This is a genomic window from Rhodobacter capsulatus SB 1003, assembly GCF_000021865.1.
Lineage (GTDB): Bacteria > Pseudomonadota > Alphaproteobacteria > Rhodobacterales > Rhodobacteraceae > Rhodobacter > Rhodobacter capsulatus_B.
Window position 1 is genome coordinate 1,226,029 of the sequence record NC_014034.1, and the last position, 54,952, is coordinate 1,280,980.

Annotated in this window: 51 protein-coding genes and 2 tRNA genes (2 of these 53 running past the window's edge); 35 read left to right on the forward strand and 18 right to left on the reverse strand. The window is 67.7% G+C overall.

Annotation, left to right across the window (positions count from 1 at the left end):
- Window positions 1-415, reverse strand: the beginning of a protein-coding gene (locus RCAP_RS05775) for a universal stress protein (RefSeq protein ID WP_013066893.1). The gene continues 425 nt to the left of window position 1, outside the view; the window shows 415 of its 840 coding nt (coding positions 1-415); the start codon lies at window positions 413-415; its stop codon lies beyond the left edge, outside the window.
- A 249-nt stretch (window positions 416-664) separates the two neighbouring features.
- Here RCAP_RS05775 and ccoN point away from each other — a divergent pair, with 249 nt between their 5' ends.
- The 8 genes from ccoN to ccoS all read left to right on the forward strand — a co-directional run bounded on the left by ccoN (window position 665) and on the right by ccoS (window position 8,739).
- Window positions 665-2,263, forward strand: a complete 1,599-nt coding sequence (gene ccoN, locus RCAP_RS05780; RefSeq protein ID WP_013066894.1) for a cytochrome-c oxidase, cbb3-type subunit I — start codon at window positions 665-667, stop codon at window positions 2,261-2,263.
- A gap of 12 nt (window positions 2,264-2,275) precedes the next feature.
- On the forward strand, window positions 2,276-3,004 hold the full coding sequence (ccoO, locus tag RCAP_RS05785; RefSeq protein ID WP_013066895.1) for a cytochrome-c oxidase, cbb3-type subunit II: 729 nt from the start codon (window positions 2,276-2,278) through the stop codon (window positions 3,002-3,004).
- 11 nt (window positions 3,005-3,015) lie between these two features.
- On the forward strand, window positions 3,016-3,192 hold the full coding sequence (locus RCAP_RS05790) for a CcoQ/FixQ family Cbb3-type cytochrome c oxidase assembly chaperone (protein ID WP_013066896.1): 177 nt from the start codon (window positions 3,016-3,018) through the stop codon (window positions 3,190-3,192).
- Window positions 3,193-3,237: 45 nt separating this feature from the next.
- A complete protein-coding gene (ccoP, locus tag RCAP_RS05795; protein ID WP_013066897.1) occupies window positions 3,238-4,131 on the forward strand; it encodes a cytochrome-c oxidase, cbb3-type subunit III in 894 nt (297 codons plus the stop codon).
- Window positions 4,132-4,411: 280 nt separating this feature from the next.
- Window positions 4,412-5,872: a cytochrome c oxidase accessory protein CcoG gene (gene ccoG / locus RCAP_RS05800; protein WP_013066898.1), complete on the forward strand. Its 1,461-nt coding sequence runs from the start codon at window positions 4,412-4,414 to the stop codon at window positions 5,870-5,872.
- Between the two features lies 1 nt (window position 5,873).
- Complete coding sequence (locus RCAP_RS05805) at window positions 5,874-6,329, forward strand: nitrogen fixation protein FixH (RefSeq protein ID WP_013066899.1); 456 nt, start codon at window positions 5,874-5,876, stop codon at window positions 6,327-6,329.
- A 5-nt stretch (window positions 6,330-6,334) separates the two neighbouring features.
- Window positions 6,335-8,563 (forward strand): cation-translocating P-type ATPase, encoded by a 2,229-nt coding sequence (locus tag RCAP_RS05810; protein ID WP_013066900.1) that lies wholly within the window; start codon window positions 6,335-6,337, stop codon window positions 8,561-8,563.
- A 17-nt stretch (window positions 8,564-8,580) separates the two neighbouring features.
- On the forward strand, window positions 8,581-8,739 hold the full coding sequence (ccoS, locus tag RCAP_RS05815; RefSeq protein ID WP_013066901.1) for a cbb3-type cytochrome oxidase assembly protein CcoS: 159 nt from the start codon (window positions 8,581-8,583) through the stop codon (window positions 8,737-8,739).
- A 99-nt stretch (window positions 8,740-8,838) separates the two neighbouring features.
- On the opposite strand, the gene RCAP_RS05820 is transcribed toward ccoS, so the two are convergent.
- Window positions 8,839-10,356, reverse strand: a complete 1,518-nt coding sequence (locus tag RCAP_RS05820; protein ID WP_238530244.1) for a D-alanyl-D-alanine carboxypeptidase family protein — start codon at window positions 10,354-10,356, stop codon at window positions 8,839-8,841.
- Window positions 10,357-10,655: 299 nt separating this feature from the next.
- A complete protein-coding gene (locus RCAP_RS05825) occupies window positions 10,656-11,366 on the reverse strand; it encodes an HAD family hydrolase (protein WP_013066903.1) in 711 nt (236 codons plus the stop codon).
- Window positions 11,367-11,537: 171 nt separating this feature from the next.
- On the opposite strand from RCAP_RS05825, the gene clpS reads away from it, so the two are divergent.
- A complete protein-coding gene (gene clpS, locus RCAP_RS05830; protein ID WP_013066904.1) occupies window positions 11,538-11,891 on the forward strand; it encodes an ATP-dependent Clp protease adapter ClpS in 354 nt (117 codons plus the stop codon).
- Window positions 11,892-11,912: 21 nt separating this feature from the next.
- Window positions 11,913-12,977 (forward strand): class I SAM-dependent methyltransferase, encoded by a 1,065-nt coding sequence (locus RCAP_RS05835; RefSeq protein ID WP_013066905.1) that lies wholly within the window; start codon window positions 11,913-11,915, stop codon window positions 12,975-12,977.
- An 18-nt stretch (window positions 12,978-12,995) separates the two neighbouring features.
- On the opposite strand, the gene RCAP_RS05840 is transcribed toward RCAP_RS05835, so the two are convergent.
- A complete protein-coding gene (locus tag RCAP_RS05840) occupies window positions 12,996-13,406 on the reverse strand; it encodes a lipoprotein (protein ID WP_013066906.1) in 411 nt (136 codons plus the stop codon).
- A gap of 203 nt (window positions 13,407-13,609) precedes the next feature.
- Between RCAP_RS05840 and RCAP_RS05845 the strand changes: the two genes are divergently transcribed.
- Window positions 13,610-15,622 (forward strand): DEAD/DEAH box helicase, encoded by a 2,013-nt coding sequence (locus tag RCAP_RS05845; RefSeq protein ID WP_013066908.1) that lies wholly within the window; start codon window positions 13,610-13,612, stop codon window positions 15,620-15,622.
- Between the two features lie 71 nt (window positions 15,623-15,693).
- Here RCAP_RS05845 and hemE read toward each other — a convergent pair whose 3' ends face one another.
- Window positions 15,694-16,728, reverse strand: a complete 1,035-nt coding sequence (gene hemE / locus RCAP_RS05850; protein ID WP_013066909.1) for a uroporphyrinogen decarboxylase — start codon at window positions 16,726-16,728, stop codon at window positions 15,694-15,696.
- 119 nt (window positions 16,729-16,847) lie between these two features.
- Between hemE and hemC the strand changes: the two genes are divergently transcribed.
- From hemC to RCAP_RS05865, 3 genes are all read left to right on the forward strand, one after another.
- Entirely contained in the window at window positions 16,848-17,792 is a 945-nt protein-coding gene (hemC, locus tag RCAP_RS05855; RefSeq protein ID WP_037091270.1) for a hydroxymethylbilane synthase, read from the forward strand.
- A gap of 103 nt (window positions 17,793-17,895) precedes the next feature.
- Window positions 17,896-19,272, forward strand: coding sequence for an FAD-binding oxidoreductase (locus RCAP_RS05860; RefSeq protein ID WP_013066911.1), 1,377 nt, complete (start codon window positions 17,896-17,898; stop codon window positions 19,270-19,272).
- 39 nt (window positions 19,273-19,311) lie between these two features.
- Window positions 19,312-20,514, forward strand: coding sequence for an MFS transporter (locus RCAP_RS05865; protein ID WP_013066912.1), 1,203 nt, complete (start codon window positions 19,312-19,314; stop codon window positions 20,512-20,514).
- 36 nt (window positions 20,515-20,550) lie between these two features.
- Here the strand turns inward: RCAP_RS05865 and RCAP_RS05870 are convergent, their stop codons facing one another.
- On the reverse strand, window positions 20,551-21,258 hold the full coding sequence (locus RCAP_RS05870) for an arylesterase (protein WP_080514583.1): 708 nt from the start codon (window positions 21,256-21,258) through the stop codon (window positions 20,551-20,553).
- Here RCAP_RS05870 and RCAP_RS05875 point away from each other — a divergent pair.
- Window positions 21,248-21,916, forward strand: coding sequence for an ABC transporter ATP-binding protein (locus RCAP_RS05875; protein ID WP_013066914.1), 669 nt, complete (start codon window positions 21,248-21,250; stop codon window positions 21,914-21,916). The genes RCAP_RS05870 and RCAP_RS05875 overlap by 11 nt on opposite strands.
- Window positions 21,913-24,420: an ABC transporter permease gene (locus tag RCAP_RS05880; protein ID WP_013066915.1), complete on the forward strand. Its 2,508-nt coding sequence runs from the start codon at window positions 21,913-21,915 to the stop codon at window positions 24,418-24,420. The genes RCAP_RS05875 and RCAP_RS05880 overlap by 4 nt, the downstream gene beginning before the upstream one ends.
- Window positions 24,421-24,476: 56 nt before the next feature.
- Here the strand turns inward: RCAP_RS05880 and RCAP_RS05885 are convergent, their stop codons facing one another.
- Window positions 24,477-24,944 carry a transglycosylase SLT domain-containing protein gene (locus tag RCAP_RS05885; protein ID WP_013066916.1) on the reverse strand — a complete coding sequence of 156 codons (468 nt, stop codon included), beginning with the start codon at window positions 24,942-24,944 and terminating at the stop codon, window positions 24,477-24,479.
- A gap of 110 nt (window positions 24,945-25,054) precedes the next feature.
- Window positions 25,055-27,475, reverse strand: coding sequence for a heavy metal translocating P-type ATPase (locus tag RCAP_RS05890; RefSeq protein WP_013066917.1), 2,421 nt, complete (start codon window positions 27,473-27,475; stop codon window positions 25,055-25,057).
- 129 nt (window positions 27,476-27,604) lie between these two features.
- Between RCAP_RS05890 and RCAP_RS05895 the strand changes: the two genes are divergently transcribed.
- The gene (locus tag RCAP_RS05895; protein ID WP_013066918.1) at window positions 27,605-27,814 is read left to right on the forward strand and encodes a YgaP family membrane protein; all 210 of its coding nucleotides are present in this window, start codon (window positions 27,605-27,607) and stop codon (window positions 27,812-27,814) included.
- 90 nt (window positions 27,815-27,904) lie between these two features.
- Here the strand turns inward: RCAP_RS05895 and hisH are convergent, their stop codons facing one another.
- The 4 genes from hisH to RCAP_RS05915 all read right to left on the reverse strand — a co-directional run bounded on the left by hisH (window position 27,905) and on the right by RCAP_RS05915 (window position 29,440).
- The gene (gene hisH / locus RCAP_RS05900) at window positions 27,905-28,546 is read right to left on the reverse strand and encodes an imidazole glycerol phosphate synthase subunit HisH (protein WP_013066919.1); all 642 of its coding nucleotides are present in this window, start codon (window positions 28,544-28,546) and stop codon (window positions 27,905-27,907) included.
- Window positions 28,546-29,133: an imidazoleglycerol-phosphate dehydratase HisB gene (gene hisB, locus RCAP_RS05905; protein ID WP_013066920.1), complete on the reverse strand. Its 588-nt coding sequence runs from the start codon at window positions 29,131-29,133 to the stop codon at window positions 28,546-28,548. Before hisB ends, hisH begins: the two co-directional genes overlap by 1 nt.
- A 103-nt stretch (window positions 29,134-29,236) precedes the next feature.
- Window positions 29,237-29,311: transfer RNA gene (locus RCAP_RS05910), tRNA-Gly, on the reverse strand.
- A 54-nt stretch (window positions 29,312-29,365) separates the two neighbouring features.
- Window positions 29,366-29,440 (reverse strand) — tRNA-Gly (locus RCAP_RS05915).
- A gap of 164 nt (window positions 29,441-29,604) precedes the next feature.
- On the opposite strand from RCAP_RS05915, the gene RCAP_RS05920 reads away from it, so the two are divergent.
- On the forward strand, window positions 29,605-29,802 hold the full coding sequence (locus RCAP_RS05920; protein WP_013066921.1) for a CsbD family protein: 198 nt from the start codon (window positions 29,605-29,607) through the stop codon (window positions 29,800-29,802).
- Between the two features lie 241 nt (window positions 29,803-30,043).
- Here RCAP_RS05920 and RCAP_RS18365 read toward each other — a convergent pair whose 3' ends face one another.
- Window positions 30,044-32,248 carry a methyl-accepting chemotaxis protein gene (locus RCAP_RS18365; RefSeq protein ID WP_013066922.1) on the reverse strand — a complete coding sequence of 735 codons (2,205 nt, stop codon included), beginning with the start codon at window positions 32,246-32,248 and terminating at the stop codon, window positions 30,044-30,046.
- Between the two features lie 183 nt (window positions 32,249-32,431).
- On the opposite strand from RCAP_RS18365, the gene RCAP_RS05930 reads away from it, so the two are divergent.
- From RCAP_RS05930 to RCAP_RS05955, 6 genes are all read left to right on the forward strand, one after another.
- On the forward strand, window positions 32,432-34,597 hold the full coding sequence (locus tag RCAP_RS05930; protein ID WP_013066923.1) for an esterase-like activity of phytase family protein: 2,166 nt from the start codon (window positions 32,432-32,434) through the stop codon (window positions 34,595-34,597).
- 175 nt (window positions 34,598-34,772) lie between these two features.
- Window positions 34,773-35,594 carry a phosphonate ABC transporter ATP-binding protein gene (gene phnC, locus RCAP_RS05935; RefSeq protein ID WP_013066924.1) on the forward strand — a complete coding sequence of 274 codons (822 nt, stop codon included), beginning with the start codon at window positions 34,773-34,775 and terminating at the stop codon, window positions 35,592-35,594.
- A 42-nt stretch (window positions 35,595-35,636) separates the two neighbouring features.
- Window positions 35,637-36,560 (forward strand): phosphonate ABC transporter substrate-binding protein, encoded by a 924-nt coding sequence (gene phnD, locus RCAP_RS05940; protein WP_013066925.1) that lies wholly within the window; start codon window positions 35,637-35,639, stop codon window positions 36,558-36,560.
- 77 nt (window positions 36,561-36,637) lie between these two features.
- On the forward strand, window positions 36,638-37,492 hold the full coding sequence (phnE, locus tag RCAP_RS05945) for a phosphonate ABC transporter, permease protein PhnE (RefSeq protein WP_013066926.1): 855 nt from the start codon (window positions 36,638-36,640) through the stop codon (window positions 37,490-37,492).
- The gene (gene phnE / locus RCAP_RS05950; RefSeq protein WP_013066927.1) at window positions 37,489-38,823 is read left to right on the forward strand and encodes a phosphonate ABC transporter, permease protein PhnE; all 1,335 of its coding nucleotides are present in this window, start codon (window positions 37,489-37,491) and stop codon (window positions 38,821-38,823) included. The genes phnE (RCAP_RS05945) and phnE (RCAP_RS05950) overlap by 4 nt, the downstream gene beginning before the upstream one ends.
- Before the next feature lie 3 nt (window positions 38,824-38,826).
- Window positions 38,827-39,453, forward strand: coding sequence for an LbetaH domain-containing protein (locus tag RCAP_RS05955; protein ID WP_013066928.1), 627 nt, complete (start codon window positions 38,827-38,829; stop codon window positions 39,451-39,453).
- Here RCAP_RS05955 and phnF read toward each other — a convergent pair.
- Window positions 39,432-40,166, reverse strand: coding sequence for a phosphonate metabolism transcriptional regulator PhnF (gene phnF, locus RCAP_RS05960; protein WP_013066929.1), 735 nt, complete (start codon window positions 40,164-40,166; stop codon window positions 39,432-39,434). The genes RCAP_RS05955 and phnF overlap by 22 nt on opposite strands.
- A gap of 77 nt (window positions 40,167-40,243) precedes the next feature.
- On the opposite strand from phnF, the gene phnG reads away from it, so the two are divergent.
- From phnG to RCAP_RS05975, 3 genes are read left to right on the forward strand one after another with little or no spacing between them, the layout of a single operon-like run.
- Entirely contained in the window at window positions 40,244-40,690 is a 447-nt protein-coding gene (gene phnG / locus RCAP_RS05965) for a phosphonate C-P lyase system protein PhnG (protein ID WP_013066930.1), read from the forward strand.
- A gap of 2 nt (window positions 40,691-40,692) precedes the next feature.
- Window positions 40,693-41,259 carry a phosphonate C-P lyase system protein PhnH gene (gene phnH, locus RCAP_RS05970; RefSeq protein WP_013066931.1) on the forward strand — a complete coding sequence of 189 codons (567 nt, stop codon included), beginning with the start codon at window positions 40,693-40,695 and terminating at the stop codon, window positions 41,257-41,259.
- Window positions 41,259-42,332, forward strand: coding sequence for a carbon-phosphorus lyase complex subunit PhnI (locus tag RCAP_RS05975; protein WP_013066932.1), 1,074 nt, complete (start codon window positions 41,259-41,261; stop codon window positions 42,330-42,332). Before phnH ends, RCAP_RS05975 begins: the two co-directional genes overlap by 1 nt.
- Before the next feature lie 2 nt (window positions 42,333-42,334).
- Here RCAP_RS05975 and RCAP_RS20025 read toward each other — a convergent pair whose 3' ends face one another.
- Complete coding sequence (locus RCAP_RS20025; protein WP_023915282.1) at window positions 42,335-42,457, reverse strand: hypothetical protein; 123 nt, start codon at window positions 42,455-42,457, stop codon at window positions 42,335-42,337.
- A 28-nt stretch (window positions 42,458-42,485) separates the two neighbouring features.
- Here RCAP_RS20025 and RCAP_RS05980 point away from each other — a divergent pair, with 28 nt between their 5' ends.
- The 4 genes from RCAP_RS05980 to phnN are packed head-to-tail and all read left to right on the forward strand — an operon-like array spanning window position 42,486 to window position 45,394.
- On the forward strand, window positions 42,486-43,349 hold the full coding sequence (locus RCAP_RS05980) for an alpha-D-ribose 1-methylphosphonate 5-phosphate C-P-lyase PhnJ (protein WP_013066933.1): 864 nt from the start codon (window positions 42,486-42,488) through the stop codon (window positions 43,347-43,349).
- A complete protein-coding gene (phnK, locus tag RCAP_RS05985) occupies window positions 43,349-44,155 on the forward strand; it encodes a phosphonate C-P lyase system protein PhnK (RefSeq protein WP_013066934.1) in 807 nt (268 codons plus the stop codon). Before RCAP_RS05980 ends, phnK begins: the two co-directional genes overlap by 1 nt.
- 4 nt (window positions 44,156-44,159) lie before the next feature.
- Window positions 44,160-44,843, forward strand: a complete 684-nt coding sequence (phnL, locus tag RCAP_RS05990) for a phosphonate C-P lyase system protein PhnL (RefSeq protein ID WP_013066935.1) — start codon at window positions 44,160-44,162, stop codon at window positions 44,841-44,843.
- The gene (gene phnN, locus RCAP_RS05995) at window positions 44,840-45,394 is read left to right on the forward strand and encodes a phosphonate metabolism protein/1,5-bisphosphokinase (PRPP-forming) PhnN (protein WP_013066936.1); all 555 of its coding nucleotides are present in this window, start codon (window positions 44,840-44,842) and stop codon (window positions 45,392-45,394) included. Before phnL ends, phnN begins: the two co-directional genes overlap by 4 nt.
- Here the strand turns inward: phnN and RCAP_RS06000 are convergent.
- Complete coding sequence (locus RCAP_RS06000; protein WP_023911191.1) at window positions 45,361-46,068, reverse strand: DUF1045 domain-containing protein; 708 nt, start codon at window positions 46,066-46,068, stop codon at window positions 45,361-45,363. The genes phnN and RCAP_RS06000 overlap by 34 nt on opposite strands.
- Before the next feature lie 53 nt (window positions 46,069-46,121).
- Between RCAP_RS06000 and RCAP_RS06005 the strand changes: the two genes are divergently transcribed.
- Entirely contained in the window at window positions 46,122-47,264 is a 1,143-nt protein-coding gene (locus tag RCAP_RS06005) for an alpha-D-ribose 1-methylphosphonate 5-triphosphate diphosphatase (RefSeq protein WP_013066938.1), read from the forward strand.
- A gap of 51 nt (window positions 47,265-47,315) precedes the next feature.
- On the opposite strand, the gene RCAP_RS06010 is transcribed toward RCAP_RS06005, so the two are convergent.
- Together RCAP_RS06010 and RCAP_RS06015 are read right to left on the reverse strand one after the other, a co-directional pair.
- On the reverse strand, window positions 47,316-50,750 hold the full coding sequence (locus RCAP_RS06010) for a pyruvate carboxylase (protein ID WP_013066939.1): 3,435 nt from the start codon (window positions 50,748-50,750) through the stop codon (window positions 47,316-47,318).
- A gap of 175 nt (window positions 50,751-50,925) precedes the next feature.
- Window positions 50,926-52,710 carry a trypsin-like peptidase domain-containing protein gene (locus tag RCAP_RS06015; RefSeq protein WP_013066940.1) on the reverse strand — a complete coding sequence of 595 codons (1,785 nt, stop codon included), beginning with the start codon at window positions 52,708-52,710 and terminating at the stop codon, window positions 50,926-50,928.
- Between the two features lie 164 nt (window positions 52,711-52,874).
- Here RCAP_RS06015 and RCAP_RS06020 point away from each other — a divergent pair, with 164 nt between their 5' ends.
- The 3 genes in view from RCAP_RS06020 to glyS are tightly spaced (at most 1 nt apart) and all read left to right on the forward strand, a layout consistent with a single transcriptional unit that may run on beyond the window.
- Window positions 52,875-53,813 carry a glycine--tRNA ligase subunit alpha gene (locus tag RCAP_RS06020; RefSeq protein ID WP_013066941.1) on the forward strand — a complete coding sequence of 313 codons (939 nt, stop codon included), beginning with the start codon at window positions 52,875-52,877 and terminating at the stop codon, window positions 53,811-53,813.
- Window positions 53,810-54,220, forward strand: a complete 411-nt coding sequence (locus tag RCAP_RS06025) for a DUF6446 family protein (RefSeq protein WP_013066942.1) — start codon at window positions 53,810-53,812, stop codon at window positions 54,218-54,220. The genes RCAP_RS06020 and RCAP_RS06025 overlap by 4 nt, the downstream gene beginning before the upstream one ends.
- Window position 54,221: 1 nt before the next feature.
- Window positions 54,222-54,952 carry the 5' portion of a glycine--tRNA ligase subunit beta gene (gene glyS / locus RCAP_RS06030; protein WP_013066943.1) on the forward strand. Its footprint extends 1,534 nt past the window's final position, so the window shows 731 of its 2,265 coding nt (coding positions 1-731); the start codon lies at window positions 54,222-54,224; its stop codon lies off the right edge, out of view.

The window sequence follows — 54,952 nt, forward strand, 5'->3', positions numbered from 1 at the left end:
GCCCCTCGAAGAGCGCGGCCTCGACCGCGGCTTCCAGTTCCTGACCGCGGCCCTTGCCATAGGGATGCCCCATCACGACCAGGTCGGCAAAGCGGGCGCGCAGCCCGACGACGGTCGCGATCGCGCCGATCTGCGCCACCACGGCCTCGCTGCTCCAGCGGATTTCCTCGCCCGCCAGACGCTCGCGCATCGCCCGTTCCAGATCGCGCGCCTCGTCCTGTGCGCGGTCCAGAACTTCCTGCTGCACGAAGGCCGTTGCCCCGGCGTAGTAATAGCCCGTCTGCGTCCGGTCGACACCCATGCAGAGCACTTCAAGATGGGCGTCCTCGGCACGAGCCACGGCCACGGCCGACTCAAGCTGCATCCGGGCCTGTGAGACATCCGTCACAATCGTCAAAACTGTTTTGTAGGCCATGAGACCCCTCCATGTGCCGATTCTGTCCTTAAATTAACGGGTTCCGTCCGGTTACGCCTTGACGCGGATCAAGCTTTCAAGTGGACACCGTGACACGGTGCGACGAACGGTCGCATCCTCTTGTCAAGAGTTTGATCAAGGTCAAAGCGGGTGTCATACCCTGAAGTCACAAAGAACAAGAGAGAGAGACTTCCTGCTCCGGCCGAATCGTCGGGACGGGATTTAAAAACGCGAAGGGACGCAAAAAACATGTGGGATTACGTCAAGCTTGTCGCGCTTGGCGTCGTGGTGGCTATTGCCGCTTACGCCGCCAGTCAGGCGCGAGATTTGCCGTATATGGTGAACATGGTCGAGGTCGCGCTGGCGGCCGTGATCGCGTTCATCTGGGTGCTGCGCACCATGGGGGACGCCAAACCCTCGAAAGACGAGTATTTCGACGGCGTGATCCGCGCCGGCGTGATCGCAACCACCTTCTGGGGGATCGTCGGCTTTCTCGTGGCCGTCATCATCGCCTTCCAGCTTGCCTTCCCCGCGCTGAACCTTGAATTCGGCAACGGGATGCTGAACTTCGGGCGCCTGCGTCCGCTGCACACCTCGGCGGTGATCTTCGCCTTTGGCGGCAACGCCCTGATCGCCTCGGCCTTCTATGTCGTGCAGCGCACCTCGGCGGCGCGTCTCTTCGGGGGCACGGCGCTTGGCTGGTTCGTGTTCTGGGGCTGGCAGCTGATCATCGTCACCGCCGCGACCTCCTATCTGCTGGGCGGCTCGCAGGGCAAGGAATATGCCGAGCTGAACTGGCATCTCGACATCCTCGTCGCGATCGTCTGGGTGGCCTATCTGATCGCCTTCCTCGGCACGATCTTCAAGCGCAAGGAACCCCACATCTACGTGGCGAACTGGTTCTACCTGTCCTTCATCGTGACGATCGCCATGTTGCACATCGTCAACAACCTGGCCGTTCCGGTCTCGATCTTCGGCACCAAATCGGTGCAGCTGATGGCGGGCGTGCAGGATGCGATGACGCAATGGTGGTACGGCCACAACGCCGTGGGCTTCTTCCTCACCGCGGGCTTTCTGGGCATGATGTATTACTTCGTGCCGAAACAGGCCGAGCGTCCCGTCTATTCCTACAAGCTCTCGATCGTCCACTTCTGGGCGCTGATCTTCCTCTACATCTGGGCCGGTCCGCACCACCTGCATTATACCGCGCTGCCCGACTGGGCCTCGACGCTGGGCATGGTGATGTCGGTGATCCTGTGGATGCCGTCCTGGGGCGGCATGATCAACGGCCTGATGACGCTTTCGGGCGCCTGGGACAAGCTGCGCACCGATCCGGTGATCCGGATGATGGTGGTTTCGATCGGCTTTTACGGCATGTCGACCTTTGAAGGCCCGATGATGTCGATCAAGGCGGTCAACTCGCTCTCGCACTACACGGACTGGACCATCGGTCACGTGCATTCGGGCGCGCTGGGCTGGAACGGCATGATCACCTTCGGCATGCTCTACTTCCTGACGCCGCGCCTGTGGGGCCGTTCGGGGCTTTACTCGCTGAAACTGGTCAGCTGGCACTTCTGGCTCGCCACCATCGGGATCGTGCTTTACGCCTCCTCGATGTGGGTGTCGGGCATCATGGAAGGCCTGATGTGGCGTGAAGTCGATGCGCAGGGCTTCCTGGTGAACGGTTTCGCCGACACCGTGGGCGCCAAGTTCCCGATGAACGTCGTGCGTGGCGTCGGGGGTGTGCTGTATCTGACCGGCGGTCTGATCATGGCCTACAACCTTTGGGCCACGGTCGCGAAACAACCGAAGACGGCCAATCTCGCCGTTGCGGTTCCGGCGGAATAAGGAGCGACGCAGATGTCAATCATGGACAAACACCACGTTCTGGAAAAGAACGCGACGCTGCTTTTGATCTTCGCCTTCCTCGTCGTCACCATCGGCGGCATCGTGGAAATCGCGCCGCTGTTCTATCTGGAAAACACCATCGAGAAGGTCGAGGGGATGCGTCCCTACACCCCCCTCGAGCTGACCGGGCGGGACATCTACATCCGCGAGGGCTGCTATGTCTGCCATTCGCAGATGATCCGGCCGATGCGCGACGAGGTGGAACGCTATGGCCATTACAGCCTGGCGGCGGAATCGATGTATGACCACCCGTTCCAGTGGGGCTCGAAGCGGACGGGGCCCGACCTTGCCCGCGTCGGCGGCCGCTACTCGGATGCCTGGCATGTCGAACACCTGTCGAACCCGCAATCGGTGGTGCCGGAATCGGTGATGCCCAGCTACAGCTATCTGGCCAATGTGCCGCTCGACAGCACCTGGATCGAGGACCGTGTCAGCACGGACGCCCTTGTGGGCGTGCCCTACAGCGCCGAGATGATCGCCGCCGCCAAGGCCGACTTCGTGGCCCAGGCGGATCCGAACGCCGACAGCGCCACGCTGGTGGCGAATTACGGTGAAAAGGTCAACATCCGCAACTTCGATGGCAAACCCGGCCTGACGGAGATGGATGCGCTGGTGGCCTATCTGCAGGTGCTCGGCACGATGGTCGATTTCTCGACCTTCCAACCCGTGGCAAGTCGCTGAAGGAGCTGGGGATGGACTATCATATCCTGCGTGAATTCGCCGACAGCTGGGCGGCGCTTGCGCTTTTGCTCACCTTCATCGGTGCCGTTATCTGGGCCTTCCGGCCCGGATCGTCCAGGGTTCACGACGATATCGCGAACATCCCTTTCCGCCATGAAGACAAACCCGCCGATCGTGGCCAGGGCTGAGACCCCGGACACGACGACGGCGCCACGCGGTAAGGAGGCGTGGAGATGAGCAAAAAACCGACGACCAAAAAAGAGGTGCAGACCACGGGACATTCGTGGGATGGCATCGAGGAACTGAACACGCCGCTGCCGCGCTGGTGGCTGTGGACCTTCTACGCCACCATCGTCTGGGGTGTGGCCTATTCGATCGCGATGCCGGCCTGGCCGATCTTCGCCTCGGGGGCGACGCCGGGCATTCTCGGGTCTTCGACCCGGGCCGATGTCGAAAAGGACATCGCCAAATTCGCCGAGATGAACAAGGCGGTGGAAGACAAGCTGGTGGCGACGGATCTGACCGCGATCGCGGCCGATCCGGAACTGGTGACCTACACCCGCAACGCGGGCGCCGCGGTGTTCCGCACCTGGTGCGCGCAGTGCCACGGCGCGGGGGCGGGCGGCAACACCGGCTTCCCCAGCCTGCTGGACGGCGACTGGCTGCATGGCGGCTCGATCGAGACGATCTACACCAACATCAAGCACGGCATCCGCGATCCGCTCGATCCGGACACGCTGCCGGTCGCGAACATGCCCGCGCATCTGACCGACGAGCTGCTTGAACCGGCGCAGATCGACGACGTCGTGCAATATGTCCTGAAGATCTCGGGGCAGCCGGCCGATGAAGCCCGGGCGACCGCGGGTCAGCAGGTGTTTGCCGACAATTGCGTGTCCTGCCATGGCGAAGACGCCAAGGGCATGGTGGAGATGGGCGCGCCCAACCTCACCGACGGGATCTGGCTTTATGGCGGCGATGCGAATACGATCACCACCACGATACAGCTGGGCCGCGGCGGCGTGATGCCGTCCTGGAGCTGGGCGGCCGATGGCGCGAAACCGCGTCTGAGCGAAGCGCAGATCCGGGCCGTGGCCTCTTATGTCCACAGCCTGGGCGGTGGCCAGTAACAGCCAAACGGATCCCCGGGGGGTTGCCTGACCCCCCGGGAAGCACCGACGCCCCGTCCTGTTCGCGCGTTTCCTGGGGCGTCGGTGCGTTTCAACATATCTGCGTCCCGGCCCGCCCGATCAAGAGGGCGGGGGGCCGCATGTTCTGGCCGAAATGCCCCGATCCGGGGAAAGCACGTCCAAAAAGCTGCATCGGCAATATAGCTTTAAGGTGCAGTTGCAAACCCGGCCCGTTCCTGTTCAATCCCATCAGGACGGAGCCCAGCCAACGGAGACACCCGTGAGCGCCAATCAACCAAGTCCCGACGACGCGCCGCTTTATTTCGCGCGTGAACCGATTTTCCCCCGACGCATTTCCGGCAAGTTCCGTTCGCTCAAATGGGTGCTGATGGCGCTGATGCTGGGCATTTATTACATCCTGCCCTGGATCCGCTGGGACCGCGGCGCGGCGCTGCCCGATCAGGCGGTTCTGCTCGATCTGGCCAACCGGCGCTTCTTCTTCTTCGGGCTCGAGATCTGGCCGCATGAATTCTATTTCGTCGCGGGCCTTCTGATCATGGCCGGGCTTGGCCTTTTTCTGTTCACCTCGGCGCTGGGCCGGGTCTGGTGCGGCTATGCCTGCCCGCAGACGGTCTGGACCGATCTTTACATCCTTGTGGAACGCTGGGTCGAGGGTGACCGCAACAACCGCATCCGCCTGCACCGTCAGGCCTGGAATGCCGAGAAGATCCGCAAGCGGCTGATCAAATGGGGGCTTTGGCTGTTCATCGGTCTGGCCACCGGGGGGGCATGGGTGTTCTATTTCACCGATGCGCCGACGCTGCTTTCCGATCTTCTCACCGGCGACGCCTCGCCGATCGCTTACACCACCATCGCCATCGCCACCGCGACGACCTTTGCCTTTGGCGGTTTCGCCCGCGAACAGATGTGCATCTATGCCTGCCCCTGGCCGCGCATCCAGGCCGCGATGATGGACGAGGACACGATCACGATTGCCTATCGCGAATGGCGCGGCGAACCCCGCGGCAAGCTGCAAAAGAACGAGAAACTGGCCGAGGGGCAGGGCGATTGCATCGATTGCATGGCCTGCGTCAACGTCTGCCCGATGGGGATCGACATCCGCAACGGCCAGCAGCTCGAATGCATCACCTGCGGGCTGTGCATCGACGCCTGCAACGAGATGATGGACAAGATCGGCAAGCCGCGCGGTCTGGTGGGCTACATGGCGCTGAAGGACGAAACGAACGAACGCGCCGGCAACAAGGTCACGAACATCTGGAAACACGTGCTGCGTCCGCGCACGCTGCTGTATTTCACGCTCTGGTCGGGCTTCGGCATCGCGCTGGTGGTGGGGCTGTTCCTGCGCTCGCCGCTGGACTTCAACGTCACGCCCAGCCGTGATCCGCTGTTCGTGACGCAATCGGACGGCACGATCCGCAACATCTACACGCTGCGCATCCGCAACAAGCACGGGTCGGAAGAAACCTTCCGGATCTCGGCGACGACGGCGGATTACGAGGAAACCCAGGCGCTGAAACTGACGCTGGAAGGGGTCGAGGGCGACACCGTCACCGTGCCCGCCGACCAGCTTTACAACCAGCGCCTTTATCTCGATGCTGGACCCGCGTCGGATCTTGCCGGGGCGAAGCGCACCGAGATCATGATCTGGGTCGAACAGGTCGGCGAGGACGAGCCGGTGTCGGATTCCGCCGATACCGTCTTCAACGGCAAGGGCAAGTGAAATGGCGAAACCGCTGACCGGCCGCAAGGTCCTGCTGATGTTCGTGGCCTTCTTCGGGCTGATCATCGCCGTCAACGTGACGATGGCGGTGCAGGCGGTGAAGACCTTCCCGGGGCTTGAAGTGGCGAATTCCTATGTCGCCTCGCAGACCTTCGATGCCGACCGCGCCGCGCAGGAGCGGCTGGGCTGGACGGTCAAGCCCGCCTATGCGGATGGCGTGCTGAGCCTCGACATCCGCGACCGGGCGGGGCAACCCGCGCCGCTGGGCCAGCTCGAGGTTCTGGTCGGCCGCACCACCATGGCGGCCGAGGACCGGACCCCGCAGATGACCCGGACCGACGGCGTTTATTCCGCGCCCCTCAGCCTTGCCCCCGGGGCCTGGCTGATCCACCTTTCTGCCACATCCGCGGACGGGGTGCTGTTCCGGCAGCGCCTCGATTTCTTCGTCGAAGGCTGAGCCCAATGACCGCTGCCCCCCTTGCGTCGGTGGCCCCCCCTGCGGGGGTCACCGAAGATCACCTCTCCGCTTCCGCCTGCCCGGCCTGCCTGGCCGCCCCCTCGGCCGAGGATCTGGCGAAATCGGGCGATATCAAGGGGGCGCGGATCATGCTCTCGCTGCCCACCGCCCATTGCGCGGTCTGCATCACCGATGTCGAACGCGAGATGGAGGCGCAGCCCGGTGTGCGCTCGGCGCGGGTGAACCTGACGCTGAAACGCGTTTCGGTCGATGCCGAGGCGGGGGTCAGCGCCGAGACGCTGGTCGAGGCGCTGGCCAAAATCGGCTACGAGGCCTATGAACTTGACCCCGGCATGCTCTCGGCCACGGAAACCGACAAGCGCGGCCGGGATCTTCTGATGCGGATCGGCGTCGCCGGTTTCGCGATGATGAACATCATGCTTCTGTCGATCGCGGTCTGGTCGGGCGCCGAGGCCGCGACGCGCGACATGTTCCACTGGATTTCCGCCGCCATCGCGCTGCCGACCGTGGTCTTCGTCGGCCAGCCCTTCTTCGCCTCGGCCTGGGGCGGGCTGAAACACGGCCGCGTCAACATGGATGTGCCGATCTCGCTGGCGCTGATCCTCGCCTCCTCGATCTCGATCTTCGAGACGATGCACCATGGCCATCACGCCTATTTCGACGCGGCGGTGATGCTGTCCTTCTTCCTGCTAGTCGGCCGCTACCTTGACTACCGCACCCGCGCCGTGGCGCGCTCGGCGGCCGAGGAACTGGCAGCGCTGGAAGTGCCGCGCGCGCATCTTCTGCGCGAGGGCGTCGAGACGATCGTGCCGGTGGCCGATCTGAAGCCGGGCGATCTGATCCGGGTGCGCCCGGGCGGCCGCATCCCGGCCGATGGCGAGGTGACTTCGGGCACCTCGGAAACCGACCGCTCGCTTCTGACCGGGGAAACCCTGCCGGTCTATGTGGGCCCGGGCACGATGCTCTCGGCGGGCGAGGTGAACCTGACCGGGCCTTTGACGCTGCGCGTCACCGCGGCGGGCAAGGACAGCTCGCTGCACCGGATGGCGGATCTGGTGGCGATGGCCGAAAGCGCCAAGACCCGTTACACGACCCTGGCCGAACGCGCCGCGCGGGCCTATTCGCCGTTGGTGCATGCGCTCTCTTTCTCGGCCTTCGGCTACTGGATGTGGGCCACGGGCGGCGATCTGCGCTTTGCCGTCAACATCTCGGCCGCCGTGCTGATCATCACCTGTCCCTGCGCGCTGGGGCTGGCCGTGCCTGCGGTGATCACCGCGGCGTCGGGCAAGCTGTTCCGCAAGGGGCTTCTGATCAAGGACGGCACCGCGCTGGAACGTCTGGCCGAGGTGGACACGGTGGTTTTCGACAAGACCGGCACGCTGACGATGGGGGCGCCGGTTCTGGAAGGGCTCGACACGATCGAGGAGGAAACTCTCTCCGTTGCGGCGGCGCTGGCGCAGGCCTCCTCGCATCCGCTGGCGCGGGCGCTGGTGGCCGCGGCCGAGGCGCGGGACATCCGCCCCGTCGTGCTCGATGATCTGCGCGAGGTGCCCGGCTTCGGCATCGAGGGGCGGCTGGGGGCGCTTGCGCTGCGGCTGGGCCGGGCCGACTGGGTCGGCGCCGCGCCCTGCGACAGCACCGCCACGCATCTGCGTCTGGGCGCGGCCGAGCCGGTCACCTTCCGCTTTTCGGATCACCTGCGTCTGGGCGCGGCCGAGGCGGTGGCGCTTCTGACCGCGCAGGGCAAGCGGGTGCTGATGGTCTCGGGCGATGTCGAGACGGCGGTTTCGGCGCTGGCGGGCAAGCTTGGCATCACCGAATGGCATTCGGGCGCGCTGCCCGCGGAAAAGGCCGCGCTGGTCGCCGATCTGATGGGGCAGGGGCGGCGCGTGCTGATGGTGGGCGACGGGCTCAACGACACCGCGGCGCTCGCTGCGGCGCATGTCTCGATCTCGCCCGCCTCGGCGCTCGATGCCGCGCGCACGGCCTCGGACATCGTGCTTCTGGGCGCCGATCTGGCGCCGGTGGGCGACGCCCTGCGCATCGCCGGACAGGCGCGGCGCCGCATCAAGGAGAATTTCGTGATCTCCGCCGCCTATAACGTCGTCGCCGTGCCGCTGGCGCTGGTGGGCCTTGCCACGCCCCTTGCGGCGGCCTTGGCGATGTCGACCTCGTCGATTACAGTGTCGCTGAACTCGATGCGGCTGAAATAGCCCGAACGGAGCCCAAGATGTCGGTCCTGACCTATCTGATCCCGATCTCGCTGTTTCTGGGCGGTTTCGGCCTTGTCGCCTTCCTGTGGTCGCTGCGCGCCCGGCAATATGACGACCCGAAGGGCGATGCCGAACGGATCCTGTCGGGCAAATACGACGACCGCCCGAAAAGCTGACCCCGCGGAAAGGGGCGTATTTGCACCAAGAAGAAACCCGGACCTCTTTTCAGGGATCCGGGTTTCTTCTTGGCAAAAATACGCTCTTGTCGCGGGTGGTTACGGCCCGATCACCGAACAATCGACCGCGCGGGCGGCCAGACGGGCGCAGGCCAGATCGGCGTCGCCGCGGCTGAGGCCCACAAAGAGCGCGTCATAGCCCGATTTGCGGGTCGCGACCTTGCGCAGCCCCTGCGACAGCGCCGTGCTTTCCATCAGCGCGGTTTTCAGCAGCACCTGTTCGGCGGCATATTGCGACGGATATTTGCCCAGGCTGATGCCCCAGTTGCGCCCGCCCGAGGAAGAGGCACGGGCGACGACCTCGCGCTTGCCTTCGGGCATCGGCGCGGGGGGCGTCAGCGCGGCGAGAATCACCGTGTCATTGCGCGGCACCTGCGCCGAGGCGCCAAGCGCCAGGGTTTCGGGCTGCGCGGTGGCGGTCTGGATGAAGACCGGACCCGAAGGATCGGTGTCGCCCTGTGCCTCGACGGTTTCGTCGGCGGGCTCGATCATCGCCAGGGTTTCGGGTTGCGGCGCGGTGACCTGCTCCAGCGGCGCGGCTTCGGGGGCCGGTTCGGGCGCGGCGGCGGCGAGCTGCACCGGCGCTTCCTCCGGTTCGGGCGTCGCGGCGGCGGTGGCCGGGCGGGCCTGCGGGCGCGGGCTGCGGGCCAGGCCTGCAAGTTCAAGCGCCTCGGGGGCGGCGGCGCGGGCGGCGACGGTGGCGGCCCCGGCGGCGGCGGCGGCCAGTTTCACCGCCTCCTCGTCGCCGTCTTCGGCCTCCTGCGCGGCCTCGACCTGCGGCCCGGCGATGTCGCTTTCGGCATTGGCCATCAGCATCGGCGGCTCGGGCTTTTGCGCATTGACCTTGCCGGGGGCGCGCTCAAACCCCAGGTCCATCAGCTCGGCCATCTTCGAGTTGCGCGCCGCGGGCGAGGTGCCGCCGAAGATCGTCGCGATGATGCGCTTGTTGCCGCGCTGCGCCGAGGCGGTCAGGTTGAAGCCCGCGGGCACGGTATAGCCGGTCTTGATGCCGTCGGCGCCGTCGTAGGCGTCCAGAAAGCGGCGGTTGGTATTGGCCACATGGGCGATGCCCGCATCCGCGGTCCGGCGCGAGAACAGGTTGTAATACTGGGGAAAATCGTAAAGCAGGTGGCGGCCGAGGATCGACATGTCATGCGCGGTCGACAGATGCCCCGCCTTCGTCAGCCCGTTGGCGTTCTTGAAAGTGGTGTTCTTCATGCCAAGCGCCTTGGCGGTGCGGTTCATCCGCGCCGCGAAATGCGCCTCGTCGCCCTCGAGGAAATCGCCGATCGCCGCGGCAGCATCGTTGGCCGATTTGATCGCCGCGCCGCGGATCAGATAGCGCAGGGCGATCTTTTGTCCGGTGCGCAGCCCCAGCCGCGAGGGCGCCTGACCGGCCGCATTGGCCGAGACCGTGACCATCGTGTCAAGGCTCGCCTCGCCCGATTCGATCGCCTGAAAGGCGATGTAGAGCGTCATCATCTTGGTCAGAGAGGCCGGGTGAAGCCGGGTGTCGGCGTTCTTTTCGTAAAGAACCTCGCCGGTGCGCGCGTCCATCACATAGGCTGCAAACGGTGCCGCCGAGAGCGCCACCGGAAGAACAGCCAAGAATATTGCCAAAAGCCCCGAACGGCCCCAGTGCGTCAGCCTGGTCACGATAACTGCCCTTACTGCCTCTATGTACCCCGTTGTGGTCTGGGGCTTGGCGGCAAGATTAGCACGGCTTCCCGGTGCTGAAAACCACGAAGATTCAAAGGCTTCAACTGAGGCGTTCGTGCAACGCAGGGCTGAATTTCGTCAACATGTTGGGGTGGCGGCCGGGTCGCGGCCCAGAGCTTGTGGTGATCCGTCGCGGATCAGCCCGCCGCGCCCGCCGCAATCGCGGCGACAAGCCCCGCCAGCCCGCCCAGATCCGGCAGCGCCGCAAAGCGCGGATGCGCCGCGGGCGGGGTAGCATGTTCCAGCGCCCAGGTCATCTCGTGCGGCACATGCACGCCCCAGCCGCCCGCCTCGAGCATCGGCAGCACGTCGGATTTCAGCGAATTGCCCACCATCAGCCCCTGATCCGCGCCGGTGCCATGGCGCGCGAAGACCGCGCGATAGGTCTCGGGCCGCTTGTCCGAGACGATCTCGACCGCGTCGAAAAGATCGCCCAGGCCCGATTGCGCCAGCTTGCGTTCCTGATCGAGCAGATCGCCCTTGGTCACCAGCACCAGCCGGTAGCGGTCCGACAGCGCCTCCACCGCCTCGCGGGCATGGGGCAGGATCTCGATCGGATGCGCCAGCATCTCGCGCCCGGCGGCCAGGATCTCGCCGATCACCGCGGCGGGGACGCGGCCCGCGCTGACCTCGATCGCGGTCTCGATCATCGACAGCGTGAAGCCCTTGACGCCAAAGCCATAGGCGCCGACGTTGCGACGCTCGGCGGCGAGCAGGCGCTGTTCCAGCTGCGCCACCTCGGCGTGATCGGCCAGCAGGTCGTGAAACCGCGCCTGGGTCAGGCGGAAGAACCGCTCGTTGTGCCAAAGCGTGTCATCGGCGTCAAAGCCGATCGTGGTCAGGGTCATCGGGGCTCTCCTTGCGGCCAAACTGACGCCGGGGTGCGCTGTTGGCAAGATGCGCCGCACTGGCTTTTCTTGCCGCGCCATGGTCCTATATTGAACCCCGGATCCACGATTCCCTGCGATCATGGATATTTGACACCGATTCGACCCTTTCGACACTGCGGAGGACTGCCCGTGCTTGACCCCCTATACCTCAGCGCCCCTCGCGCCGGAGACGGCGAGGGGGATGGCGCGGGCGAGGCCGGACTTGCGGTCAAGACCGCCCCGCGCACGGCCCGGCCGCCGATGTACAAGGTCATGCTGCTGAACGACGATTACACGCCGATGGAATTCGTCGTGCATATTCTGGAACGCTTCTTCGGCATGACCCATGCCCAGGCCTTCGAAATCATGCTGACCGTGCACAAGAAGGGGCTGGCCGTCGTCGGCGTCTATTCCTTCGAGGTGGCCGAGACCAAGGTCTCGCAGGTGATGGATTTTTCCCGCCGCCATCAGCACCCGCTGCAATGCACCATGGAAAAGGAGTGAGGGGGGCACCCCTCCGATCTGATGAGCCATCCCCGTCTGTCGCTGGCGCTTGAGGCGCCCGAAGCTTTGCCGCCCGAGGGGCGGATCGTCGTTTACCGTCCCACCGCCGAGACCGACCTCTCCGATCTGCCAAAGGACCGGCTGCAGCTGGTGCAGGGCTTCCGGCCCGATCACGACGCGCTGGCCGCGCGCGGCTTTGCCGTTGCCGCCGCGACCGGGGAGCGCGGCTTTGCCGCCGCCGTGGTCTTCGTGCCGCGCGCCAAGGCCGAGGCGCGGGCGCTGCTGGCCGAGGCGGCGGCGCGGGTGGTGCCGGGCGGGCCGATCTGGGTGGACGGGCTGAAGACTGACGGCATCGACTCGCTGCTGAAAGACCTGCGCGGGCTGGTGCCGATCACCGATCCGATCGCCAAGGCGCATGGCAAGATCCTGTCCTTTGCCGCCGCGCCGGGGGCGCTGGCGGGCTGGGAGGCGCGGCCGCTGCAGCCCGCGCCCGGCTTCACCACGCTGCCCGGGGTGTTTTCGGCCGATGGCATCGACCGCGGCTCGGCGCTGCTGGCCGCCTGCCTGCCCGAGACGCTGCCCGCAAGGGTGGTCGATCTGGGCGCGGGCTGGGGCTGGCTTGCGGCGCAGGTTCTGGCGCGCAAGGGGGTGGAGGCGGTCGATCTGGTCGAGGCGGAACATGCCGCGCTCGACTGCGCCAAACGCAACCTGACCGATCCGCGGGCGCGGTTTCACTGGGCCGATGCGACCCGGGTGAAGCTTGACGCCCGGCCGCTGGCGGTGGTGATGAACCCGCCCTTTCACACCTCCCGCGCCGCCGATCCGGGGCTGGGGCTGGCCTTCATCCGCGCCGCGGCGGGGCTCTTGTCGCTCTCGGGGACGCTCTGGATGGTGGCGAACCGGCACCTGCCCTATGAGGCGGCCTTGCGCGACTGTTTCCACGAGGTCGAGGAGCTCACCCCGCCCGGCGGCCGCGACGGCGCCTTCCGGGTGATCCGGGCCGAGCGTCCGATCGCGCATGCGACGAAACCGGAAAAGCCCGCACCCGAAACCGCCGCGCGCCGGGTGGTGCGGCGGCGGCGCTGACAGCTGGCGCGAGGTGGCCTATTCCTCGGGATAGGCCGCCTTGCAGGCGCGGATCGCGGCATTGGCGGCGGGGGTCAGCTCGTCGATCTTGTCGCGCAGCCCGTCGCGCTTGCGCCGTTCCGAGACCGGATCGATCGCCACTTCGCGGGTGCGGGTGACGGTGTAATCTTCCAGGCACATGCGCGGTTTCTCGATCACCGTGCCATTGCCGCGCCGGATCACGTCGGTGCCGCATTGTTCCCAGCGCGTCATCGGCACGTCGTAATCCTCATAGGCATAGCCGCGCGCCAGATTGCCCTCGATCTCGTCAAGCATGTCCTGCAGATGTCGGATCTCGCGGGTTTCGCGGTTGATGCATTGTTCCTGCGGCGTGCCGCAGCCGGTCAGAACACCGACGCCCAGAATACCGAACCCGATCAGCTTGCGCATGGAACCCTCCGTTTGCGGCATTCTTGCGCCCGGCGCGCAAAAAGGCAACCGGAGAGGGGGCTGCTGCCCCCCCGGCTGCGCCCCCCCGGGATATTTGCACCAGGGTGAACGGGCGATATTTGCCGTGACGGCAGAACGGGGCTTTCCTTTCGGGCGGATTGGGCGTATGGGCTTCGCTTTGATTGTAGCGAAAGCCCCCCCATATGACCGACTTCCCCCATCTTCCCGCGGCGCTTGCCGAGGCTCTGTCCGCGCGGGGCTATGATGCCCTGACGCCCGTTCAGGACGCGGTGACGCGCCCCGAGCTGGCCGGACGGGATCTCCTCGTCTCGGCGCAGACGGGGTCGGGCAAGACGGTGGCCTTCGGGCTGGCGATCTCGGCCGAGTTGCTGGGCGAAAACGGCATCTCGCCTTACCCGGATCTGCCGCGCGCGCTGGTGGTGGCGCCGACGCGCGAATTGGCCGTGCAGGTCAGCCGCGAGCTGAGCTGGCTTTACGAAAAGGCCGGGGCGGTGATCACCGGCGCCGTCGGCGGCATGGATGCCCGGGCCGAACGTCGGGCGCTGGAACGCGGCGCGCATATCGTTGTGGGCACGCCCGGGCGGATCTGCGATCACATCCGCCGCGGGGCGCTGGATCTGTCGGCGCTCTCGGCCGTCGTCTTGGACGAGGCCGACGAGATGCTCGACATGGGCTTTCGCGAAGATCTGGAATTCATTCTGGAATCCGCCCCCGAGGGGCGCCGGACGCTGATGTTTTCGGCGACCGTCCCGCGCGAGATCGAACGTCTGGCGCAGACCTTCCAGCGCGAGGCGGAGCGGATTTCCACCGTGTCCTCGCGCGAGAGCCATGCCGATATCGACTATCGCGGCGTGCTGGTGGACCGCTCTGACCGTGAAAATGCCATCGTCAACCTGCTGCGCCTGCACGAGGCGGAACGCGCCATCGTCTTCTGCTCGACCCGGGCGGCGGTGACGCATCTGACCGGCAAGCTTCTGAACCGGGGCTTCTCGGTCGTGGCGCTCTCGGGCGAGCTGACGCAGGACGAACGCTCGCGCGCGCTGCAGATGATGCGCGACGGCCGGGCGCGGGTCTGCATCGCCACCGACGTTGCCGCGCGCGGCATCGACCTTCCGGGGCTGGAGCTGGTGATTCACGCCGATCTGCCGATGAACCGCGAGGGGCTGTTGCACCGTTCGGGCCGCACCGGCCGGGCCGGGCGCAAGGGGCTTTCGGCCATTGTCGTGCCGCTGAACGTGCGCGCCAAGGCCGAGCGGCTTCTGCGCGAGGCGCAGGTTTCGGTGACCTGGGAAGGGGCGCCGACGCCCGAGGATATTCTGGCCCGCGATCAGGAACGTCTGCTGACGGAACCGGCGCTGACCGAGCCCGCGACGGCCGAGGAATTCGACGCCATCGCCCGGCTTTTGGAAACGCATGAGCCGAAGCAGCTCGCCGCCGCCGTGCTGCGCCATTTCCGCGCCGCCCGCACCGCGCCCGAGGATGTGATCCCGGTCAGCGTGGGCGAGGGGCCGAAGCCCCGCGCGCGCGAGGAATTCGGGGCTGCGCGCTGGTATCGGCTCTCGATGGGCCATGACCAATGGGTGGACCCGAAATGGCTGTTGCCGATGCTGTGCCGCGCGGGCGATCTGACCCGGCGCGACATCGGGATGATCCGGGTGATGCAGGATCAGACCTTCGTGCAGATCCATGAATCGATGGCCGACCGTTTCGAAGCGGGTCTGGGCGCCGATCGGGTGATGGAAGGCAAATGCACGGTCGAAAACCTGCCGGGCATGCCCGAGGGCCTCGACCGTCCGGCGCCGAAGCCCGACCGCTGGAGCAAGACCGGCGATCGCAAGCCCTATGAGAAGAAACCCTATGCCCCGCGCGGCAGCTATGGCGACAAACCGGCGCCGAAGCCGCATCGCAAGGGCCCGCCGCGCGAAGAGGGGGCCGAACGCGCGCCGCGGTTTGAAAAGACCGAGCGTTTCGAGAAATCCGACCGCGCCGAGCGCCCGGCCCATCCGGCCCGCAAGCCTGCGGGCGACGCGCCCGCGCCGAAACCCCGCAAGGCCGCCCCCTGGGCCCGCGAAGGCGGCCACGGTGCCGCCGCGAAAGAGGGCAAACCGGCGCCGAAATACGGCGCGAAAAGCTTTGCCAAGCCCGGCGCGAAACCCGCGGGCAAGCCCGGCCCGAAAAAACCGCGCAGCTTCTGAACCGCTGCGCCAGATAAGCAAAGGGGGCCTCGCGGCCCCCTTTTTCTTGGTTCAAATACGCCCTTGCGCGCTCAGCCCTTGCGGATGGTTTCCATCAGGAGCGTGACATTGTCCGGGTTCGCCTCGGGCGTGATGCCATGGCCGAGGTTGAAGATATGCGGCCCGTTCTTGAACGCGGCGACGACCTTTTTCGTCGCTTCCACAAGCTCTTGGCCGCCGGTCACCATGTAGGACGGGTCCAGGTTGCCCTGCACGCAGGTCTTGCCCTTTTGCACGTTTTCCGCCGCCCAGTCCGGCGAGACCGAATTGTCGATGGCGACGCAATCCGCCCCGGTCTTTTCGGCAAAACCGATGTAGCCCTGGCCCGCCTCGCGCGGGAAGGCGATGACCGGCAGGCCGGGGAAGCGGCGCTTCATCTCGGCGGTGATGACGCGGGCGGGTTCGACCGCGAAATCCTCGAAATCCTGGCCCTTGAGCGAACCGGCCCAGCTGTCGAACAGCTTGACGACTTCGCAGCCCGCCTCGACCTGTTTCGACAGGTATTCGATCGTCGCCACGGTCACCGCGTCGATCAGCGCCGAAAACGCCGCCCGGTCGGTGTCCTTGAACTTGTGCGCCGCCGCCTGATCCTTGGAGCCGCGGCCCGCGATCATGTAGGTGGCCACGGTCCAGGGCATGCCCGCAAAGCCGATGAAAGTGGTTTCCTTCGGCAGCTCGCGCGACAGGATCTTGCAGGTCTCATAGACCGGGGCGAGCTTGTCGTGGATGTCGTCCTTGCCCTTGAGGCCCTTGACGCCCTCCATCGAGGTCACGGTGGACATCCGCGGCCCTTCCCCGGTTTCAAACCACAGATCAAGGCCAAGCGCCTGCGGCAAAAGCAGGATGTCGGCGAAAAGGATCGCGGCGTCGAACCCATAACGGCGGATCGGCTGCAGCGTCACTTCGGCAGCAAGGTCCGGCGTGTAGCACAGGCTGAGGAAATCGCCCGCCTGCGCGCGGGTGGCGCGGTATTCCGGCAGGTAGCGGCCCGCCTGCCGCATCAGCCACACCGGCGGCGTGGGAAGAACTTCGCCCTTGAGGGCGCGCAGGATCGTCTTGTCGGTCATTTGGAGGGCCTCCTTCTTGCCCCTTAACAGCGTCCCCTGCGGCTGAATGTCAAGCACTGTTGACACTTGTAAAGCTTGCGCGGGCAATCTGACGCGGTTATGCCAAGCGCATGGAACAGATGCCCTCGCCCAACGCCCCGCTGAAGATCGGCACCCGCGGCAGCCCTCTGGCGCTCGCGCAAGCCTTTGAGACCCGCTCGCGGCTCATGGCCGCGTTCGATCTGCCCGAAGAGGCCTTCGAGATCGTCGTGATCAAGACCTCGGGCGACAATGCGGCGCTGATCGCCGCCGACAAGCCTTTGAAAGAGGTGGGGGGCAAGGGCCTTTTCACCAAGGAAATCGAAGAGGCGATGCTGGCGGGCTCGATCGACATCGCCGTGCATTCGATGAAGGACATGCCGACGCTTCAGCCCGAGGGGCTGATCCTCGATTGCTACCTGCCGCGCGAAGACACCCGCGACGCCTTCGTTTCGATGAAATACAATTCGCTCGCCGAGCTGCCCGAGGGCGCGGTGGTGGGCACCTCCAGCTTGCGCCGTCGCGCCCAGCTTGCCGCGCGTCGCCCCGATCTGAAGATGGTCGAATTCCGCGGCAACGTGCAGACGCGGATGAAGAAACTGGGCGAAGGCGTGGCCGATGCCACCTTCCTTGCGCTGGCCGGTCTGAACCGTCTGGGCATGTCCGAAGTGGCGAAATCCGCGATCGAGCCCGAGGACATGCTGCCCGCCGTGGCGCAGGGCTGCATCGGGATCGAACGCCGCGAGGCCGACACCCGGGCCAAGATGCTGCTCGATGCGATCCATCACGCGCCTTCGGGCCTGCGGCTGGCCTGCGAACGCAGCTTCCTGCTGACGCTCGACGGCTCCTGCGAGACCCCGATCGGCGGTCTTTCGGTGCTGGAAGGCGATCAGATCTGGCTGCGCGGCGAGATCCTGCGTCCCGATGGCTCCGAGACGATCACCGGCGAGATCCGCGGCCCGGCCGCCGATGGCGTGGCGCTGGGGGCGGAGCTGGCGAAACAATTGCTGGCCAAGGCGCCCGCGGATTTCTTCTGCTGGCGGTAAGCCTGCCGCGCCCGCGCGAAGGGCGTATTTGGGCCAAGAAGAAACCAATGCCGTTTCTTCTTGGTGCAAATACGCGAAAGCGCGGCCTGAGCCGGGGGATCCGATGGATCTTCTTGACCGACTGAGCGATCTTCTCGGCCCTGCGCAGGTTCTGCGCGGGGCCGAAGCTTTGGCCTATGGCCGCGAATGGACCGGGCATTATGTCTGGGAACCGCTGGCCGTCGTCCGCCCCGGCACCACCGAGGAGGTGGCCGCGGTCCTGCGTCTGGCGCATCAGACCGGCACGCCGGTCGTGCCCCTTGGCGGCAATACCGGGCTGAACGGGGGCACCTTCGCGCCCGGTGCGCTGATGCTCTCGCTCTCCCGCATGAACCGCATCCGCGATCTGAACCCCGCCGCGCGGACGGTGGTGGCCGAGGCCGGGGTGGTTCTGGAAACCTTGCAGGATCTTGCCGCCGCGCAGGGGCTGGCCTTTCCGCTGAGTTTCGGCGCCAAGGGCTCGGCGATGGTGGGGGGATTTCTCTCGACCAATGCGGGCGGCTCGAACGTGCTGCGCTACGGCTCGGCCCGGGCCCTGTGTCTGGGGCTCGAAGTGGTTCTGGCCGATGGCCGGATCTGGCACGGGCTGACGGGCCTGCACAAGGACAACACCGGCTACGATCTGCGCGATCTGATCATCGGGGCCGAGGGGACGCTTGGCGTCATCACCGCTGCCGTGCTGAAACTGGTGCCCGCGCCCGGGGCCTATGCGACGGCGCTGGTCGGGCTTGACAGCCTGTCCGAGGCGCTCGCGCTGCTCAACACCGTGCAATCCGGCACGGGCGGCGCGGTCGAGGCCTTCGAATTCATGCCCGATCGTTACATGGCGCGGCTTTCCCGGCTGAAACCGGCGCTGGCCTGTCCCTATGCGCCCCGCCCGGTCAATCTGCTGATCGAGACCGCGACCACCGTGCCCGGCGCCGATCCCGGTGCCGCGCTGGAAGCCCTGCTTGGCGCGGCGATGGAGGCGGGGCAGATCGCCGAGGCGGTGATTGCCCAATCCGCCAGCCAGCGCCGCAAGCTGTGGGAGATGCGCGAATCGGCGGCCGAGATCACCTTCACCACGCCCGATATCGTCGATTGCGACATCGCCCTGCCGCTGGACCGGCTTGAGAACTTTCTGGCCCGGATGACGCCTGCGCTGGCCGAGCTCGACCCCGGCGCCGAGGAATTGGTGATCGCGCATCTGGGCGATGGCAACATCCATTACACCGCCTACCCCTCGCGCCCCGATCCCGTGCTGGCGCAGGCGATCCGGGCCCGGGTCAGCACCGAGGCGGTCGCCCTGGGCGGCAGTTTCAGTGCCGAACACGGAGTGGGGATTTCGAAGCGCGCGACGATGGCGGCGCACAAGGACCCGGTGGCCCTGCAGATGATGGCCGCGATCAAGGCGGCGCTGGACCCCAAGGGCATCCTCAACCCCGGCAAGGTGCTGCCTTAGGGGGTTGAGAATCGCCTCTGCCAGGCGCATCAGGCCCCCATGTCCCTTGCCGCCCCCTTCCGCCCGATCCTGCGCGACCGCACCCTGATGCTGGCCGCCTGCCTTCTGGTCCTGTTCGGCGCCCATGCGGCGACGATCGCGCCCTATGTGTCCTCGCTTGCGGTCAAGGTCTTCGGCCTTTCCGATCACGCCTTTTCGGCGCTGCTGATCCTGGCCTCGCTGGTCGCCGTCGCCACCTCGGTCGGTTTCGGCATCCTCGCTGATCAGCGCGCCAACCGCCGCGCCATCGCGCTGACGACGGTGACGGCGCTGACGCTGGGCACGGCGCTGATGGCGCTGGCCCCCGCCACCCCCGCCTTCGTGCTGGCGCATGCGCTGTTGCTGCCGATCTCAAGCGCCATCTTCGGGCAGATCTTCGCGCTGGCCCGTCTGGCCGCCACCACCCAGCCCGAGGCCGACCGGCCCGCCGTCCTTTCCACCCTGCGCGCGCTTTTCGCGCTGCCCTGGGTCGTGGTGCTGCCGATCTGGTCGGTGGTGTTTCAGGGCACGACGCCGCTCACCGCGATCTATCCGGTCTGCCTGGTGCTGGCGGCGCTGATGCTGGGGCTGACCGCATGGCTTTGGCCCCGCGACGGCGCAACCCATTGGGAAGACATCCCTTCTGGCCTTTCGTTCCGCGAGGCGCTGACCGAAATCGCCCATCCCCGCGTGCTGATCCGGGTTCTGGCCCTTGGCACGATCAACGGCGCGGTGATGCTTTACATGGTCGTCGTCGGGCTGGTCTTTGCGGGCATTCCCTTTCGCGGCGCCTCTGACACCGCGCTTTATGCGGGGATCATGGCCGGGCTCGAGGTGCCCTTCATGCTGGCGCTGCCCTTTGTTGCGACCAGGGTCAAGCGCACCCATCTGATCGCGCTGGGCACATTTCTCTACGCCGTCCATCTGGCGGGCATCCCGCTTCTGGCCGAGACCCCCGCCGTCTGGGCGCTGACGCTGTCAGGCGCGATCGGCGGCGCCATCGTGCTGACGCAACCCATGGCCTATCTGCAGGATCTGATGGCCGAGCGCCCGGGCGCGGGCGCCTCGCTGATGGCGCTGCAAAAACTGGCGGGCGATGCCTTTTCCGCCACCTGCTTCGCCCTTGGCACCGGCCTTGGCGGCTATGGCCTTGCCGCCTTTCTGGGCGCGGCCCTGTCCCTCCTTGGCGCCGCGCTGCTGATCGGGCTTGACCGAAACCGCTGACTTTTTCTTGGCCCAAATACGCCCTTTCCCCGAAAGTCAGGGCGCAGGCTTCACCCGCTCCAGCAGCTCCAGCACTTTCGGCCCCAAGGCGTCGACGACCAGCCCCACCCCCCTGGCCGAGGGATGGATGTTGTCGGCCTGCATCAGCCCCTCGGCCGCGCGCGCCTCCGGCGTCTTGGCGGCGATCGGCGCCAGCAGATCGGGCACCACCACCGCACCGTATTTCGCCCCCAGCTCCGGCCAGATCGCATCGTAACCGGCCTGCCAGTCCGGGCCGTAATTGCCGGGCGCCTTCAGACCGACCAGCGCCACCGGCAGATCCCGTGCCGTCACCTCGGAGAGCATCGCATCAAGGTTCGCGCGCGCCTGCGCGGGGGGCTGGCCGCGCAGCATGTCATTGCCGCCAAGCGCGATCATCACCGCATCGATCTCGGGCGTCAAAGACCAGCCCAGCCGCGCCCGCCCGCCCGATGTCGTGTCCCCCGACACGCCCGCATTGATCACCGTCACCTCGGCGCCCCGCGTCCGCAACCAGCCCTGCAGCTGCGGCACCAGCCCCTGATCCGGGTCCAGCCCGTACCCCTGGGTCAGGCTGTCGCCCACGGCCAGAAGCGTCACCGGCTCGGCCGCGGCCCCCCCGCCGATGCCCAGCGCGAAAATCCCCGCAAGCGCCGCCTTGCCCAGCCGCCGCCGCACCCCATATCCGGTTGATCCCCTTTGCAGACAGGCCCAGATGACCGACATCGTTCTCTCCCTTGCCGACGCGCGACTGACCTTGGCCGGAAATGCCGGTCCCGTCGAGATCCTGCATGCGATCACGCTGGATATCCTGCGCGGCGAAAGCGTGGGGCTGGTGGGGCCGTCCGGGTCGGGCAAGTCGTCGCTTCTGATGCTGATGGGCGGGCTTGAACGCGCCACGGGCGGGCAGGTTCTGGCCTTGGGCCGCGATCTGACCGCGCTGGGCGAGGATGATCTGGCCCGCTTTCGTCGCGGCAACATGGGGATCGTGTTTCAGTCTTTCCATCTGGTCCCCACGATGACGGCGCTGGAAAACGTGGCGCTGCCCTTGCAGATCGCCGGGGCCAGGGATGCGCTGCCCCGCGCCGAGGCGGAACTGGCCCGGGTCGGGCTTGGCCATCGGCGCAACCATTATCCGTCGGAAATGTCGGGGGGCGAGCAGCAGCGCGTGGCGCTGGCCCGCGCCGTCGCGCCGCGCCCGGCGATCCTGCTGGCCGATGAACCCACGGGCAATCTGGATGCCGCGAATGGCGCCGCGATCATCGAGCTTCTCTTCACCCTGCAGGCGGAAACCGGGGCGACGCTGGTGCTGGTCACCCATGCGCCGGATCTGGCCGCGCGCTGCAGCCGTCTGGTGCGTCTGGCCGACGGGCGGCTGGCATGAGGCTGGCGGTCACCATCGCCCGTGCGGAATTGCGCAGCGGGATCAAGGGGTTTCGGATCTTTCTTCTGTGCCTGATGCTGGGCGTGGCCGCCATCGCCGCCGTCGGCCTTGTGCGCGAGGCGATCCGGGCCGGGCTGTCCGATCAGGGCGCGGTGCTGCTGGGCGGGCAGGCGCAGCTGGAATTCACCTATCGCCGCGCGACCGCGCCCGAGCGCGATTGGATCGTCTCTCAGGCCGCCCGGGTCTCGGAGGTGGTCGATCTGCGCTCGATGGCGACGACGGGCGACGGCGCGGAAACCGCGCTGACGCAGCTCAAGGGCGTCGATGAAAACTGGCCGCTGGTCGGGCAGGTGGTGCTCGATCCGCCGGTCGGCGTGGCCGCGCTGGCGGGGCAGGGCGGTCTGCCGGGGGCTTTCCTTGATCCGGTGCTGGCCGACCGGCTGGCGCTGAAGCCCGGGGATCGCTTCCGGCTGGGCGGGCAGGACTTCGTGCTGATGGCGCGGCTCATGACCGAACCCGATGCGGGCGGGGCGGGCATGGCCTTTGGCGCGCGCTCGGTGGTGGCGCTTTCGGCGCTGGAGCGCACGCCGCTTCTGGCCCCCGGCTCGCTTTACGAAACGCAATACCGCCTGACCCTGCCCGAGGGGCAAAGCCTGCCCGCGCTCAAATCCGCGGCGCAAAAGCGCTTTGACGGCGCGGGGATGCGCTGGAGCGATGCGCGCCGCGCCGCCCCCGCGGTCGAACGGTTTACCGACCGGCTCGGCTCTTTCCTCGTGCTGGTGGGGCTCGCCGGGCTGGCGGTGGGGGGCGTCGGCATCTTTGCCACCGTGCAGGCCTGGATTGCGCGCAAGGCGGCGACGATTGCCACGCTGCGGGCGCTCGGCGCCTCGGGGGCGACGATCCGGGGCGCGTTTCTGATCCAGCTGGCCGCGCTGACGGTGCTTGGCGTGCTGGCGGGGCTTGCGCTGGCCGCGGCGCTGGTTCTGGCGGCGCAGGGCCCGATTGCCGCCGCCATGCCGGTGCCGGTCACGGTGACGCTTGCCGCCCGGCCGCTGCTCGAGGCCGCGATCTATGGCACGCTGACGGCGGCGATCTTTGCGCTTTGGCCGCTGGCGCAGCTCTCCGAACTGCGCGCCGCCACGCTCTACCGCGAGGCGCAGAGGGCGCGGCGCGGCCTGCCGGGCTGGGGGATGCTGGCGCTGATCGGCGCGCTGACGGCGGCGCTTCTGGGCGCGGCGGTGGCGTTTTCGGGCCTGCCCGCGCTGACGCTGGGCACTTTGGGCGGTGTGGCGGGGGCGCTTCTGGCGCTGGCCTTCGCCGCGGCGGGCATCCGCCGTCTGGCCCGCCGCCTTGGGCCGCAAAGCGCCCGGTTTCCGGCGCTGCATGCGGCGCTGGCGGCCATCGGCGCGCCGCGATCCGAGGCTGTGGCGGTCATTCTGGCGCTGGGCCTTGGGCTTTCGGTTCTGGCCGCGGTCGGTCAGGTCGAAAGCGGGCTGCGCGGCGCCATTGCGAAAGACCTGCCGAAACTGGCGCCTGCCTTCTTCCTGATGGACATTCCCCCGCCGGACCGCCCGGCGCTGGTGGAAAGGATGCAGGAGTTCGCCGGTGTCTCGCGCGTCGATACCGTGCCGATGCTGCGCGGCATCCTGACGAAGATCAACGGCGAAGACGCGCGCAAGGTCGCGGGCGAGCATTGGGTCTTGCGCGGCGACCGCGGCGTGACTTTTGCCGAAACCCCGCGTGAAAAGCTGACCGCGGGGCAGTGGTGGCCCAAGGATTACGCCGGCCCGCCGCTCGTCTCCGTCTCGGCCAAGGAGGCCGCGGAACTGGGGCTGAAGCTGGGCGACCGGCTGACGGTGAACATTCTGGGGCGGGATATCGAGGCCGAAATCGCCTCGTTCCGCGATGTCGATTTTTCCACCATGGGGATCGGCTTCGTGCTGACCTTTTCGCCCAATGCGCTGGCGGGGGCGCCGCATACCGAACTGGCGACGATCTACGCCCCCCCCGCCGAGGAGGCGCCGATCCTGCGCGCGCTCTCGAAAGAGTTTCCGACCGTGACCGCCATCCCCGTGCGCGAGGCGATGGGGCGGGTCAGCGACGCGCTGGCCGCGATCGCGCGGGCGGTGGCGCTGGCGGCCTCGGTCACGCTGCTGACCGGCTTCACCGTGCTTCTGGGCGCGGCCGCCGCGGGTGAGGAAGCCCGGGCGCGGGAAGCGGCGCTGCTCAAGACCCTTGGCGCGACGCGCGGGCTGATCTTGCGGTCCTTTGCGCTGCGGGCGCTGATCCTGGGCGCGGCCTCGGGGGCGATTGCGGTGGCGGTGGGGGCGCTGGCCGGTTGGGCGGTGCTGCGCTTCGTGATGGAGGCGACCTTCCGCTTTGATCCGGTTTCGGCCGGGGAGATCGTGCTGGGCGGCATGGCGGCGGTGCTGATCGCGGGGCTGCTCTTTGCGGCACGCCCGCTTTCGGTGCGTCCGGCGCAGGTGCTGCGGGCGCAGGATTGAACGAAAAACCCCGCGGGACAGGGTCCGGCGGGGCGTTTGATCTGCGGTGGCGGGTCTCAGGCCAGCCCGACCTCTTCCAGAATGCCGCGGCGCTTGGCTTCGTAGTAATAGCCCTTGGCATACCAGGTCACGGCGCGGCTTTCGCTGCCATCGGCACACATCCAGGCGCCGCGCAGGTATTTCACCCCGTATTTCAGGTTCGTATCCGCATCGAGCAGATCCGCGGCCGAGCCGTCAAAGCCCATCGTCCCCGCGGTGCGCGGATGGATCTGCATCAGCCCGTAATAGGGGCCGTTGCGGGCGCCCGGATTGTAGCCGCTTTCGCGCTGCACGATCCGGTGCACCAGACTGCGCGGCACGTCGTAATGATCGGCCCAGCGGTTGATCTTGGCGCGCATCGCGGGGCTTTCGCCGGGTTTCAGCAGGCCATCGGGCGGGTTTTTCGACGATTGACGGCCCGTACCACAAGCCGAAAGCGCCAGGGCGGCACCAAAGCTCAGCAGCAGGGATCGGCGGGACAGCATGTGGCCTCCAGTCGCTCACGGGTTCGTTTCAGCCGTGATACCGAGGCGTGATCCCTGCGGCAAAGGAATTTTCCGCGCCCGGGCGACAATGGGCGGCGTTTTGCCGATGCTCAGGCGGCGGCGCGGCGCAGACGCAGCGCATTGGTGACGACGAAAACCGACGACAGCGACATCGCCGCCGCGGCCAGCATCGGCGACAGGCCGGGCCCGCCAAAGGGCACCAGCACGCCCATCGCGACCGGGATCAGCGCGGCGTTATAGGCGAAAGCCCAGAACAGGTTTTGCCGGATGTTGCGCATCACGGCTTTGGAGAGCGCAACCGCACGGACCGCCCCGCGCGGATCGGCGCCGACGATCACCACCTCGGCCGCCTCGATCGCGACATCGGTGCCCGACCCCAGCGCAAGGCCGACATCGGCCGCCGCAAGGGCAGGGGCGTCGTTGATGCCATCGCCGACGAAGGCCACCGCGCCCGCGCGTTTCATCTCCTCCAGCGCCGCGACCTTGCCCGCGGGCAGCACCCCCGCGATGACGCGCGAAATGCCCAGCTGCCGCCCGACCGCCTCGGCCGTCGCCGCGACATCGCCCGAAATCATCGCCACCGCGACGCCCGCGCGCGTCAGTGCCGCGACGGCGTCAGTGGCATGGGCTTTCGGCGGATCGGCCAGCGCCAGAACGGCAACCGGAGCACCATCCAGCGCCACCAGAACCGGGGTTTTCCCATCCTGCGCAAAGACTTCGGCCGTGGGCTGCAGCGGGGCGGGGTCGATCCCGGCCTCGACGAGGGCCGCGGCATTGCCCAAAAGGATCGGACGTCCCTCGACCTCGGCCGACAGGCCGCGGCCCGGGGTGGCGATCACCTTGCGGGCGCGGGCGGGGGCGATCCCCGCCGCCTCGGCCGCCTGCACCACGGCGCGGGCCAGCGGGTGTTCGGACCGCGCCTCGGCCCCGGCGGCCAGGCGCAAAATCTCGGCCTCGGTCTGGCCCGGAAGGACGAAAAGATCGGTCAGCGCCGGACGCCCCTCGGTCAGGGTGCCGGTCTTGTCAAAGGCAAGCGTGCGCACCTCGGCCAGCCGTTGCAGCGCATCGCCGCGCCGGAAGAGAAGGCCCAGCTCCGCCCCCCGCCCGGTGCCGACCAGGATCGAGACCGGCGTCGCCAGCCCCATCGCGCAGGGGCAGGCGATGATCATCACCGAAATCGCCGCGACGAGCGCGGGCGCCAGCCCTTGCCCCAGCGCGACCCAGACCGCGAAGGTCAGGGTCGACAGCGCCATCACCACCGGCACGAAAACCCGGGTGACACGGTCGACCAGCGCCTGCACCGGCAGTTTCTGCCCCTGCGCCGCCTCGACCAGCGCGATGATGCGCGACAGAACCGTATCCGCCCCGGTCGCGGTAACGCGGAAGACCAGCGCCGAAGTGCCGTTCACCGTGCCGCCGGTGACCGGCTGGCCGGGGGCTTTCCCGACCGGGACCGGCTCGCCCGTCAGCATGCTTTCGTCAACAAATCCATGGCCTTCGGTGATGATCCCATCCACCGCCACCCGCCCGCCCGGGGCCAGGTCTACCAGATCGCCGGGGGCAAGTTCCTCGACCGGCAGCTCGATGGTGCCCTCCGGCCGCTGCACCCGCGCCGTCGCCGGACGCAGCGCCACAAGCCGCGAGATCGCTTCGCCCGCCTGCCCCTTTGCCCGCGCCTCAAGCCAGCGGCCCAAAAGGATCAGCGTCACGATCACCGCCGCCGCCTCGAAATAGACATCGACCGTGCCGGGCGGCAGGATCTGCGGCACCAGCACGACCAGCGCCGAATACCCCCAGGCGGCAAGCGCCCCCAGCGCCACAAGCGAGTTCATCTCGGGCGCAAGGCGGAACAGCGCAGGCAGGCCCAGACGCAGGAAGACCCGGCCCGGAAAGGCCAGAACCAGCGTGGTGAAGACGAATTGCACCGCCTGCATCCCGTCCTCGCCGATCAGGCGGGCCAGAAGATGATGCAGCGGCGGGTAAAGATGCGGCCCCATCGCCAGAAAGAAGACCGGCGCGGTCAGCAGCGCCGACAGCAGGACCTGACGTTTCAGCCGCGCCGCCTCGGCCGCCTGCCGCTCGGCCACCGGGGCCGGGGCGGCCGTCGCGCGGATCACCCGGGCCGGCACGTCGATGGCGTCGAGCCGCCGCAGCAGTTCCGAAGGCGCCACCGTGCCCTGCGCATAGGTGACGCGGGCGCTGCCCTCGGGCAAAAGCAGGACCGAGAGCACCCCGGGCGTCGCCTGCAGCGCGGACACGACCCTGTCCGCCGGGGGGGGGGCGTCGAAGCCCAGACAGGTCTCGGCCTCGGCAATCGGATAGCCCGCCCGCGCCAGCGCCTCGGCCAGGGTTTCCGCCCGCGCCGGGGCCTCGAACTCGACCCGGACCGAGCGCGCCATCAGATTGGCGGCGGCCAGCGTCACCCCCGCTTCGGCCTGCAACGCCCGCTCCACCCGCCCGGTGCAGGCGCCGCAATGCATTCCCTCGACGATGAAACTGGTGCTGGCCATGGCGCTCTCCTTTGCCCTTCAGTTGCGCCGCCGCGCGGCAAGGTCAAGCGTTGAAACATTCGAGAACTTGAATTTGTAGGGCGGTGATGCTATCTGAGGGGTGATGACATCCGCAACCGGAGGCTTCCGATGACCCTTGACCGCGCCGTTCTTGTCTTTGCCGGGATCATGGTTCTGCTCAGCGTTTTGCTGACCTGGACCGTGTCGGCCTGGTTCCTGTGGTTCACCGTCTTCATCGGCGTGAACCTGATCCAGTCCGCCTTCACCGGCTTCTGCCCCGCCGCGATGGTGCTGGGCAAGCTCGGCTTCCAGACCGGCTGCGCCTTCGAGGCGAAATAAACCGATCCCGCCCCGCTCTCATCTTGCCCTAAATACCTCGGGGGTGCGGGAGCGCCGGGTCGCCTCGGCGAAAGCCGAGGCGAAATCCTCTCACGGCTTCCAGTTCAGGAAATTCGAGATGATCCGCAGCCCGGTGCGCTGCGATTTCTCCGGGTGGAACTGCGTGCCGACGATATTGTCGCGCCCGACGATCGCGGTGATCGCGCCCGCATAATCGGCATGCGCCAGCCGATGCGCGGGGTCTGCCACGACGAAATGATAGGAATGCACGAAATAGGCGTGATCGCCCGTCGCGATGCCGTCGAGCACCGGATGGGCGTGATCCAGAACCAGATCGTTCCAGCCCATATGCGGCACCTTCAGCGTGGCCTCCGCGGGGGTGATCCGCACCACCTCGCCGCCGATCCAGCCAAAGCCCGGCGTCGGCTCGAATTCCAGCCCGCGCGTCGCCAGCATCTGCATGCCGATGCAGATCCCCATGAAGGGCACGGCGCGGCGGGTGACGGCCTCGTCCACCGCCTCGAACAGCCCGCTGTGGCGGATCAGCGCCGCGCGGCAGGACGGAAAGGCCCCGTCGCCCGGCAGCACGATCCGGTCGGCACGCGCCACCACATCGGGCTCGGAGGTGACGACGACCGTGCCATGCCCGGCCTCGCGCGCCATGCGCTCAAAGGCCTTTTGCGCCGAATGCAGGTTGCCAGAATCGTAATCGACCAGAACCGTCAGGCTCATCACAGCGCCCCTTTCGTCGAGGGCAGGATCCCCGCCATCCGCGCATCGGGCTCGACCGCCATCCGCAGCGCGCGGGCGACCGCCTTGAAGGCGGCCTCGGCGATGTGGTGGCTGTTCACCCCATGCACGCGGTCGACATGCAGGGTGATCCCGCCATGGGTCGAAAGCGCCTGAAAGAATTCGCGCACGAGTTCAGTGTCAAACGTGCCGATCTTCTGCGTCGGCAGGTCGCAATTCCAGACCAGAAACGGCCGCGCCGACAGATCGAGCGCGCAAGCGACCTGCGCATCATCCATCGCCAGAACGAAATGCCCGTAGCGCCGGATGCCGCGCTTGTCGCCCAAGGCCGCAGCCAGCGCCTGGCCGAGCGCGATGCCGGTATCCTCGACCGTGTGGTGATCGTCGATATGCAGATCGCCCCTGGCCGTCACCTCGAGGTCGATCAGCGCATGCCGCGAGAGCTGATCCAGCATGTGATCGAAAAAGCCGACGCCGGTGGCATTCCGGTACACCCCGGTGCCGTCAAGGTTCACCGTCACCGAGATTTCGGTCTCGGCGGTCTTGCGATGGATCGTGGCTGTCCGCATCGGCTGCTCCTCTTGGTTTCAGGGCCTTATAGGGCGGGCAGGGGCGGATGTTAAGCCGGAAGCCGAAAAGACGAAACCCTCCCCGAGGGGAGGGTTCTTCGTCTGGAGCGGGCGATGAGATTCGAACTCACGACCCTAACCTTGGCAAGGTTATGCTCTACCCCTGAGCTACGCCCGCATCCTTGGCGATGGCCTTGCGGCCTGAGGTGTGGTCTTGCGACCGGGTTCCGATTGGAGCGGGCGATGAGATTCGAACTCACGACCCTAACCTTGGCAAGGTTATGCTCTACCCCTGAGCTACGCCCGCGCTGCCTTTCGGTGAGGGGGGATTTATGAAATCGCGCCGGGGGCTGCAAGTGGAAAATGCACGGTTCGATGAAAAACTGCTGCGGGAACCGAAAGCGGCCTTGCGACGTTGGAAAGTCGGGTGCGGCGAAAGGGCCGCGCGCTTCCAACCGAGAGGAGACCGCCATGAACACGGACATCATCGAAGGCAAGTGGAAAGAGATCAAGGGCGCGGTGCGCGCCAAATGGGGCGATCTGACCGATGACGAGATCGAGGAGATCGCGGGCGAGCGCGAGCGTCTGGAGGGGCTCGTGCAGCAGAAATACGGCCGCACCAAGGAGGCGGCGAAGAAGGAAGTCGACGACTTCCTGTCGAAACTCTGACCTAGGGGTGCCGGACCGGAACCGGGGGCCTTCGGCTGTCTCGGTCCGCCCGAAGAGGGGGGGCGCTGTGGTACCCCTGCGGGACTCCCCCCGGGATATTTCCGCCAAGGGGAAATGAACCCGGGGCGCGGCTTTCACCTTGGGCCAAATATCCCGGGGGGGGGGAACTTCCCGAAGAAAGAGGGGGGCAGGGCCCCCTTTCCCGATCGGGGCCGGTGCCGCGCGGCAGGGTCTTGGCCGGTCAGGCGGCGCGCGAGGGCGCCGCGGGCGCGACCCCCGATCCCAGATCGAACCGCGCGATCGCCTGCGACAGGCTTTGCGCGGCCGCCAGAAGATCGCGGCCCGAATGCGCCTTGCGCTCCACCCCTTCGGCGCTTTTCTGCGTCGCCAGATCCAGCACCTCGGTCGCCGCCGTCACCTCGCCGATGCTGGCCGATTGCTCGCGGCTGAGCTGCGCCAGATCCTGCACATGGCCGACGATCGCCTCGATCACCGCGACGGCGCCGGCAAGGCCGCGGTCGGCCTCGCCGACCAGGGTTTCGCCCTCGCCGACCTTGCTGCGGGCCTCGGTGATCAGCCCGCCGATCTCGGCGGCGGCCGCGGTGGTGCGCTGCGCCAGATCGCGCACCTCCGAGGCGACGACGGCAAAGCCGCGCCCGGCCTCGCCCGCCCGCGCCGCCTCGACGCCCGCATTCAGCGCCAGAAGGTTGGTCTGGAAGGAAATGTCGTCGATCACCGAGATGATCCGCGCGATCGCATCCGACGAGGCAGTGATCCGCCCCATCGCTTCGACCACCCGGTTCACCGTCGCCTGCGCGGTCTGGATGTCGGCGCGCATCCGTTCGGCGCTTTGTGCGGTTTCCGCCGCCCGCGCCGCCCCGGTGCGCGACGATCCCGCCAGTTCGGTCATCGCCGCCGCGGTCTCTTCCAGCGAGGCGGCGGCCCGGGCGGCCTGTGCCGACATCTCCTCGGCGCCGCGGTCGAGCGCCGCCGAGGTGGAGAGGATCCCGTCGGTGCTGTCCCGGATCGTCCGCACCAGCGCTGCAAGCGCATCCAGCGCGGCGTTGAAATTGGCGCGCAGGCTTTCGGAATGCGGCGGAAAGGGGGTCTCGATCCGCGCGGTCAGATCCCCCGCGGCGAGCCGGTGCAACCCGGTTTCCAGCGCGGCGACGATCTGGCTCTGCTCGGCCAGCTGCGCCGCGCGCTCCTCTGCCGCTGCCGCTTCCAGCGCGCGGCGCGCGGCCTCGGCCTCGGCTTCGGCGGCGCGGCGTTCCTCGGCCCTTGCGGCCTCGGCGCGTTCGGCCGCGCGTTCGCGCGCGATCTGCGCCCGGTGGTCGGCCTCCCGCTCGGCGGCGGCCTGCTGCGCCGCCTCGGCCAGACGCGCATTCTGCGCGAGCATGTCGCGAAAGATCAGCAGCGCCGCCTGCAGGGCGCCGATCTCGCCGCCGCGCCGCCGCATGTCGTCCAGCACCCCCAGATCGCCCGCAGCCAGGCCGCGGGTGCGCGCGGTCAGACGGCGCAACGGCTGCACGATCAGCGCCCGCAGCGCCAGCACGACCCCGACGAGCACCGCGACCGCCCCCGCCAGCACCAGACTGAAGGCGCGGTTCGTGCGCTCGGCGTCACCGTCCAGCCGCCCGATGTCGGCGGCCGCCGAATCAATCACCGCCAGACCGGCTGCGGTGACCTCGGTGGTGATGTCCTCGGTCGCGGCCAACGCCTCTTCGGCCCGGCCCGAGGCCTCGGCCCCGGCCCGCAGCACGTTCTGGCGCAGCGCGACAAGCCCGCTTTCGGGGCCGGCCAGATCCAGTAGCCGGGCGCGGCCCGCGGCCTTGGCCTCGGGCACCGAGCGCGCGACCTTTTCCGCCGCTTCGGCGAATTTCCGCCCGCGCGGGCCAAAGGCCGCCGGATCGGTTTCGGTCAGGATGCGGATGATTTCCGTGCGCAGCCGGATCACGTCCTTCGGCTCATAGGCGTTGAAGCCGGTCACCACCGTCGCCAGCACCGAATCGATGTCCTTCAATGCCTGCGCCAGTGCCGCCTCGGCCGCCATCCGGTCCGCAAGCGCCCCGGTCAGCGCCGCAAGACGCGCCTGCAGCCCGGTGAAATGGGCGCCAAGCCCGGGCACCGCCGCCGCCTCGGGGGTTGCGGCGAAGCGCTCGATCCGGGCCGCCAGCGCGGCATGGGCGGCGCTGACCGCGGCCGTGTCGGGCGCCTGCAACAGCTGCGCGAATCCCTGCGGCAAGGCCGAGATCTGCGCCACGAGCGTGCTGGTGGCGCGCAGATCGGGCAGCCGATCCTCGGCCATGGCGCGGGTCTGCGCCTGAAACCGCGACAGCCCCTGATGCGAGGTCCAGCCCAGCACCGCCAGAAGCAGCGCGAAAAGCCCGGCGCAGAGCCCCACCTGCACCCCGATTCCGCCAAGATAAGCCCGAAAATCTGCCATGCCGCACCTGTTTTGCCTTGCGCGCCCAAGTGTTGGGCCAAGGGGTTGAGCAAGTCTGAACAACCCGGCGTGTTGTCATCAAAACTTCATCCGGGCGTCACACATGAAACCGTCATCGCTTTGTCACCGCCCCGTCACGTGCCGCGGGGATGGTCCGGCGACGCAACCTGACAGGACCGATCCATGACCTTTCGCAGCCTTTGCCTGACCTCGGCGCTGGCGCTTGCCACGGCCTTTCCCGCCCATGCCGAACAAAGCTTCAACCGCATTTCCGCTTTTGCCACGCCGCTCAATGCCACCGGTGCCGAGGCGGCCAAACCCTCCTCGGCCGAGATCATCACCGCGACCGAGGACGGGCGGAAACTGATCTATTCCGACAGCCCGCTGGGCGTTCTGGGGCTGATCGACATCGCCGATCCGGCGGCGCCGAAACCGCTGGGCACGGTGGCGATGGGCGGCGAGCCGACGACGACGGTGGTGCTGGGCGATCTGGCCTTTGCCGGGGTGAACACCTCGGAAAGCAAGGCCAGGCCCTCGGGCAAGCTGGTGACGGTGGATCTGGCCACGCAAAAGATCGTGGCGGAATGTGATCTGGGCGGGCAGCCCGATTCCGTCGCCAAGGACCCGGGGGGCAGCTTCCTGGCCGTCGCGATCGAGAACGAGCGCGACGAGGAGGTGAACGAGGGCGATCTGCCGCAGGCGCCCGCGGGCTATCTGGTGAAACTGCCGCTGGCCAAGGGCGCGGTCGATTGCGGCGGGTTGCAAAAGATCGAGCTGACCGGGCTTGCGGCGGTGGCAGGCGACGATCCCGAGCCCGAATTCGTCTCGGTCAACACCGCGGGCGAAATCGTGGTGACGCTGCAGGAAAACAACGAAATCGTGGTGATCGGCGCCGATGGCAAGCTCGCCACGCATTTTTCCGCGGGCAGCGTCGATCTGGCGGGCATCGACACGAAGAAGGACGGCAAGCTCGATTTCACCGGCAAGAAAGAGGGGGTCGCGCGCGAACCCGATGCGGTGAAATGGATCGACACCGATCATTTCGTCACCGCGAACGAGGGCGACTGGAAGGGCGGCTCGCGCGGCTTCACGATCTGGAAGAAGGACGGCACCGTCGTCTTTGAAGCCGGGGCGAGCCTCGAGCGCGAGATGGCGGCGCTGGGCCATTACCCCGACAAGCGCAACAAGAAGGGCGTCGAGATCGAATCGGTCGAGGTGGCGGAGTTCGACGGTCGCAAGCTGCTTTTCGTTGCCGCCGAACGGGCCTCGCTGGTGGCGGTCTATGATCTGGCCGATCTGGCGGCGCCGAAACTCTTGCAGATCCTGCCCTCGGGGATCAGCCCCGAAGGTCTGGTGGCGATCCCGGCCCGCGGGCTTCTGGCGACGGCGAACGAGGTCGATCTGCGCGAAGACGGGCTCGCCCCGGCGCATGTGATGCTTTACGCGCTCTCGGACGGCCCGGCCGCCTATCCGACGCTGACCAGCGCGGGCACCGAGCCCTTGATCGGCTGGGCGGCGCTTTCGGCGCTGAGCGCCGATCCGGCGAAACCCGGGCATCTTTTCGCCGCTTCGGACAGTTTCCTCTCGGCCGCGCCGACGATCTATTCCCTTGATGCGACGCAAAAACCGGCGCGGATCACCGCGGCGCTGACGGTCACGCGGGGCGGCGATCCGGCGCAGCTGATGGATATCGAGGGGCTGGCCAGCGATGGCAAGGGCGGCTTCTGGCTGGCGACCGAGGGGCGCACGGACAAGATGATCCCGCATGGCATCGTGCATGTGGACGAGACGGGGGCGATCGATCAGCAGATCGGCCTGCCGCCGGAGCTTGCCGCTGCCGAAACCCGTTTCGGCTTCGAAGGGATCGCGCTGGCGGGCGACAGGCTCTGGCTCGCGGTGCAGCGGCCCTGGAAAGACGATCCCAAGGGGACGGTGAAGCTGGTCGCCTATGATCTTGAGGCCGAAACATGGGGCGCGGTGCAGTATCCGCTTGAGGCCGCGCCCGAAGGCGGCTGGGTCGGGCTCTCGGAAATCACCCTGCACGGCGATTTCGCCTATCTGATCGAGCGCGACAACCAGCTGGCCGACACCGCGGCGGTGAAGCGGCTTTACCGCGTCGCGCTGGCCGATCTGAAACCCGCGGCTCTGGGCGGCCCGCTGCCGGTGGTGCGCAAGGAGCTGGTGCGCGACCTGCTGCCCGATCTGGCGGCCTGGAACGGCTATATCCTTGACAAAGTGGAAGGTTTCGCCATCGACGCGGCGGGCGAAGGCTTCGTCGTCACCGACAATGACGGCGTTGACGACAGCTCGGGCGAGACGCTCTTCTGGTCGATCGGCAAGGTCGAATAACCCCCCCGAAAACCCGACGACAGGCGCCCCCCGGACCGCAAGGCCCGGGGGTTTGCCTTTGCCCGGCCCCGGCAGGCGTCGTTGGGGGAATGTCGTTACCGAAGCTTTAACAAACTGCCATCGCCCTGTTGCCCGGGCAGGCGAGAAGGGCGCGACGCTGGATCCGGGGGCACAGATGCTGGAATTGCGACACCTGACACGGGATTTCGCGGGCCGCTGCGCGGTCGACAACGTGTCGCTGCGCTTTGACCGTCCGGGCTTTGTCGGCATCATCGGCCGCTCGGGCGCGGGGAAATCGACGCTGTTGCGGATGATCAACCGGCTGACCGATGTCAGCGCGGGCGAGATCCTGTTTCAGGGCCGCAATGTCGCGACGCTGCGGGGGGCCGAGAAACGCGCCTGGCAAAGCCGCTGCGCCATGGTGTTCCAGCAATTCAACCTGGTGCCGCGCCGCGATGTCGCCTCGAACGTGCTGCACGGGCTGCTTGGCCGTCGCCCGGTGCTGGCGGCGATCTTCGATCTGTGGTCCGAGGCCGAGATCACCCGGGCGCTGGCGATCCTTGACCGGCTTGGCATCGCCGATCAGGCCGCCAAACGCGCCGAGGCGCTCTCGGGCGGCCAGCAGCAGCGCGTCGCCATCGCCCGGGCGCTGATGCAGGATCCCGCGATCATCCTCGCCGACGAGCCGATCGCCAGCCTTGATCCGATGAATGCGCAGATCGTCATGGACACGCTCAAGCGCATCCAGACCGAGGACGGCCGGATGGTGATCGCCAATCTGCACACGCTGGATACCGCGCGGCGCTATTGCGACCGGGTGATCGGCATGCGCGACGGCCGCGTCGTCTTTGACGGCCGCCCCGACCAGCTGTCGACCGGCATCGCGCGCGAGATCTATGGCGCCGACGCCAGTTTCAACGAGGCCGCGACCTCGACCGCGATCCCCGCCGATGCCCGCGCCGATGCCGATTACGCCAGCGCGATGCTGGGCGCCTGACCCTTTCCCGGCCGGGGTGGCCGGGTTCAACCGGAGACGACCATGAAGATCCTTCCCGCCGTTCTGGCTGCCACGACCCTGATTGCGGGGGCTGCCCATGCCGAGGGCCTCACCCAGTTCAACATCGGCCTTCTGGGCGGTGAGAACGCGCAAGACCGGCTGAATTCGAACGAATGCCTGCGCAAATATGCCGAAGACACGCTGGGCGTGCCGGTGAAGCTGTTTGCCCCCGCCGATTATGACGGCGTGGTGCAGGGGCTTCTGGGCGGCACCATCGACATGGCCTGGCTGGGCGCCTCGGCCTATGCCAAGGTCTATCTGACCGACCCGAAAGCGGTCGATGTGGCGCTGGTGAAGACCAATCTGGACGGGTCCTTCACCTATCATTCGATCGGCATCGCCCGGAAAGACAGCGGCATCGCCAAGCTGGAGGACGCCAAGGGCAAGGTCTTCGGCTTTGGCGATCCGAATTCGACCTCGGGCTATCTGATCCCCTCGGTCGAGATCCCGAAAACCCACCCCGCGATCACCCGCGCCGATCTGGCCGATGGCGCCTCGGGCTATTTCAAGACGGTGAAATTCACCGGCGGGCATGAGCAGACCATCGTCGCGGTGGTGAATGGCGACATCGACGCGGGCGTGACCTGGGCCGATGGCCAGGGCAACTGGGAAGACGGCTACAACTCGGGCGCGCTGCGCAAGGCGGTCGATGCGGGGCTGGTGAACATGAACGACCTTGTGGAAATCTGGAAATCGAAGCCGATCCCGGAAGGCCCGGTGGTGCTGCGCCACGCCCTGCCCGAGGAGGTCAAGGCGAAGATGGTCGAGCTGGTCAAGGGCCTGCACGCCCGCGACAAGGACTGCGCCTATGGCGTCGCGGCGGGCGACACCGCGGGCTTCGCGCCGATCACCGCCGATTTCTACGACATCATCGTCGAAACCCGGCGTGCGACGCAGGGGAACTGATTTCAGCACCCAAAGCTTTCAGCAAGCGCGGGCGGGGGCTCCGGCCCCCGTCCCATTTCCCGAACACAGGGTGTTTCATGTCCGCTGCCGCGCTCTCTCCCACGGCCGAGTATCTGGCGCTGGTGCGCAGGCGCCGGGTCTATGGCGGCCTGCTGCTGGTGCTGTTCATTGTGCTGATGGCGTCGGGATGGCGCACGGCCGATGCCCGCAACGCCGGCGGCTTTCTCGATGGCATCGCGCATATTCTTGATTTTCCGATCGAAATCCTGTCCGAGGCGGCGCGCGACTGGCGCAATCTGCCCGGCTATCTGCGCCAGTATCTGCCCTCGCTGATCGAGACGCTGAACATCGCCGCGGTCTCCACACTTTTGGGCGGGCTGATCGCCGCGGTGCTGGCGGTGCTGTCGGCCCGCGCGCTGGCGCCGCTGCCCTGGCTTGTCGTGCCGATCCGGCGCGGGATGGATGTGATGCGGGCGATGCCCGAAATCGTCATCGCGCTGGTCCTGATCTTCCTTCTGGGCGGCGGCCCGGTGCCCGCGATGATCGCGATCACGCTCCATACCGCGGGGGCGCTGGGCAAGCTGTTCTCCGAGGTTGCCGAGAATGCCGATCTGAAACCGGTCGAGGGGCTGGCCTCGGTCGGGGCCGGATGGCTGGCGCGGATCTGGTTCGCCGTCGCGCCGCAGGTGGCGCCGAACTGGTCCTCCTATGCGCTTTTGCGCTTTGAAATCAACATCCGCGCCTCGGCGATCCTCGGTTTCGTCGGCGCGGGCGGCATCGGCTATGATCTGCGCACGACGCTGCAATGGGGGCAGGGGCGCTACGATCAGGTGGTGGCGATCTTCGCGCTGCTGTTCCTGACCATCGTTCTGGTCGATCATCTGTCCGACCGCGCCCGCGCGCGTCTGGTGCAGGGGGGCCACGCCGCATGACCGCGCTTGCCCCGACGCCCGCGCTTTTGCTGGCCCGCACCGAGATCTCCCGCCGCCTTGCACGCCGTCGTGCCCTGCTGCTGGCCGCGCCGGTCGCGCTGCTCCTTTATCTCACGACGATCTTCTTCAGCTTCGATCTGCCCGGGATCGCGGCGCGGATGCGGCCGGAAAATGCCGCCGTGCTGCTGGGCGATTTCTGGAGCTTCAAGACCCATGTGACGCTTGATCGTCGCAGGCCCGGGCTGGAGGTCGCGATCGAGGGCGAGGCCAAGGGCCGCTATGCCCCCGGGCAGTTTCCCGACTGGGTGCAGGACGGCGCCGAGCCGCGGATTGCCCTGCCCGACGGGTCCCGCATCACCTATGTCGCGCAGGGCGCGCTGATCGAACGCGCCGGGTTCGGGCTGATCCGCGTCAACCGCGAGGGGCGGCGGATCGCCGTCACCCTGCCCGAGGGCGCGGCACGCCCGGACTGGCTCTCGGCTTCGGCGACGCGGGTCGATCTTCGCGGCCCGTGGTGGCGGTTCTCGATGACGCCCGCGCGCACCGAAACCCTGCGCTACGAACCCGGATGGGAGCTGTTCTTCTTCGATCTGCAAAGCCCGTTCCATGGCAAAAGCGCCGCCGAGCTGGCCGCTTTGGCGCTGTGGCAGCCGCGGCTGGAACCGGAGCGGTCCAATCTGGCGGCGATGGCCGCCGACATCTGGCAAAACCGGATGTGGCGGCATGGCGATGTCGTCTGGGCGCTGGGCGAGACGGTGCTGATGGCCTTCCTGGGCACCTTCGGGGCGGCGCTGATCGCCTTTCCGCTGGCCTTTCTGGCGGCGTCGAATTTCGCGCCGGGGCGGCTGATCCGGCTTGGCCTGCGGCGGATCTTCGATCTGTTCCGCGGCATCGACGGGCTGATCTGGACGGTGATCCTGAGCCGCGCCTTCGGGCCGGGGCCGCTGACGGGCGCGCTGGCGATCTTGCTGACCGACACCGGCACCTTTGGCAAGACCTTCTCGGAGGCCTTGGAAAACATTGACGAAAAGCAGCGCGAGGGGATCGCCGCGACGGGCGCCGATGCGGTGGCTCAGGCGCGTTTCGGGGTGGTGCCGCAGGTGGCGCCGGTGATCCTGTCCCAGGTGCTTTACTATCTGGAAAGCAACACCCGTTCGGCCACCGTCATCGGCGCGCTGGTCGGCGGCGGCATCGGGTTGTTGCTGACCCAGGCGATCCAGACCCAGAAGGACTGGGAAGAGGTCAGCTATTACATCGTCCTGATCATCGTGATGGTGATGGCGATGGACAGCCTGTCGGCCTGGTTGCGGGCCCGTTTCATCAAGGGGTAGATCATGCCGAAACTGCATCCCGTGACACCGCGGATCGCACCCGATTGCGAGATCGTCAACGCCAGCTTCGGCGGTTGGGTCGAGGTCGGCCGCGGATCGCGGCTGATCCATGTCGAGATGGGCGATTACAGCTATTGCGACCGCTTTGCCGATATCGCGAACACGACGGTGGGGAAATTCGCCAATATCGCCGCGATGACAAGGATCGGTCCGACCGACCATCCGTTCCGCAACGCCGCGCAGCATCATTTCCTCTATCGGTCGCATTATTATTGGGACGATGTGGCTGATGACGCCGCCTTTTTCGCGCAGCGGGCCGGGCGCCGCATCACCCTTGGCGCCGATTGCTGGATCGGGCATGGCGCCATCATCAAGCCCGAGGTGACGGTGGGCATCGGCGCCATCGTCGCCTCGGGCGCGGTGGTGACGAAGGACGTGCCCCCCTTCCTGATCGTCGCGGGCTGCCCCGCCGTGCCCTTGCGGATGCGGTTTTCCGAGACCGTGGCCGAACGGCTGCTGGCGCTGGCCTGGTGGGACTGGGATCACGCCACGCTGCGGGCGCGGCTTGCCGATTTCCGCGCCCTTCCGGCCGAGGACTTCCTGGACCGTTACGAGGGTTTGCCCGGCTGAGCCCCCCCCTCGGGCGCGACGGTCAGCGCGACGCGATCGCCCGCAAACCAGGTCAGCCCGTATTCGACGGGCACCCCCGCGGCATCGACATTGACGGCTTCCGTGCGCAAAAGCGGCGCGCCCTCGGGCAGGTGCATCAGCCCGGCTCGGGGGCCGCGCGCGATCTTGGCGGTGATCCGCGTCGCGGCGCGGGTGTAATCGGCCACGCCCATCTCGGCCAGCGCCGCGGTGACCGAGCCAAGCCGCGCCAGCGCCGCGGGCAGATCGGGGAAACGGTCGGCCGGAAAGGCGGATCGGAACTGCGCCAGCACGGTGCCATCGGCCAGCGAGAGCCCCTCGTAAAGATGCACCCTGTCAACGCCCAGCGCCGCCGCCTCGGCGGGCTCGGCCGGGCGGGTTTCCAGCCGCAAGACCCGGCGCGAGGGCGTGCGCCCCGAGGCCAGCACGTTTTCCTGAAACCGCACCCGGCGGCCCAGCGCGTAATCGGCGCGCGGGCTCAGGGCCACAAACACCCCCGCGCCGCGGCGCGACACCACCAGCCCCTCGGCGGCGAGCGCGGCCAAAGCATGGCGGACGGTGTGGCGGTTCACCCCGAACCGCGCCGACAGCGCCGCCTCGGTCGGCAGCTTCGCCCCGGGGGGACAGGCGCCCGAGCCGATCTCGGCGCGCAGGATCGCGGCAATCGCCGCCCAGACCGGATCACGTCTTGTCATCGAAACTTCACTGGCCGAATCCGCGGCGGCGCCGCAATATTTGTCTAGTTGTATATTAATCTGGACAAATCCGCAAGATGTCTGGTCTGACCGAAACCACCACGACCCGCGCGGCGCATCTGGGGCTTCTGGCCCGTGCCTCCGGTCCGCGCCTGGCGCAATTGCTGCCCGATCTGCCGCCTTTCGACTGGCTTCGCCTGCCCGAACTGGGCGCGGTGATGCTGCGCGGGCGGATGGGGGCGGGGGGGGCGCCCTTCAATCTGGGCGAGATGACGGTGACGCGCTGCGCGCTGCGGCTGGCCGATGGCCGGGTGGGGCAGGCTTTCGTGCAGGGCCGCGACAAGGATCACGCCACCCGCGCGGCGGTGGCGGATGCGCTGTTGCAGGGCGCCGAAGCCGCGCGGATCGCGGCCGAAGTTCTGGCGCCGCTGCGCGCCGAAGAAGCCGCCCGCCGCCGCGAGCGCGCCGAAAAGGCCGCCGCGACCCGGGTCGAGTTTTTCACGCTGGTTCGGGGAGAGGATTGATCATGGACCCGCAAACCCTGTCCGGCGGTTTCGCCGATCCCGCGCGCGACGCGGCCCATGCCTTCCGCGCCTGCCTGCAGGCGATGGCGCGGCCGGGCCGGGTGAAGCGGATCCCCGGGGCCCTGCCGCCCGCGCCGCTCTCGCCCGCCGCCGGGGCGGTTCTGCTGACGCTCGTCGATGACACGACGCCGCTTTTCCTTGCCCCCGGCCTTGACACGCAAGCCCTGCGCGGCTGGATCGCCTTTCACTGCGCCGCGCCGATCTCGGCCCCAGAGGAGGCCGTCTTTGCCCTTGGCGCCTGGGCGGATCTGCCGCTGGATCGCTTTCGCCCCGGCACGCCGGATTACCCCGACCGCTCGGTGACGCTGATCGTCGAGATGGCGGCGCTGACGCCGCCCAATGCCCGGCTGCGCGGCCCGGGGATCGCAACGCATCAGGATGCGGCCCTGCCCGCCATCGCCCCCTTTGTCGCCAATCGCACCCGCTATCCGCTGGGATTCGATTGCTATTTCTGCGCGGGGGCAGACCTTTCGGCGCTGCCGCGCTCGACCCGGGTGGAGGCGCTCTGATGTATGTGGCAACCAAAGGCGGCGAGCGGGCGATCGATGCCGCCCATGCCTGGCTGGCCGAGGAGCGCCGCGGCGATCGGGCCGTGCCCGAGCTGTCGGTGGCGCAGATCGCCGAACAGATGACGCTCGCGGTGAACCGGGTGATGGCCGAGGGCTCGCTTTATGACCGCGAGCTGGCGGCCTTGGCGATCAAGCAGGCCCGCGGCGATCTGATCGAGGCGGTGTTCCTGCTGCGCGCCTATCGCACGACGCTGCCGCGCTTTGGCGCAAGCCTGCCCGTCGACACCGGGACGATGCAGATTTCGCGCCGGATTTCCGCCACTTTCAAGGATGTGCCGGGCGGGCAGCTGCTGGGGCCGACCTTCGATTACACGCATCGGCTGCTGGATTTCGCGCTTTTGGCCGAGGGGGAGGTGCCGCCCGCCGCCCGCGCCCCCGCCCCGGACGAGGCCTGCCCGCATGTGCTGGGGCTTCTCGACCGCGACGGGCTGATGGAACCCGTGACCGCGGGCGCCGAAACGCCCGCCGATCTGACGCGCGAACCGCTCGAGCTGCCCGCGTCGCGCGCCTTGCGGCTGCAGGCGCTGGCGCGGGCGGACGAGGGCTTCACGCTCGGTCTCGCCTATTCCACCCAGCGCGGCTACGGGCGCACCCATGCCTTTGTCGGCGAATTGCGCATCGGCCTTTGCGCGGTCGAGCTGGAGATCCCCGAACTCGGGCTCACCATCGAGATCGGCGAAGTCGAGCTGACCGAATGCGAGACGGTGAACCAGTTCACCGGCTCGAAGTCCGAGCCGGCGCAATTCACCCGCGGCTACGGGCTGGTCTTCGGCCAGTCCGAGCGCAAGGCGATTTCCATGAGCCTCGTTGACCGCGCCCTGCGCTGGGAGGAACTGGGCGAAGACCCCACCGGCGCCCCGGCGCAGGATGCGGAATTCGTGCTGAGCCATTGCGACAACATTCAGGCGACGGGGTTTCTGGAGCATATCAAGCTGCCCCATTACGTCGATTTCCAGTCCGAACTGGAACTGATCCGGCGCCTGCGCCGCGAGGCCGGGGGGGCGGGGCAATGACCTCAGTCTTCGTCTTTGCCCGGCGCGGTTCTGTCCTCTCCGGGAGGATCGCCGCCCGCCTTGGTGCGCAGGAACGATCCGACGAGGAACGCGCCCGCCACCGCGAAAAAGATCCAGTGCAACATCCGTCCGTTCCTTGTTCCGGGGGCCATCATGTCTGAGGGCTACAGCTTCGCCTATCTTGACGCCGCAACCAAGCGGATGATCCGTCGCGCCCTTTTGAAGGCTTTGGCCGTGCCGGGCTATCAGGTGCCCTTTGCCTCGCGCGAAATGCCGATGCCCTATGGCTGGGGCACCGGCGGCGTGCAGGTGACGGCGGCCTGCCTGATCCCCGAGGACGTGCTGAAGGTGATCGACCAGGGCGCCGATGACACCACGAACGCGGTTTCGATCCGCCGCTTCTTCGAGCGCACGGCGGGGGTGGCCACGACCACGCATACGCAAGACGCCACGCTGATCCAGACCCGCCACCGCATCCCGGAAGCCCCGCTGAGCGAGGATCAGATCCTGGTCTTTCAGGTGCCGATCCCCGAGCCGCTGCGCTTTCTGGAACCGCGCGAGGCCGAGACGCGGCGGATGCATGCCCTGGCCGATTACGGGCTGATGCATGTGAAATTATACGAGGATATCGCGCGGCACGGGGCGATTGCGACCTCTTATGCCTATCCGGTGCTGGTCGAGGGGCGTCATGTGATGGACCCCAGCCCGATCCCGAAATTCGACAATCCGAAACTGAGCGATTGCCCGGCGATCCAGCTTTTCGGCGCCGGGCGGGAATGCCGCATCCATGCGCTGCCGCCCTATACCCGCGTGGTCAGCCTTGATTTCGAGGATCACCCGTTCGAGGCGACGAAGGCCGAGGCCGCCTGCGATCTGTGCGGCGCCGGGACCAGCTATCTGGACGAAGTGATCACCGATGATGCGGGCGGGCGGATGTTTTGCTGCTCGGACACCGATTTCTGCGCCGGGCGGCGGGCGGCCGGGCATCTGGGGCGATTGTCGGAGGGGGCCGCGTGATGGAGAGCGCGCAAGGGCGTATTTGGGCCAAGAAAAAGCCGGAGCCGGAAGCGGGGCCGCTTTTGCTGGTCGAGGGTCTGGGCAAGGCCTGGGGGGCGCGGATCGGCTGTGCCGATGTGGGCTTTGATCTTTACCCCGGCGAGGTTCTGGGGATCGTCGGCGAAAGCGGCTCGGGGAAATCGACACTGCTCGGCTGTCTGGCCGGGCATCTGGCGGCGGATACCGGGCGGATCCTTTATCGTGGCCGCGATCTGCGGGCAATGGCAGAACCCGAGCGGCGGCATCTGGCGCGCACCGAATGGGCTTTCGTGCATCAGAACCCGCGCGACGGGCTGCGCATGGGGGTGACGGCGGGGGCGAATGTCGGCGAGCGGCTGATGGCGGTCGGCGCGCGGCATTACGGCGCGATCCGGGCCACCGCGACCGACTGGCTGGGCCGGGTCGAGATCGACCCCGCCCGGATCGACGACCGGCCGCGCGCCTTTTCGGGCGGCATGCAGCAGCGGCTGCAGATCGCGCGCAATCTGGTGACCGGGCCGCGGCTGGTCCTGATGGACGAGCCGACCGGGGGGCTTGATGTCTCGGTGCAGGCGCGGCTTCTGGATCTGCTGCGGGAGTTGGTGCGCGAGATGGGTCTGGCGGTGATCCTCGTCACCCATGATCTGGCCGTGGCGCGGCTTCTGGCCGACCGGCTGATGGTGATGAAGGACGGCCGGGTGATCGAGGCGGGGCTGACCGATCAGGTGCTCGACGATCCGCAGGCGGCCTATACGCAGCTTCTTGTTTCCTCTGTCCTGCAGGTCTGAGCCGATGATCGAGATCGAAAATCTGTGCAAAAGCTTCACCTTGCACAATCAGGGCGCGGCAGTGCTGCCGGTGCTGGCGGGGGCATCGCTGCGCGTGGCGGCGGGGGAATGCGTGGCGCTGACCGGCGCTTCGGGCAGCGGGAAATCGACGCTGATGCGGATGATCTGGGGCAATTACCGCGCCGAGACGGGGCGGCTGCGGGTGGGGGGGCTCGATCTGACCACGGCGACGGCCCGGCAGATCATCGCGCTGCGCCGCGACCGGCTGGGCTATGTCAGCCAGTTCCTGCGCGTCCTGCCGCGCGTGCCCGCCCTGCGCGTCGTGGCCGAGCCGCTTCTGGCGCTGGGCACGCCCGAGCCGCAGGCGCTGACCCGGGCGGCAGAGCTGCTGACCCGGCTCAACATCCCCGAGCGGCTCTGGTCGCTCTCGCCCACCACCTTTTCGGGCGGCGAGCAGCAGCGGGTGAACATCGCCCGCGGCTTTGCCCATCCGTTCCCGGTGCTGCTGCTCGACGAGCCCACCGCCTCGCTTGATGCGCTCAACCGCGCCGTGGTGCTCGATCTGATCGGCGAGGCCAGGGCCCGCGGCGCAGCCCTTCTGGGCATCTTCCACGACGAAGCCGCGCGCGCGCAGGTCGCCGACCGGCTGGTCGATGTCACCGCCTTCACCCCCGCGAGGGTCGCATGACCGGGCGGCTTTTCGCCATCGTCGGCCCCTCGGGCGCGGGCAAGGACCGGCTGATCGCCGGGCTGATCGCGGCGCGGCCCGAGATCCACCGGGCGCGGCGCACGATCACCCGGCCGCCCGCCGAAAGCGAGGATTTCGAAAGCCTGTCGGCGGCCGAATTTGCCGCGCTGCGGGGCCGTGGCGGCTTTGCGCTGTCCTGGCTCGCGCATGGGCTGGGCTATGGCCTGCGGGCGGCCGAGCTGGCGCCGCTGGCCGCGGGGCGTGACGTGATCTTCAACGGCTCGCGCGCGGCGCTGCCCGAATGTCTGGCGGCCTTCCCGCAGCTGCGGGTGATCGAGATCACCGCCGCGCCCGCCGTGCTGCAGGCGCGGCTGGCCGGGCGCGGCCGCGAAGACGGGGCCGAGATCGCCCGGCGGCTTGACCGCGCCGCGCTGGCCTTGCCGCCGGGGATCGGGGCGGTGCGGATCGTCAATGACGGGCCGCCCGAGGCGGGGATCGCCGCGCTGATCGCGGCGCTTCAGCCCGCCAGCGCCTGCGCCGCCAGCAGATGAAACCGCCCGCCCTCATCCTCGCCGAACAGGCACAGCCGGTCGATCTGCACCGGTCGGGCCAGATGCGGCGCAAAGAATGCCTGCGCAAGGGGGGCAAGCCGGGCCAGTTCCTCGGGCGCCAGATCGCCGGTCAGCGACAGGTGAAAGCGGAATTCTTCGAACACATAAGGATAGCCGAAGGCGTGCAGAAGCTCGGCTTGCCGGGGGCTGAGCCGGTCGGGCTGACGCCGGGCGATCTCGGCGACGCTCAGCGGCGCGCGGAAGGGCTCGAAGGCCGTGACGACCTCTGCGGCAAGGCGGGTCAGCGCCTCGGGCTGGGGCTGCGGGCAAAGCGCAAGGAACCGCCCCAGCCGGGTCACCGCAAGGCCGGGCAGGGGCACCGGGGCAAGCTGGCCCGCCAGCGCGGCCAGGGCCGCGTGCAGATCGCGGGGCGTCACCCCTTCGGCCAGCCGGAACGGGGCCTTGAGCGTGGCGTGAAAGCCGTATTTGCGCGGGGCCGCGGTGGCGACCGCGAGCCCGGCGATGGCAGGCTGGCCGGTCGGACGGCCGCTGGCGGCATCCCAGCCGAGCCAGTCCGACCCGGCCTGCCAGAGCCCCGCCTCGGCGGGGGCGAAATAAAGCGCGTAGCGTTTGATCATCATGGCCCCGCCTTCGCACCAAAGCGTCACCGCCATGTGACAATCGCCTGCCAAACCCCTGTTTGCAAACAAAACCCCCGGAGAAACGGATGACCGAGACGATTTTGGCCAATGCCATGCTGGTTCTGCCCGAGGGGGTGCGGCCCGGGCATCTGCTGCTGCGCGACGGGCTGATCGCCGAGATCGGCGCGGGCCGCGCGGTGCCGAAAGGGGCGCTTGACTGCGAAGGCGATCTGCTGGCGCCGGGGCTGATCGAGCTGCACACCGACAATCTGGAGCGCCATATCGAGCCGCGCCCGAAGGTGGCCTGGCCGCATGCGGATGCGATCATCGCCCATGATGCCGAGCTTTGTTCGGTGGGCATCACCACGGTGTTCGACGCGCTGCGGGTGGGCTCGATCGGGACCTCGGGGCGGTCGGATTACCGCGAATATGCCCGGGCTTTGGCCGATGAAATCCTGCAGATGCGGGCGCGCGACGGGTTCCGGATCTCGCATTACCTGCATCTGCGCGCCGAGATCTGTTCGGAAACGCTGCTCGACGAGCTGGCGAAATTCGGCCCCGAGGATCGGGTGGGCATCGTCAGCCTGATGGATCACACCCCCGGCGCGCGGCAGTTTCGCGACCTCTCGAAGCTGCGCGATTATGTGCGCAAGAAACACGGGCTGAGCGAGGCGGAGTTTCTGGCCCATGTGGAGCAGGAAAAGGCGCTGAGGGCGCGGCACGGCGCGGCGCATGAGGCGGGGGCGGTGGCGGCCGCGCGCCGTCTGGGCGCGGCGCTGGCCAGCCATGACGACACCACGGCCGAGCATGTCGCGGTGTCGCGGGCGCATGGGGTGCGCTTTGCCGAGTTTCCGACCACCTTCGAGGCGGCGCAGGCCTGTCGCGCCCATGGCATCGCGGTGATGATGGGGGCGCCGAACCTGATCCGCGGCGGCTCGCATTCGGGCAATGTCGCGGCGCAGGCGCTGGCCGAGGCGGATCTGCTCGATATCCTGTCCTCGGATTACGTGCCGGGGGCGCTTTTGTCGGCGGCGCTGCTTCTGGGCGACATCTGGGGTGATGTGGCGCGCGGGCTCTCCACGGTGACGGCGGCGCCGGCGCAGGCGGTGGGGCTGGGCGATCGCGGCCGGATCGTGCCGGGGCTGCGCGCCGATCTGATCCGGGCGCATCGGGTGGAGCGCACGGCGGCGCTGCGCGGGGTCTGGGTGCGCGGGCGCCGCGTCGGCTGACGCAAACGGGCGCCCAAGGGGCGCCCGTTGCCTGTTCCGGTGCGGACCGGCTTATTCCAGCTCGATCAGCAGGTCTTTCGCGTCGATCTGGGCCCCCGGGGCGACATGCAGCGCCTTGACCGTGGCTTCGCGGTCGGCATGCAGGCCGGTTTCCATCTTCATCGCCTCGATCGTCAGCATCAGATCCCCCGGCCGCAGCTTTTGCCCCACCGTCACCGCCACCGCGGCGATCGAGCCCGGCATCGGCGCGCCGACATGGCCCGGATTGGCCGGATCGGCCTTGGGCTTGGCCTTGGTCGCGGCCTTGACCTGCCGGTTCGGCACCCGCACCGCGCGCGGCTGGCCGTTGAGTTCGAAGAAGACCTTGGCATCGCCGGTCTCGTCGGTCTCGCCCACGGTCTGCAGCCGGATTTCCAGCGTCTTGCCCGGGTCGATCTCGGCCGAGATTTCCGAGCCGGGCGCCATGCCGTAGAAGAAGACCGGGGTGGGCAGCGTCCGCACCGGGCCATAGACCCGATGCCGCCCCATGTAATCAAGGAAGACCTTGGGATACATGAGGTATCCCGCCAGATCCTCGTCATCGACGGCGCGGCCTTCCATCTCGGCGGAAAGCTTCGTGCGCACGGCTTCCAGATCGACCGGGGGCAGGTGCTTGCCGGGCCGGTCCGTGCTGGGGGTCTCGCCCTTGAGCACCTTGGCCACGATCGCCTCGGGCCAGCCGCCGGGCGGTTGGCCCAGATTGCCGCGCAGCATGTCCACCACCGAGTCGGGGAAGGCCATGTCCTTGGCCGGGTTCAGCACGTCATCTTTCGTCAGGTTCTGCGCCACCATCATCAGCGCCATGTCGCCCACGACCTTGGACGACGGCGTGACCTTGACGATATCGCCGAAGATCTGGTTCGCATCGGCATAGGCCTGCGCCACCTCGTGCCAGCGTTCCTCAAGGCCAAGGGACCGCGCCTGCGCCTTCAAGTTGGTGAACTGCCCGCCGGGCATTTCATGCAGATAGACTTCCGAGGCCGGGGCTTCGAGACCGCTTTCAAAGGCGGCGTATTGATGCCGCACACCTTCCCAGTAGTTCGAAAGCGCGCGGATCGCGGCGATATCAAGGCCGGTGTCGCGCTCCGTATGCGCCATGGCCTCGACGATCGAGCCAAGGCAGGGCTGCGAGGTGCCGCCACTGAAAGCATCCATCGCCGCATCGACCGCATCCACCCCGGCCTCGGCCGCGGCCAGAACGGTGGCGCCCGCGATCCCCGACGTGTCATGGGTGTGGAAATGGATCGGCAGGCCGACCTCTTCCTTCAGCGCCTTCACCAGCGCGCGGGCGGCGGCGGGTTTCAATAGCCCGGCCATGTCTTTCAGCCCCAGAACATGGGCGCCCGCGGCCTCCAGTTCCTTCGCCATGCCGACGTAATAGTTCAGGTCGTATTTCGCCCGGTCGGGGTTCAGGATGTCGCCGGTGTAGCAGATCGTGCCCTCGCAGATCTTGTTGGCTTCAACGACCGCATCCATCGCCACGCGCATGTTCTCGACCCAGTTCAGGCTGTCGAAGACGCGGAAGACATCGACGCCCGATTTCGCCGCCTGGGCCACGAAAAACTGCACCACATTGTCGGGGTAATTGGTGTAGCCGACCCCGTTCGAGGCGCGCAAAAGCATCTGCGTCAGGATGTTGGGCATGCGCGCGCGGATGTCGCGCAGCCGCTGCCAGGGGCATTCCTGCAAGAAGCGATAGGCGACGTCAAAGGTCGCGCCGCCCCAGCATTCGACCGAGAAAAGGCCGGGCAGGTTCGCCGCATAGACCGGCGCCGCCTTGATCATGTCGATCGAGCGCATCCGGGTGGCGAGCAAGCTTTGATGGCCGTCGCGCATCGTCGTGTCGGTGATCAAAAGCTTCTTCTGATCGCGCATCCAGTCGGCCACCGCCTTCGGCCCGTCGCGGTCGAGCCTGTCGCGGGTGCCGGGCACGACCGGGCCGCGCAGGGCGGGCAGGCGGGGCGGTTTCGCCTCGGCCGCGGGTTTCGGACGGCCCGCGGTCTCGGGGTGACCGTTCACCGAAATGTCGGCGATATAGGTCAGGATCTTCGTCGCCCGGTCGCGGCGCTTCTTGAAGGCAAAGAGATCCGGCGTCGTGTCGATGAACTTCGTCGTGTAGCTCATGTCGAGGAAGGTCGGATGCTTGAGCAGGTTGATGACGAAGTCGATGTTCGTGCTGACGCCGCGGATGCGGAATTCGCGCAACGCCCGGTCCATCCGCTTGATCGCCTGATCGGGGTTTTGCGCCCAGGCGGTGACCTTCACCAGCAGGCTGTCATAATAGCGCGTGATCACCCCGCCCGCATAGGCCGTGCCGCCATCGAGCCGAATGCCCATGCCGGTGGCGGAGCGATAGGCGGTCAGACGGCCATAATCGGGGATGAAGTTGTTCTGCGGGTCCTCGGTCGTGACCCGGCATTGCAGCGCATGGCCGTTCAGTTTCACCCCGGATTGATCGGCAACCCCGGTCGCCTCGGCCAAGGTCGCGCCTTCAGCAATGCGGATCTGGCTTTGCACGATGTCGATGCCGGTGACCTGTTCGGTGACCGTATGTTCGACCTGCACGCGCGGGTTCACCTCGATGAAGTAGAACTTGCTCGTGTCCATATCCATCAGGAATTCGACCGTGCCCGCGTTCTGATAGCCGACCGCATTGCCGATCTTGAGCGCCAGCGCGCAGACCTCGGCGCGTTGGGCTTCGGTCAGATAGGGGGCGGGGGCGCGTTCGACGACCTTCTGGTTGCGCCGCTGCACGGTGCAGTCACGCTCGTAAAGGTGATAAAGCCCGCCGTGGCTGTCGCCAAGCAGCTGCACTTCCACATGCCGGGCGCGCAGGATCATCTTTTCCAGATAGCCCTCGCCATTGCCAAAGGCGGCCTCGGCCTCGCGGCGGCCCTCGCGGACCTTTTCGACCAGTTCATCGGGGCCAAGGATCGGGCGCATGCCGCGCCCGCCGCCGCCCCAGCTGGCCTTGAGCATCAGGGGATAGCCGATCTCGGCCGCCTCGCGCTTGATCGCGTCGAAATCCTCGCCCAGAACTTCGGTCGCGGGAATGACCGGCACGCCCGCCGCCATCGCCACCTTGCGCGCCGAGGCCTTGTCGCCCAAAGCCCGCATCGTCGCCGCTTTCGGGCCGATGAAAGTGATGCCCTCGCGGTCGCAAGCCTCGACGAATTCGGGGTTTTCCGACAAAAGCCCATAGCCCGGGTGGATCGCGTCGGCGCCCGACTCTTTCGCCACGCGGATGATTTCGTCGATCGACAGATAGGCGCCCACCGGCGACAGCCCCGCGCCGATGCGGTAAGCCTCGTCGGATTTGAAGCGGTGCAGGCTGAGCTTGTCTTCCTCGGCATAGACGGCGACCGTCTTCTTGCCCAGTTCATTCGCAGCGCGCAGCACGCGGATGGCAATCTCGCCGCGGTTTGCGACCAGAATCTTTTCGAACATCTGAGATCTCCCCGAAAACGCAGCCCGCAAAGCGGGAGGTCAGGGCGAAACCTAACGGCGCCGCAACGCGGCGCAAGGCAAAACTTGCGAAATCGGGCAAATTAACTGGCCAATTTCGCGATGTTTGCAAAGCCCTGTCGTTTCCGATCCGCCGTTGGACGCTTTGGGCGCGGCGCTATTTCCAGCAGGCGATCTGCGCGGTGACCCCCTGCGCCAGCGCCGAGATGTCTTCGGCCGCCAGCGTGCCGCCCGGCTCGGCGGCGCGCGGCGCGAAGCCCTGCGCCGCCAGCACCGGCACCAGCGCCGAGGTCTGCACCGCCACCGTCATCTCGGGCGGCAAAAGCCTGGCCGTCTCGCCGCCCTGCGGCAGCACCATGCCGAAAACCGCCCCCGCGCCATCCAGAACCGGCCCGCCGACATCGCCCGGCAGCGTCTTCACGGCCAGCCGCGCCCGTTCGGGCTCGCCCGCAAGCCCGGTCAGATCGGACAGGGTGCCAAAGCTGACGACCGGGGCCGAGAGCGCCTCGGGGTAAGAAAAGCCCGCGACGGCCAGCGCCGCGCCGCGCCCGGCGGTGACGGTCTCGAACCGGGCCACGGCGGGCGGGGCCAGGGGGGCGAGCGGTTGCAGAACCGCGATGCCAAGACCCGGATCGGCAAAGGCGATCTTTGCCGGGGCGCCCTCGATCGTGAGCTTGCCGCAGGCCGACAGCCCCTCGGCCGCGGTCAGCACCGCGCCCTTGGCGTCGATGAAAAGCCCTGAACGGGCAAATTCCGGGTGCCGCACGTCCAGCCCCGCGATCAGATCGGCGCGCCCCACCGCCATCGGCTGACCCAAAGTCGGATCGAGCGCGGTGTCGCCCAGCGGCTTGAAGCTTGTCTTCATCGCCGCCAGCACCCGCGCCATCCGCGGCGCGTCGGCGGCGGGATAGACCAGCGTGAAGCCCTTGATCAGCCCCTTCGAGAGCGTCACCTCGGTCACGGAATGGATCTGCGCATCCTCGCCCACCAGCGAAAAGCCGGTCTTGCCGCGTTCGCGCGGGCCGTTCGGGGGCACGATCTCCAGCGTCGCCATCGCGTCGTAAAGCCCGTAAAGCGTGTTCTGATCGCCCGGTTCGGAAATCAAAAGCACCCGCACGCCGGAATTGCCCCTGGCGCGGTAATGCACGAAGGGCGGGTCGTAATGGTCGAATTCGACCAGCCCCAGCGGCAGGTCGATGGCGATCCCGGCTTTCGTTTCCTCGACGGAGGTGATGCCCAGAGCCGATTTCTCGGTCATCACCGTGCCCAGAAGCTCTGTCAGCTCGGCCGATTTCAGCACGCCCGTCGGCTCGAAGCCGTGGCTGTCCTGCCAGGCGGCGATCGAGGCCCGGGTGCCGCGCCCGAAAGCGCCATCGACGCCGCCGGTGTAAACGCCCACCCATTCCAGGGCTTCCTGAATCTTCATCCGCCCCTCGCGGCCCATCGCCTCCTCGGCGCGGCGCGCATCGTCCAGGGTCTCGACCGGCGGGGGCGCCAGTTCGGGCGCCGGTTCCGCGGTCGGCCCGGGCGCCGGGGCGGGGGAGGGCGCGGCCGGGGTTTCGGCCGCTTCCGGCGGCCAGAACTGCGCCCGGTAGCGGGTGGCGTCGGCGACATAGCTGTCGGCCGGGATCGCGCCCGCGTTGCGCAGCTGCCGCAGCGCCTCGGCGGCGATTTCGGGCGTGTCATAGGGGCCAAGCGCCAGGCCATACCAGCCGCCCGGCAGGGTGAAGCCCGCCGCATCGGGGAAGCTGGCCGACAGATCGCGCAGCCGCATCTGCGCCTGATCAAGCGTCGGCAGCGCCTCGATCTGCACCCAGGCGGTCTCTGCCGCCGCCAGACCGGGCGCCACACTGGCCGCGACACTGGCCGCCAGAGAGGCCCAGAGCGTCAGCGTCATCCCCCGCATGCCCGCGCGCCGCGCCGACCGTTTCCCCGCCCCCATGCTGCCCCCTGCACTTTTTCGCCCCGCATTTCGCGCAAACTAACAGGATGCGCGCCCGCGTCACCCCCCAATCGCGGCATTTTCCGCCCCGCAAGGCGGCATCCGGTTGACCCTGTTGCGCCCCTTGCCTAGAGAGGGGGCGTTTCGCTCTCAAGGTCGGTGACATGGAAAAACCTGCTGCGCCCCGCTCGTTTCAGGAGATCATCCTGCGGCTGATGACCTATTGGTCCTCCAAGGGCTGCGCGGTCCTGCAGCCCTATGACATGGAGGTCGGCGCGGGCACCTTCCACCCCGCCACCACCCTGCGCAGCCTCGGCCACCAGCCTTGGGCCGCGGCCTATGTGCAGCCCTCGCGCCGGCCGACTGATGGCCGCTATGGCGAGAACCCGAACCGGCTGCAGCATTATTATCAATATCAGGTGCTGATCAAACCGAGCCCGCCGGATCTGCAGGCGCTTTACCTCGGCTCGCTGGAAGCCATCGGCATCGATCTGGGCCTGCATGACATCCGTTTCGTCGAGGATGACTGGGAAAGCCCGACGCTCGGCGCCTGGGGGCTGGGCTGGGAGGTCTGGTGCGACGGCATGGAAGTGTCGCAATTCACCTATTTCCAGCAGGTCGGCGGGCATGATTGCAAGCCGGTCTCGGGCGAGCTGACTTATGGTCTCGAACGTCTGGCCATGTATGTGCTGGGCATCGATCACGTCATGGACATGCCCTTCAACGATCCGTCTTCGCCGATCCCGCTGAAATACGGCGATATCTTCCGCCAGACCGAGGAAGAATATTCCCGCCACAATTTCGACGGCGCGAATACCGAGGTGCTCTTGCAGCATTTCCTCGATGCCGAGGCGGAATGCGAACGGCTTTTGTCCTTCCCGGCCGAGGATCCGAATTCCGGCAAGCGCATCGTGATGGCGCATCCGGCCTATGACCAGTGCATCAAGGCCAGCCACCTCTTCAACCTGCTCGATGCGCGGGGGGTGATTTCGGTGACCGAACGGCAGGCCTATATCGGCCGTGTCCGGGCGCTCGCCAAGAAATGCGCCGATGCCTTCGTCACCACCACCGCGGGCGGCTGGCGGCCGGAGGCGCAGGCGTGACACCGCTTCTGCCTGTCGCGGCCACGCTGGCGCTGGTCTCGGGCGCGGTCGCCCCGGCGCCCGCCGAGGTGGCGCTGACCGCGGTCGAAACCGGCCGTCCCGAGCCGATCCTGACTGAGGACTGGCAGGCCGGGCCGGGGGCGGCGGGCTGCTTTCGCACGCCCTTGTCGCTGGCGCTTCTGACCGAGACCTTCGCGCTTTATGACGCCGCCGAGCCGCGGCCCGTGCCGCAGGCGCCCGCCTGTTTCGACGCCGCGCGGATCGGCGCCGATCTGGCCGCGGGCACGGCGGTGGCCTTCCTCGGCGCGCGCAACATCACCCCCGGCGTCGATCGCGTCGTCGCCGTCTATCCCGATGGCCGGGCCTATGTCTGGCAGCAACCGAATGACCTTGCGGGGAAAAACTGACATGCCCGAACTGCTGATCGAACTTTTCTCGGAAGAAATCCCGGCGCGCATGCAGGCGATGGCCCGCGACACCCTGCGCAAGATGGTCACCGACGGTCTGGTCGAGGCCGGTCTGACCTATGGCCATGCGCAGGCGTTTTCGACCCCGCGCCGTCTGGTGCTGGTGCTTGACGGGCTGTCGACCGAAAGCCCGACGCTCCGCGAAGAACGCAAGGGCCCGGCGACGACCGCGCCCGAGGCTGCGCTGCAGGGCTTTTTGCGCTCCACGGGCCTGACGCTCGATCAGCTGGAAAAGCGCGACGACAAGAAGGGCCAGGTCTGGTTCGCGGTGATCGAAAAGCCCGGCCGAGCCGCGCCGGAAATCGTCGCCGAGGTGCTGGAAAAGACGATCCGCAGCTTCCCCTGGCCGAAGTCGATGCGCTGGGGCAATGGCACGCTGAAATGGGTGCGCCCGCTGCATTCGATCCTGTGCCTTCTGTCCGACGACACCGGGGCTTCGGTCGTCGATCTGGACATCGACTGCATCAAGGCGGGCGCCACCACGGCCGGGCATCGCTTCATGGCGCCGGACCGGTTCACGGTCACCGGCTTTGCCGATTACGCCGCGAAGCTGAAAGCGGCCAAGGTGGTGCTGGACAGCGCCGAGCGCGAGGCGATGATCTGGCACGACGCGACGCAGCTGGCTTTCGCGCAGGGGCTGGAACTGGTCGAGGACAGGGGTCTTTTGACCGA

What these genes read in the sequence shown, in the direction of transcription:
- RCAP_RS05845 (WP_013066908.1), top strand. Translation starts at nt 13,610, where the DNA reads ATGACCGACTTCCCCCATCTTCCCGCGGCGCTTGCCGAGGCTCTGTCC.
- hisH (WP_013066919.1), bottom strand. Translation starts at nt 28,546, where the DNA reads ATGAGCCTGACGGTTCTGGTCGATTACGATTCTGGCAACCTGCATTCG.
- RCAP_RS18365 (WP_013066922.1), bottom strand. Translation starts at nt 32,248, where the DNA reads ATGGCAGATTTTCGGGCTTATCTTGGCGGAATCGGGGTGCAGGTGGGG.
- ccoO (WP_013066895.1), top strand. Translation starts at nt 2,276, where the DNA reads ATGTCAATCATGGACAAACACCACGTTCTGGAAAAGAACGCGACGCTG.
- RCAP_RS06005 (WP_013066938.1), top strand. Translation starts at nt 46,122, where the DNA reads ATGACCGAGACGATTTTGGCCAATGCCATGCTGGTTCTGCCCGAGGGG.
- RCAP_RS05980 (WP_013066933.1), top strand. Translation starts at nt 42,486, where the DNA reads ATGTCTGAGGGCTACAGCTTCGCCTATCTTGACGCCGCAACCAAGCGG.
- RCAP_RS05820 (WP_238530244.1), bottom strand. Translation starts at nt 10,356, where the DNA reads ATGGACGCGCGCACCGGCGAGGTTCTTTACGAAAAGAACGCCGACACC.
- RCAP_RS05870 (WP_080514583.1), bottom strand. Translation starts at nt 21,258, where the DNA reads ATGTCGGTCATCTGGGCCTGTCTGCAAAGGGGATCAACCGGATATGGG.
- RCAP_RS06010 (WP_013066939.1), bottom strand. Translation starts at nt 50,750, where the DNA reads ATGTTCGAAAAGATTCTGGTCGCAAACCGCGGCGAGATTGCCATCCGC.
- phnE (WP_013066926.1), top strand. Translation starts at nt 36,638, where the DNA reads ATGTCCGCTGCCGCGCTCTCTCCCACGGCCGAGTATCTGGCGCTGGTG.
- hisB (WP_013066920.1), bottom strand. Translation starts at nt 29,133, where the DNA reads ATGCGGACAGCCACGATCCATCGCAAGACCGCCGAGACCGAAATCTCG.
- phnE (WP_013066927.1), top strand. Translation starts at nt 37,489, where the DNA reads ATGACCGCGCTTGCCCCGACGCCCGCGCTTTTGCTGGCCCGCACCGAG.
- ccoP (WP_013066897.1), top strand. Translation starts at nt 3,238, where the DNA reads ATGAGCAAAAAACCGACGACCAAAAAAGAGGTGCAGACCACGGGACAT.
- RCAP_RS05955 (WP_013066928.1), top strand. Translation starts at nt 38,827, where the DNA reads ATGCCGAAACTGCATCCCGTGACACCGCGGATCGCACCCGATTGCGAG.
- phnH (WP_013066931.1), top strand. Translation starts at nt 40,693, where the DNA reads ATGGACCCGCAAACCCTGTCCGGCGGTTTCGCCGATCCCGCGCGCGAC.
- ccoS (WP_013066901.1), top strand. Translation starts at nt 8,581, where the DNA reads ATGTCGGTCCTGACCTATCTGATCCCGATCTCGCTGTTTCTGGGCGGT.
- RCAP_RS05880 (WP_013066915.1), top strand. Translation starts at nt 21,913, where the DNA reads ATGAGGCTGGCGGTCACCATCGCCCGTGCGGAATTGCGCAGCGGGATC.
- RCAP_RS05895 (WP_013066918.1), top strand. Translation starts at nt 27,605, where the DNA reads ATGACCCTTGACCGCGCCGTTCTTGTCTTTGCCGGGATCATGGTTCTG.
- RCAP_RS05865 (WP_013066912.1), top strand. Translation starts at nt 19,312, where the DNA reads ATGTCCCTTGCCGCCCCCTTCCGCCCGATCCTGCGCGACCGCACCCTG.
- phnD (WP_013066925.1), top strand. Translation starts at nt 35,637, where the DNA reads ATGAAGATCCTTCCCGCCGTTCTGGCTGCCACGACCCTGATTGCGGGG.
- RCAP_RS05885 (WP_013066916.1), bottom strand. Translation starts at nt 24,944, where the DNA reads ATGCTGTCCCGCCGATCCCTGCTGCTGAGCTTTGGTGCCGCCCTGGCG.
- RCAP_RS05860 (WP_013066911.1), top strand. Translation starts at nt 17,896, where the DNA reads ATGGATCTTCTTGACCGACTGAGCGATCTTCTCGGCCCTGCGCAGGTT.
- phnN (WP_013066936.1), top strand. Translation starts at nt 44,840, where the DNA reads ATGACCGGGCGGCTTTTCGCCATCGTCGGCCCCTCGGGCGCGGGCAAG.
- RCAP_RS20025 (WP_023915282.1), bottom strand. Translation starts at nt 42,457, where the DNA reads ATGTTGCACTGGATCTTTTTCGCGGTGGCGGGCGCGTTCCTCGTCGGA.
- RCAP_RS05835 (WP_013066905.1), top strand. Translation starts at nt 11,913, where the DNA reads ATGAGCCATCCCCGTCTGTCGCTGGCGCTTGAGGCGCCCGAAGCTTTG.
- RCAP_RS05790 (WP_013066896.1), top strand. Translation starts at nt 3,016, where the DNA reads ATGGACTATCATATCCTGCGTGAATTCGCCGACAGCTGGGCGGCGCTT.
- RCAP_RS05805 (WP_013066899.1), top strand. Translation starts at nt 5,874, where the DNA reads ATGGCGAAACCGCTGACCGGCCGCAAGGTCCTGCTGATGTTCGTGGCC.
- RCAP_RS05840 (WP_013066906.1), bottom strand. Translation starts at nt 13,406, where the DNA reads ATGCGCAAGCTGATCGGGTTCGGTATTCTGGGCGTCGGTGTTCTGACC.
- RCAP_RS05875 (WP_013066914.1), top strand. Translation starts at nt 21,248, where the DNA reads ATGACCGACATCGTTCTCTCCCTTGCCGACGCGCGACTGACCTTGGCC.
- phnC (WP_013066924.1), top strand. Translation starts at nt 34,773, where the DNA reads ATGCTGGAATTGCGACACCTGACACGGGATTTCGCGGGCCGCTGCGCG.
- RCAP_RS05825 (WP_013066903.1), bottom strand. Translation starts at nt 11,366, where the DNA reads ATGACCCTGACCACGATCGGCTTTGACGCCGATGACACGCTTTGGCAC.
- hemE (WP_013066909.1), bottom strand. Translation starts at nt 16,728, where the DNA reads ATGACCGACAAGACGATCCTGCGCGCCCTCAAGGGCGAAGTTCTTCCC.
- RCAP_RS05890 (WP_013066917.1), bottom strand. Translation starts at nt 27,475, where the DNA reads ATGGCCAGCACCAGTTTCATCGTCGAGGGAATGCATTGCGGCGCCTGC.
- RCAP_RS06000 (WP_023911191.1), bottom strand. Translation starts at nt 46,068, where the DNA reads ATGGCGGTGACGCTTTGGTGCGAAGGCGGGGCCATGATGATCAAACGC.
- RCAP_RS06015 (WP_013066940.1), bottom strand. Translation starts at nt 52,710, where the DNA reads ATGGGGGCGGGGAAACGGTCGGCGCGGCGCGCGGGCATGCGGGGGATG.
- RCAP_RS05930 (WP_013066923.1), top strand. Translation starts at nt 32,432, where the DNA reads ATGACCTTTCGCAGCCTTTGCCTGACCTCGGCGCTGGCGCTTGCCACG.
- RCAP_RS05920 (WP_013066921.1), top strand. Translation starts at nt 29,605, where the DNA reads ATGAACACGGACATCATCGAAGGCAAGTGGAAAGAGATCAAGGGCGCG.
- RCAP_RS06020 (WP_013066941.1), top strand. Translation starts at nt 52,875, where the DNA reads ATGGAAAAACCTGCTGCGCCCCGCTCGTTTCAGGAGATCATCCTGCGG.
- phnF (WP_013066929.1), bottom strand. Translation starts at nt 40,166, where the DNA reads ATGACAAGACGTGATCCGGTCTGGGCGGCGATTGCCGCGATCCTGCGC.
- phnK (WP_013066934.1), top strand. Translation starts at nt 43,349, where the DNA reads ATGGAGAGCGCGCAAGGGCGTATTTGGGCCAAGAAAAAGCCGGAGCCG.
- phnG (WP_013066930.1), top strand. Translation starts at nt 40,244, where the DNA reads ATGTCTGGTCTGACCGAAACCACCACGACCCGCGCGGCGCATCTGGGG.
- RCAP_RS05810 (WP_013066900.1), top strand. Translation starts at nt 6,335, where the DNA reads ATGACCGCTGCCCCCCTTGCGTCGGTGGCCCCCCCTGCGGGGGTCACC.
- phnL (WP_013066935.1), top strand. Translation starts at nt 44,160, where the DNA reads ATGATCGAGATCGAAAATCTGTGCAAAAGCTTCACCTTGCACAATCAG.
- hemC (WP_037091270.1), top strand. Translation starts at nt 16,848, where the DNA reads ATGCCCTCGCCCAACGCCCCGCTGAAGATCGGCACCCGCGGCAGCCCT.
- ccoN (WP_013066894.1), top strand. Translation starts at nt 665, where the DNA reads ATGTGGGATTACGTCAAGCTTGTCGCGCTTGGCGTCGTGGTGGCTATT.
- RCAP_RS05975 (WP_013066932.1), top strand. Translation starts at nt 41,259, where the DNA reads ATGTATGTGGCAACCAAAGGCGGCGAGCGGGCGATCGATGCCGCCCAT.